Source organism: Commensalibacter sp. M0355 (assembly GCF_016101365.1).
GTDB lineage: Bacteria > Pseudomonadota > Alphaproteobacteria > Acetobacterales > Acetobacteraceae > Commensalibacter > Commensalibacter melissae.
Genome location: NZ_JACFQQ010000002.1, coordinates 294,577 through 352,247, shown reverse-complemented (window position 1 = coordinate 352,247; position 57,671 = coordinate 294,577). Strand labels below are relative to the sequence as shown.

Annotated in this window: 48 protein-coding genes and 1 other RNA gene (2 of these 49 only partly in view); 30 read left to right on the top strand and 19 right to left on the bottom strand. The window is 35.6% G+C overall.

Annotated features, from left to right (window positions below; all coding sequences use genetic code 11):
* Nucleotide 1, bottom strand: partial view of an ecotin gene (locus H3T44_RS05320; protein WP_198184784.1) — a 1-nt sliver only. Its footprint begins 485 nt before the window's first position; only 1 of the gene's 486 nt is visible here; the start codon is cut by the window's left edge — 1 of its three bases falls inside, at nucleotide 1; its stop codon lies beyond the left edge, outside the window.
* 183 nt (nucleotides 2-184) lie between these two features.
* Here H3T44_RS05320 and grxB point away from each other — a divergent pair, with 183 nt between their 5' ends.
* The gene (grxB, locus tag H3T44_RS05315; protein ID WP_198196459.1) at nucleotides 185-835 is read left to right on the top strand and encodes a glutaredoxin 2; all 651 of its coding nucleotides are present in this window, start codon (nucleotides 185-187) and stop codon (nucleotides 833-835) included.
* 7 nt (nucleotides 836-842) lie between these two features.
* On the opposite strand, the gene cysG is transcribed toward grxB, so the two are convergent.
* Nucleotides 843-2,234: a siroheme synthase CysG gene (gene cysG / locus H3T44_RS05310; RefSeq protein ID WP_232342129.1), complete on the bottom strand. Its 1,392-nt coding sequence runs from the start codon at nucleotides 2,232-2,234 to the stop codon at nucleotides 843-845.
* A 460-nt stretch (nucleotides 2,235-2,694) separates the two neighbouring features.
* Between cysG and H3T44_RS05305 the strand changes: the two genes are divergently transcribed.
* On the top strand, nucleotides 2,695-4,251 hold the full coding sequence (locus tag H3T44_RS05305; RefSeq protein ID WP_198196544.1) for an inorganic phosphate transporter: 1,557 nt from the start codon (nucleotides 2,695-2,697) through the stop codon (nucleotides 4,249-4,251).
* A gap of 336 nt (nucleotides 4,252-4,587) precedes the next feature.
* Here H3T44_RS05305 and H3T44_RS05300 read toward each other — a convergent pair whose 3' ends face one another.
* Nucleotides 4,588-5,169, bottom strand: a complete 582-nt coding sequence (locus H3T44_RS05300; RefSeq protein WP_122123309.1) for a YqgE/AlgH family protein — start codon at nucleotides 5,167-5,169, stop codon at nucleotides 4,588-4,590.
* A gap of 186 nt (nucleotides 5,170-5,355) precedes the next feature.
* Between H3T44_RS05300 and H3T44_RS05295 the strand changes: the two genes are divergently transcribed.
* Genes H3T44_RS05295 through H3T44_RS05285 form a run of 3 tightly spaced genes read left to right on the top strand, consistent with a single transcriptional unit; the run spans nucleotide 5,356 to nucleotide 7,613 of the window.
* Nucleotides 5,356-6,111 carry an SDR family NAD(P)-dependent oxidoreductase gene (locus H3T44_RS05295; protein WP_198196457.1) on the top strand — a complete coding sequence of 252 codons (756 nt, stop codon included), beginning with the start codon at nucleotides 5,356-5,358 and terminating at the stop codon, nucleotides 6,109-6,111.
* 41 nt (nucleotides 6,112-6,152) lie between these two features.
* Nucleotides 6,153-7,136 (top strand): PPK2 family polyphosphate kinase, encoded by a 984-nt coding sequence (locus H3T44_RS05290; protein ID WP_155567875.1) that lies wholly within the window; start codon nucleotides 6,153-6,155, stop codon nucleotides 7,134-7,136.
* A gap of 6 nt (nucleotides 7,137-7,142) precedes the next feature.
* Complete coding sequence (locus tag H3T44_RS05285; protein ID WP_198196456.1) at nucleotides 7,143-7,613, top strand: DUF3465 domain-containing protein; 471 nt, start codon at nucleotides 7,143-7,145, stop codon at nucleotides 7,611-7,613.
* Nucleotides 7,614-7,701: 88 nt separating this feature from the next.
* Here the strand turns inward: H3T44_RS05285 and clpA are convergent, their stop codons facing one another.
* On the bottom strand, nucleotides 7,702-10,029 hold the full coding sequence (clpA, locus tag H3T44_RS05280) for an ATP-dependent Clp protease ATP-binding subunit ClpA (RefSeq protein ID WP_198196543.1): 2,328 nt from the start codon (nucleotides 10,027-10,029) through the stop codon (nucleotides 7,702-7,704).
* A 121-nt stretch (nucleotides 10,030-10,150) separates the two neighbouring features.
* Nucleotides 10,151-10,471 carry an ATP-dependent Clp protease adapter ClpS gene (gene clpS, locus H3T44_RS05275; RefSeq protein ID WP_198196542.1) on the bottom strand — a complete coding sequence of 107 codons (321 nt, stop codon included), beginning with the start codon at nucleotides 10,469-10,471 and terminating at the stop codon, nucleotides 10,151-10,153.
* Between the two features lie 415 nt (nucleotides 10,472-10,886).
* On the opposite strand from clpS, the gene H3T44_RS05270 reads away from it, so the two are divergent.
* The 3 genes from H3T44_RS05270 to H3T44_RS05260 all read left to right on the top strand — a co-directional run bounded on the left by H3T44_RS05270 (nucleotide 10,887) and on the right by H3T44_RS05260 (nucleotide 15,038).
* On the top strand, nucleotides 10,887-11,960 hold the full coding sequence (locus tag H3T44_RS05270; RefSeq protein WP_198196455.1) for a D-alanyl-D-alanine carboxypeptidase family protein: 1,074 nt from the start codon (nucleotides 10,887-10,889) through the stop codon (nucleotides 11,958-11,960).
* A 107-nt stretch (nucleotides 11,961-12,067) separates the two neighbouring features.
* Nucleotides 12,068-12,856, top strand: a complete 789-nt coding sequence (gene map / locus H3T44_RS05265) for a type I methionyl aminopeptidase (RefSeq protein WP_162988552.1) — start codon at nucleotides 12,068-12,070, stop codon at nucleotides 12,854-12,856.
* Between the two features lie 520 nt (nucleotides 12,857-13,376).
* On the top strand, nucleotides 13,377-15,038 hold the full coding sequence (locus tag H3T44_RS05260) for a dihydroxyacetone kinase subunit DhaK (protein ID WP_198196454.1): 1,662 nt from the start codon (nucleotides 13,377-13,379) through the stop codon (nucleotides 15,036-15,038).
* A 79-nt stretch (nucleotides 15,039-15,117) separates the two neighbouring features.
* Here the strand turns inward: H3T44_RS05260 and H3T44_RS05255 are convergent, their stop codons facing one another.
* Nucleotides 15,118-16,467: a discoidin domain-containing protein gene (locus tag H3T44_RS05255; RefSeq protein WP_198196453.1), complete on the bottom strand. Its 1,350-nt coding sequence runs from the start codon at nucleotides 16,465-16,467 to the stop codon at nucleotides 15,118-15,120.
* 179 nt (nucleotides 16,468-16,646) lie between these two features.
* On the opposite strand from H3T44_RS05255, the gene ggt reads away from it, so the two are divergent.
* From ggt to folB, 7 genes are all read left to right on the top strand, one after another.
* On the top strand, nucleotides 16,647-18,482 hold the full coding sequence (ggt, locus tag H3T44_RS05250) for a gamma-glutamyltransferase (protein ID WP_198196452.1): 1,836 nt from the start codon (nucleotides 16,647-16,649) through the stop codon (nucleotides 18,480-18,482).
* A gap of 87 nt (nucleotides 18,483-18,569) precedes the next feature.
* Nucleotides 18,570-18,664, top strand: an RNA gene (ffs, locus tag H3T44_RS05245) — signal recognition particle sRNA small type.
* A 95-nt stretch (nucleotides 18,665-18,759) separates the two neighbouring features.
* A complete protein-coding gene (locus tag H3T44_RS05240; RefSeq protein ID WP_198196451.1) occupies nucleotides 18,760-20,751 on the top strand; it encodes a DNA polymerase III subunit gamma/tau in 1,992 nt (663 codons plus the stop codon).
* Between the two features lie 30 nt (nucleotides 20,752-20,781).
* Nucleotides 20,782-21,105, top strand: coding sequence for a YbaB/EbfC family nucleoid-associated protein (locus H3T44_RS05235; protein ID WP_110438740.1), 324 nt, complete (start codon nucleotides 20,782-20,784; stop codon nucleotides 21,103-21,105).
* Nucleotides 21,106-21,185: 80 nt separating this feature from the next.
* Entirely contained in the window at nucleotides 21,186-21,779 is a 594-nt protein-coding gene (gene recR / locus H3T44_RS05230; protein ID WP_198196450.1) for a recombination mediator RecR, read from the top strand.
* Nucleotides 21,780-21,863: 84 nt separating this feature from the next.
* On the top strand, nucleotides 21,864-22,670 hold the full coding sequence (locus tag H3T44_RS05225; RefSeq protein ID WP_198184796.1) for an SDR family oxidoreductase: 807 nt from the start codon (nucleotides 21,864-21,866) through the stop codon (nucleotides 22,668-22,670).
* Nucleotides 22,671-22,684: 14 nt separating this feature from the next.
* A complete protein-coding gene (gene folB / locus H3T44_RS05220) occupies nucleotides 22,685-23,080 on the top strand; it encodes a dihydroneopterin aldolase (RefSeq protein ID WP_155580185.1) in 396 nt (131 codons plus the stop codon).
* A gap of 174 nt (nucleotides 23,081-23,254) precedes the next feature.
* On the opposite strand, the gene H3T44_RS05215 is transcribed toward folB, so the two are convergent.
* Entirely contained in the window at nucleotides 23,255-23,578 is a 324-nt protein-coding gene (locus H3T44_RS05215) for a TIGR02300 family protein (protein ID WP_110438744.1), read from the bottom strand.
* 155 nt (nucleotides 23,579-23,733) lie between these two features.
* Here H3T44_RS05215 and aroA point away from each other — a divergent pair, with 155 nt between their 5' ends.
* The 10 genes from aroA to H3T44_RS05165 all read left to right on the top strand — a co-directional run bounded on the left by aroA (nucleotide 23,734) and on the right by H3T44_RS05165 (nucleotide 41,495).
* Entirely contained in the window at nucleotides 23,734-25,077 is a 1,344-nt protein-coding gene (aroA, locus tag H3T44_RS05210; protein ID WP_198196449.1) for a 3-phosphoshikimate 1-carboxyvinyltransferase, read from the top strand.
* Between the two features lie 42 nt (nucleotides 25,078-25,119).
* Complete coding sequence (gene cmk / locus H3T44_RS05205; RefSeq protein WP_155565178.1) at nucleotides 25,120-25,764, top strand: (d)CMP kinase; 645 nt, start codon at nucleotides 25,120-25,122, stop codon at nucleotides 25,762-25,764.
* Between the two features lie 244 nt (nucleotides 25,765-26,008).
* A complete protein-coding gene (gene rpsA, locus H3T44_RS05200; RefSeq protein ID WP_110438746.1) occupies nucleotides 26,009-27,736 on the top strand; it encodes a 30S ribosomal protein S1 in 1,728 nt (575 codons plus the stop codon).
* A 243-nt stretch (nucleotides 27,737-27,979) separates the two neighbouring features.
* Complete coding sequence (locus tag H3T44_RS05195; RefSeq protein WP_198196447.1) at nucleotides 27,980-31,333, top strand: glycosyltransferase; 3,354 nt, start codon at nucleotides 27,980-27,982, stop codon at nucleotides 31,331-31,333.
* A 95-nt stretch (nucleotides 31,334-31,428) separates the two neighbouring features.
* Complete coding sequence (locus H3T44_RS09195; protein ID WP_198196445.1) at nucleotides 31,429-36,501, top strand: glycosyltransferase; 5,073 nt, start codon at nucleotides 31,429-31,431, stop codon at nucleotides 36,499-36,501.
* 9 nt (nucleotides 36,502-36,510) lie between these two features.
* The gene (locus tag H3T44_RS05185) at nucleotides 36,511-37,515 is read left to right on the top strand and encodes a glycosyltransferase (RefSeq protein WP_198196443.1); all 1,005 of its coding nucleotides are present in this window, start codon (nucleotides 36,511-36,513) and stop codon (nucleotides 37,513-37,515) included.
* Nucleotides 37,516-37,575: 60 nt separating this feature from the next.
* A complete protein-coding gene (locus tag H3T44_RS05180; protein ID WP_198196441.1) occupies nucleotides 37,576-38,262 on the top strand; it encodes a DUF805 domain-containing protein in 687 nt (228 codons plus the stop codon).
* 323 nt (nucleotides 38,263-38,585) lie between these two features.
* Nucleotides 38,586-39,044: a DUF805 domain-containing protein gene (locus H3T44_RS05175; RefSeq protein WP_198196439.1), complete on the top strand. Its 459-nt coding sequence runs from the start codon at nucleotides 38,586-38,588 to the stop codon at nucleotides 39,042-39,044.
* A 95-nt stretch (nucleotides 39,045-39,139) separates the two neighbouring features.
* Nucleotides 39,140-39,880, top strand: a complete 741-nt coding sequence (locus H3T44_RS05170) for a P-loop NTPase fold protein (protein WP_198196437.1) — start codon at nucleotides 39,140-39,142, stop codon at nucleotides 39,878-39,880.
* Nucleotides 39,858-41,495 carry a hypothetical protein gene (locus H3T44_RS05165; protein ID WP_198196435.1) on the top strand — a complete coding sequence of 546 codons (1,638 nt, stop codon included), beginning with the start codon at nucleotides 39,858-39,860 and terminating at the stop codon, nucleotides 41,493-41,495. Before H3T44_RS05170 ends, H3T44_RS05165 begins: the two co-directional genes overlap by 23 nt.
* 60 nt (nucleotides 41,496-41,555) lie before the next feature.
* Here the strand turns inward: H3T44_RS05165 and H3T44_RS05160 are convergent, their stop codons facing one another.
* Entirely contained in the window at nucleotides 41,556-44,270 is a 2,715-nt protein-coding gene (locus H3T44_RS05160) for a pitrilysin family protein (RefSeq protein WP_198196433.1), read from the bottom strand.
* Nucleotides 44,271-44,499: 229 nt separating this feature from the next.
* The gene (gene bfr, locus H3T44_RS05155) at nucleotides 44,500-44,988 is read right to left on the bottom strand and encodes a bacterioferritin (RefSeq protein ID WP_110438757.1); all 489 of its coding nucleotides are present in this window, start codon (nucleotides 44,986-44,988) and stop codon (nucleotides 44,500-44,502) included.
* Nucleotides 44,989-45,207: 219 nt separating this feature from the next.
* Between bfr and H3T44_RS05150 the strand changes: the two genes are divergently transcribed.
* The 3 genes from H3T44_RS05150 (at nucleotide 45,208) to H3T44_RS05140 (ending at nucleotide 47,040) form a co-directional block, all read left to right on the top strand.
* Nucleotides 45,208-45,387, top strand: coding sequence for a bacterioferritin-associated ferredoxin (locus H3T44_RS05150; protein WP_198196431.1), 180 nt, complete (start codon nucleotides 45,208-45,210; stop codon nucleotides 45,385-45,387).
* A gap of 156 nt (nucleotides 45,388-45,543) precedes the next feature.
* Nucleotides 45,544-46,068, top strand: coding sequence for a hypothetical protein (locus H3T44_RS05145; RefSeq protein WP_198196429.1), 525 nt, complete (start codon nucleotides 45,544-45,546; stop codon nucleotides 46,066-46,068).
* 36 nt (nucleotides 46,069-46,104) lie between these two features.
* Nucleotides 46,105-47,040, top strand: coding sequence for an STM4504/CBY_0614 family protein (locus tag H3T44_RS05140; RefSeq protein ID WP_198196427.1), 936 nt, complete (start codon nucleotides 46,105-46,107; stop codon nucleotides 47,038-47,040).
* Here H3T44_RS05140 and ccmI read toward each other — a convergent pair.
* Genes ccmI through H3T44_RS05105 form a run of 7 tightly spaced genes read right to left on the bottom strand, consistent with a single transcriptional unit; the run spans nucleotide 47,037 to nucleotide 52,204 of the window.
* Nucleotides 47,037-47,765 (bottom strand): c-type cytochrome biogenesis protein CcmI, encoded by a 729-nt coding sequence (ccmI, locus tag H3T44_RS05135; protein ID WP_198196425.1) that lies wholly within the window; start codon nucleotides 47,763-47,765, stop codon nucleotides 47,037-47,039. The two genes, H3T44_RS05140 and ccmI, sit on opposite strands and share 4 nt — an antisense overlap.
* Nucleotides 47,766-47,780: 15 nt before the next feature.
* Nucleotides 47,781-48,239: a cytochrome c-type biogenesis protein gene (locus H3T44_RS05130; RefSeq protein WP_198196423.1), complete on the bottom strand. Its 459-nt coding sequence runs from the start codon at nucleotides 48,237-48,239 to the stop codon at nucleotides 47,781-47,783.
* 3 nt (nucleotides 48,240-48,242) lie between these two features.
* Complete coding sequence (locus H3T44_RS05125) at nucleotides 48,243-48,791, bottom strand: redoxin family protein (RefSeq protein ID WP_110438764.1); 549 nt, start codon at nucleotides 48,789-48,791, stop codon at nucleotides 48,243-48,245.
* Entirely contained in the window at nucleotides 48,788-50,782 is a 1,995-nt protein-coding gene (locus H3T44_RS05120; protein ID WP_198196421.1) for a heme lyase CcmF/NrfE family subunit, read from the bottom strand. The genes H3T44_RS05125 and H3T44_RS05120 overlap by 4 nt, the downstream gene beginning before the upstream one ends.
* A gap of 15 nt (nucleotides 50,783-50,797) precedes the next feature.
* Nucleotides 50,798-51,292 (bottom strand): cytochrome c maturation protein CcmE, encoded by a 495-nt coding sequence (gene ccmE, locus H3T44_RS05115; protein WP_122123333.1) that lies wholly within the window; start codon nucleotides 51,290-51,292, stop codon nucleotides 50,798-50,800.
* Nucleotides 51,282-51,422 carry a heme exporter protein CcmD gene (locus tag H3T44_RS05110; protein WP_158523870.1) on the bottom strand — a complete coding sequence of 47 codons (141 nt, stop codon included), beginning with the start codon at nucleotides 51,420-51,422 and terminating at the stop codon, nucleotides 51,282-51,284. Before H3T44_RS05110 ends, ccmE begins: the two co-directional genes overlap by 11 nt.
* A 2-nt stretch (nucleotides 51,423-51,424) precedes the next feature.
* On the bottom strand, nucleotides 51,425-52,204 hold the full coding sequence (locus tag H3T44_RS05105) for a heme ABC transporter permease (protein WP_110438768.1): 780 nt from the start codon (nucleotides 52,202-52,204) through the stop codon (nucleotides 51,425-51,427).
* Nucleotides 52,205-52,331: 127 nt separating this feature from the next.
* On the opposite strand from H3T44_RS05105, the gene H3T44_RS05100 reads away from it, so the two are divergent.
* Together H3T44_RS05100 and H3T44_RS05095 are read left to right on the top strand one after the other, a co-directional pair.
* Complete coding sequence (locus H3T44_RS05100) at nucleotides 52,332-52,640, top strand: YciI family protein (RefSeq protein ID WP_155569045.1); 309 nt, start codon at nucleotides 52,332-52,334, stop codon at nucleotides 52,638-52,640.
* A gap of 81 nt (nucleotides 52,641-52,721) precedes the next feature.
* The gene (locus H3T44_RS05095) at nucleotides 52,722-54,518 is read left to right on the top strand and encodes a glycosyltransferase family 2 protein (RefSeq protein ID WP_198184814.1); all 1,797 of its coding nucleotides are present in this window, start codon (nucleotides 52,722-52,724) and stop codon (nucleotides 54,516-54,518) included.
* Between the two features lie 24 nt (nucleotides 54,519-54,542).
* Here the strand turns inward: H3T44_RS05095 and H3T44_RS05090 are convergent, their stop codons facing one another.
* The 3 genes in view from H3T44_RS05090 to H3T44_RS05080 are tightly spaced (each overlapping or abutting the next) and all read right to left on the bottom strand, a layout consistent with a single transcriptional unit that may run on beyond the window.
* Nucleotides 54,543-55,304: an ABC transporter permease gene (locus tag H3T44_RS05090; protein ID WP_198196419.1), complete on the bottom strand. Its 762-nt coding sequence runs from the start codon at nucleotides 55,302-55,304 to the stop codon at nucleotides 54,543-54,545.
* Nucleotides 55,301-56,041 carry an ABC transporter ATP-binding protein gene (locus H3T44_RS05085; protein WP_155567910.1) on the bottom strand — a complete coding sequence of 247 codons (741 nt, stop codon included), beginning with the start codon at nucleotides 56,039-56,041 and terminating at the stop codon, nucleotides 55,301-55,303. Before H3T44_RS05085 ends, H3T44_RS05090 begins: the two co-directional genes overlap by 4 nt.
* Nucleotides 56,034-57,671: the 3' portion of a glycosyltransferase gene (locus H3T44_RS05080; protein ID WP_198196417.1), read on the bottom strand. The gene runs 372 nt beyond the window's last position; the window shows 1,638 of its 2,010 coding nt (coding positions 373-2,010); its start codon lies off the right edge, out of view; the stop codon is at nucleotides 56,034-56,036. The genes H3T44_RS05085 and H3T44_RS05080 overlap by 8 nt, the downstream gene beginning before the upstream one ends.

The following is a 57,671-nucleotide window of genomic DNA, read 5'->3' as shown; positions in this document are numbered from 1 at the left end:
TTTTTATTTCCTAAATGATAATTTTAGTTTTTAATTATAAGTTATGATAGTAAAATTATTCAACAAGACCTTGTAATTTTAATCTCAAATATAATTTTTAATTAAAGTAAAAGGGATTTAATATATTAATTTAAATTTTGATAATTTGCAGGGTTGATAATTTGAGGGGTGTTGTTTAATTGCTATGAAACTTTATATTTACGAACATTGTCCTTTTTGTGTCATGACAAAAATGATTTTTGTTTTGAAAAATTATCCCGTCGAAATATCATATTTACTATATGATGACATTCATGGTCCCATGCAAATGGTAGGGCGCAAACAGTTGCCTATATTGGAATATCAGCAAAATCGCTTTATGCCGGAAAGTCGTGATATTATTAACTATATTGATACAACCATAGATAAGCCAAAGATTACGTTGCATGATAATGAAGAAATTATGGAATGGATCAGTCATGTTCAACGTTTTATTTATCGCTTGACCTATCCTCGTTGGGTAAATGCACCGTTTCCTGAATTTTCCACAGAAGAAGCAAAGAAATATTACCGTAAAAAAAAGGACCCCTCTGGCGGGGGATTTGTTTCTGATCTGGCTGATCCGAGCTTGATCCAGAGAACTCAAAAGGCGATTGACTGTCTGGAACCCTTAATGAAAAATTATCCTTTGTTGGATTTGAAACGGCAGCTATCTTGGAACGACTTTTCACTTTACAGTATGCTTCACTCGCTATCGATTATCAAGGGGATTACCTATGGCGTCAATGTTGATCGATGGCGTAAGAAAGTTTCTGAAACATGTTCCATTCCCTTGAATGATGCTTTTGCAAACTGAATGTGTTTTATGTAACTCTGTGATGAATGACTTGACCGATTATTATTAAAACGGGACTACCTATTTTTTTTTGCATAACCAAATCAGGTAAGGTTTTTAAATTTCCGATAATTACCTGCTGATCGTGAAAGGTTCCTTTTTCAATCGCAGCAGCAGGCCATGTTTGTTCCAATCCTTTATCAATAAGTGTTTTACATAAAAGAGGTAAAGAAGAAAGTCCCATATAAATGACCAAGGTTTGGTCTTTAAATATCATGTTCTCCCACGGTAGGTTAAGTTGATCTGTTTTCTTGGTATGACCGGTTAAAAATAAGCAGGCCTGTGCACATTCACGATGTGTTAGGGGAATTCCGGCATATGCCGCACAACCATTAGAAGCGGAGATGCCGGGTATAATTTTAAATGGAATTCCAGCATGCATTAATGCCTCGGCCTCTTCCCCACCGCGGCCAAATATAAAAGGATCACCACCTTTCAATCGTAAAACTCGTTTGCCTTGTCGTGCATATTTGATTAGTGAATCATTTATTTCTTCTTGTTTTAAAGTATGGTGATTTTTTTGTTTTCCTACAAAAAATAATAATGCATCACGACGTATGTAATCTAGGATTTTGGGTGATAATAAATTATCATATAAAATGATATCAGCATTTTGCAGGTGATGAAGTGCTTTTATGGTTAGTAAATCCGGATCACCCGGTCCTGCCCCAACCAGCCATACCTCACCTTTCTTCAAAAAAGGTTCTTTTGCAATATTTTTGAGAAAATCAAATGCTTGTTTTTCTTTTTGTTGGCTAATAAGGGAAGTGCCATAGCCATCAATGAATCTTTCCCATAACCGTTGTCGTTCTTGATGGGTTGATAATATTTCCTTGGCCCAATTCCTGTGTTTTCCGATGAATGAAGCTAATGGACCGATGACTTGTCCGAGTAGAGGTTCAATTTTTTGACGTATTCGCCGTCCCAATACAGGAGCGGAACCTCCTGTGGAGATGGCGATCTGTACAGGATCACGATCAATAATCGAAGGGGTGATAAAGGTAGATAATTCCGCATTATCAACGGTGCAGACAGGAATATTTAATTTTTTTGCCCATAGGGAAATAAGAGTATTATATTCATGATCGTCAGTCGTGATAAAAATTAAGGTAGCGTCTTTCGCATTTTGAATAAAATCATTTTCGTTTAGTAAAGGGGAACAAAATTTAATCAGTTTTTCTTTTTCATAGGTTTGCAATTCTTTATTAAAGGTTTGCGCATAAACTTCAATTTGTACATTTTTTCTTAATAAAAGCCTGATTTTACGTGCCGCAATTTTACCCCCGCCAATTATCACTATTCGCGTTCCATCTATACGCAAAGTTATTGGAAAATAAGAGGGAACTTCCGAATTTATCAAATTGTCATTCATGGATAGTAGAGAGTAAATAGAGTTTCAACTGAAGAAATTTATCTGATAAAAAGCCTCATATTTATTTAAACAAATAATTTGTAAAAATAAAGAGAAAACAGAAAAAACACGTAAGAAAATAGTTCTTAATTGTTCGGGGTGTATCTTTGCGATGACGGATATGATTTTTTATTCATAAATGTGAAAGATATAAATCTCATATCTTGAGAAGCATATTTTTCTTTTGTAAAAAAAGGTTGATGATGATAAATATGAAAACATTATAAATTAAGGTTTGGATGACTATATGAAGACCTATGATAAAGGGGTCAGGCCATTGTAAACAATTAATCTATCCGTAAACAATTCTATCCAACTAAATTGTAGCGTTTCTGAAATAAAGTTAATTTTATGATCAATTTGATGATGCAAGAAACGGATTTTGTCTATAGTGAAAAAAGCCTTGAATATGATCCTACCTAATAATTCACGTTTCAACAAGATCGCTTTTATCTTAGTTTTATTGGGTAGCATAATCTATATTATCCTTCATTTGCGTGAAGACATAATAGGCGTTACTAATCCATCTTTTCTGGCATTTGTATTATTGGCTCTGGCTCTTGTTATTGCTTTGGGTTTTGAATTCATAAATGGTTTTCATGACACGGCCAATGCTGTTGCAACTGTAATTTACAGCAATTCCTTGCCGCCAATTGTAGCTGTTGTCTGGTCAGGTTTATGGAATTTCCTGGGTGTTTTGTGTTCAAGCGGCGCTGTTGCTTTTACAATAGTTTCTCTTTTACCTGTTGAATTAGTTCTCAAGGTTGGAAGTGAAGCTGGATTTTCAATGGTTTTTGCATTACTTCTGGCTGCAGTGATCTGGAATCTGGTAACCTGGTTTTTCGGGATTCCGAATTCTTCATCTCATACTTTAATTGGTTCGATTTTGGGCGTTGGTCTAATGAATCAGTTGCTTATGGGAAATAACAGGGCAAGTGGTGTTGACTGGGGACAGGCTTTACAGGTTTTCAAAGCCCTTGTATTCAGTCCTTTGGCAGGATTTACGATTGCATTACTGGGAATGTTTCTGTTGAAGAATTTTTTGCCCATCACCTCTTTTTACAAAGTACCTGAAGCAGGAAAGACACCTCCTTGGCCGATCCGTTTATTATTGATTCTTACATGTACCGGTGTAAGCTTTAGTCATGGTTCAAATGATGGGCAAAAAGGTATGGGATTAATCATGCTTATTTTGATAGGAACCGTACCAACCGCATATGCGTTGAATAATGCGGTTTCATCAAAACAAGTCGAGAATTTCATGAATAAAGCGGTAGTTATTGATCAAGTTCTCATGAAATATAATAATAATCCTAATTTACCTACAATTGATCAAAGTCGTCAAATTCTGACAAAAACAATTCAGTCCAGTAAAATTTTTCCCGAAACTATTCCTGCTATTCGTATGATGTTGCAATCTATCCAGCATGATGTAAATAACAAGGAAACTTTTAAGCAAGTCCCTGTTGAATATCAGGCCAATTTAAGAAACGATTTGTATTTGGTTGAACAGAATCTGGTGCATTTTACCAAGGTATCTCCCTTGACATCTTCTCAAAAGGATTTATTTGAAAAATTCGAGAAAGAGATTGTCACGGCAATACAATTCATTCCTCCGTGGGTCAAGGCTGTAATTGCAATTGCCCTAGGTTTGGGAACAATGGTTGGATGGAAAAGAGTGGTTGTTACAGTAGGCAGGAAAATTGGTAAAAATGAAATGAGCTATGGTCAAGGTGCGGTTGCTGAAACTGTCGCGATGACAATGATACAAATGGGAAATCAGTTTCATATGCCTATTAGCACCACTCATGTCGTGACTTCTGCGGTGGCAGGAACTGCATTGGCCAATGGTGATGGTATTCAATGGAGAACAATACGTAATATGGCAATGGCGTGGATTTTAACCTTGCCTGTTTCAATTATGTTATCTGCAGTTCTATTTTGGATATTTTTAAAATTATTTTAGTTTGGAATTTATGTTCAATAAACGAATAAAATTTTTGTGTAAAATGTCTATCTACTACTTGAAATAAATAAAAAATCTGTAAATAATTTGGTAAAATTACATATCGTTTTTCTATATTTGTATATAGAAAAACGTAAAGATAAAAATCTGTTTATTGTATGTTTTTATTTCATTCAATAACAAACTGTAAGAGCTAACAAATGTATCATTAAATAATCAAATTTGTTTTGTCATATTAGAAAAAAAATCATAACATGCTTTGTTAATGTTGAGCTGGCTATTCAGGAAACGGAAACGATTAAATATTTGAGTTATTTTTTTATGTATCAAACTAAATCACGCTTCTCCGGAATATAAAGATATTTTTCTTGGATTTGTTAGAATGGATTTATAGCAGTCTGACCATTTATTCTTGAAATTTTTATTGTATAAAATGCTTTCCTGACAGGGGGCAACATACCAAAGATTATTATTAAGTTCCTCTTCCAGCTGTCCTGGTGACCAATTGGCATGACCAAGGGCTAGTAACGCTTTTGAAGGACCATGCCCTTCTGATAAATCACGTAAGATATCCAGGCTTGTACTCAATTTGATTTGTTTTGTTACATAGACTGATTCCTTACCTTTCCAGTCATTTGTGTGCAGAACCAGACCATGGGCATTTTCAATTGGACCACCCGCTGTAATGGAAAAATTATTTGATGTTGGCATCGTTTTAATTCCAAGCTGATTTAGCAATTCTTTTGGAGTTGGTTTGGCAATATGACGGTTAATGACAATGCCCATTGTACCTTCCTTCGGAGAATATGCACAAATAAAAACAACCGTCTGTGCAAATGCGGGTGAGGTTGTAAAAGGACTTGACATTAGAAAACAGCCTGCCAATCCTTTGGTAAGATCAAGGAAAGAATGTGTCATTTTTCAAAGAAACCAAATATAATAATTTATTTAAAATGAGATGATTCAAATTAAACTATACTATCAGATTTAATGAAATGTAAATGAACAGCTTTTAATGGTCCGTTTCAAAAAAATAATTTATAATTGCGGTGATGTAATTATTATAATTTACTTAGTTTTTTAATAGTTAGGGGAATGAAAATCATGAGAGGAACGGTACTGGTCACAGGTGCATCGGCTGGATTTGGAATGGCAATAGCCGAAGTATTGGTGCAGGAGGATTATCAGGTTGTTGCAGCGGCACGTAGGATGAATAAACTGGAATCCCTATCAAGCAAACATCCTGGAAAAATTTTTCCACTTGAAATGGATATGACCAAAACAGAATTGTTTTTGCGTCAATTGGGTAGTTTACCAGCCAAATTTCAGAATATTGATGTTTTGGTCAATAATGCAGGATTGGCACTTGGCGTGGAGCCAATTCCCAATATTGATTTAAAGGATTGGGATCGGATGGTTCAAACAAATATTATTGGATTAATTCATTTGACTCAGTTGGTTATTAGTGGAATGCTTGAAAGAAAGAGAGGACATATTATTTCCTTGGGCAGTATTGCAGGTACGTATCCATATCGTGGTGGGAATGTTTATGGTGCGACAAAGGCATTTGTTAAACAGTTTATGTTAAATCTTAAAACTGATCTGGTTGGCACTGCATTGAAGGTAACAAATATTGAACCGGGTCTTTGTGGGGGAACCGAATTTAGCGAGGTAAGACTAAAAGATTCTGTTAAAGGTAAAGAAGTTTACAAAGGTACAATTCCCTTAACAGCTATGGATATTGCTGAAACGGTACGTTGGATTTTAAGTCTTCCCTCTCATGTCAATGTTAATCGAATTGAACTTATGCCTGTTTGCCAAGCGCCGGGTGGGGTTGCAGTAGTAAAAACAGGAAATTGATATATCGTAATAATTTATCGTTAACATTAAAGGAGCTTTAAATGTCGGATCAATCAATACGTGAGTTGTTAAGAACAAAATATCGTGTAGAGGATGGAAAAAAATTTCTTATAACGGATTATAATGCGGATGATACTGCCGGATTATCCCTATCTCCCAAAGAAGCAAAAAAAGTGCTGAAGAAACGTATTAAACGGTTAAGTTATTTACAAGAGCTGTTATTTGCGAATGGGCATTCAGCTTTATTGGTCGCTTTGCAAGGTATGGATACTTCTGGTAAGGACGGTACGATTAAACATGTCACTTCTGGAATAAATCCGCAGGGCATTACGATAACTTCATTTAAGCAGCCTGGTCCTGTAGAATTGATGCATGATTATTTATGGCGTATTCATATGGCCGTTCCTTCCAGAGGCAAGATTACGATTTTTAATCGAAGTCATTATGAGGAAGTGCTTGTTACCAAGGTTCATCCCTCTATTTTGGCCAATCAAAAACTACCGTTGCGGGTACTTAACAATAAAAATTTCTGGTCTGACCGTTATGAAGATATTCGTAATTTCGAAAAATATATTTATCGACAAGGTATTGGAATAGTTAAATGTTTTTTAAATATATCCAAAGAGGAACAGCGCAAGCGTTTATTGGCACGTTTGGAAAATAAAGAAAAACAATGGAAATTTTCCCCCAATGATCCAAAAGAGCGTCAATTTTGGGAAGAATATCAAGGTGCATATCAAGAGGTTATTGTGCAGACAGCGGCACCAAACGCCCCCTGGTTTGTGATTCCTGCCAACAACAAATGGTTTGCACGTTTGGTTGTCGCGGAAATCATGATTGATGAATTGGAAAAACTTCATATTCCAGAACCCAAGCCAAGTCAAGAAGTTCTGGAATCTTTAAATTCACTGAAAGCTGAATTAGGAGGTAAATTTTCTGACAATAAAGTAGGAAAAAAAATCAAAAAGAATAATAAAATCGGTAAAGATAAAAAAATAAAAAATCTAAATAAGTCTAAGGAATAATCTTCAATGATTATTGAAACTCGTTTTTTTTCTTGGCTGTTCATATTGTCCAGCCTCTTTTTTTACTCTTTTCAAAGTCTGGCACAACCTGCTTCTGATAAATGTGATAATGAAAATTTTTTACATATTCAACAAGAGTATGAAAATAATATTGAACATTTAACTTTTAAGGATGTTCCTGTTCATCTTTGTGGTAAGGTGATCACAGTAAGTGATGCACGTTATACCAGAAGTGGCTTACATGGCTATTTTTATCTTTATGTCGGGAAAGGTGTATCCATTCGAATTGTGAATAATCTCGATGAAATGAAAGCTCCAACCTGGCCTTGGGTAAAAAGAGAGGACTATGCTGAAGTTGTCGGGCGATATTATTATGATAGTCCAAAACATCAGGGAGTTGATTGGACGCATAAGGGAGCAAGCAGAAAATGGCCTTATCCAGGTTATGTGATTATAAATGGTATAAAATATTATTAATTCAATTAGAATTTTAAATATAATAATAGAATTATGCGTTTTGAAACATCATTTTTTTGAATTTTTTTGATGATAAAGTAAAATTTATTTAAACCAGCTCATTTTTTCTTGATGAAATTGAACTTATTTTTTTTAAGCAATTAAGGGATATTTTATTATTTTTTACTACTACATGAACTTTGCCACCTTTTGTTAATGTACCAAACAATATTTCATTAGAGAGGGGTTTGTTAATAAAGTCCTGAATAATACGATGCATAGGACGTGCTCCATACAATGGATCATATCCATTTTCAACCAGCCAATCCTTTGCCGATTTGGAAATTTCTATAATAATGTTTTTATTTGATAATCTAGTGTTTAGTTCATTAATGAATTTATCAACAATTTGAGCAACGATTGGTTTTGATAAAGGTCTAAAATTAATAATCGCATCGAGACGATTTCTGAATTCTGGTGAGAATTTTTCGTTTATGGCCTCGTTTGCATATCCAGCTTGATGATATTTTACAAAACCAATTGCTGAACGAGTAAATTCTGTTGCCCCTGTATTGGTGGTCATAATAAGGATAATATTTCGAAAATTAATTTCCTTACCATTATGATCTGTTAAAATACCATGATCCATTACCTGTAAAAGAATATTATGTAAATCAGGATGAGCTTTTTCAATTTCATCAAGAAGAAGAATGGCATAGGGATTCTGGTCAATTATATCTGTCAACAATCCGCCCTGATCAAAACCGATATAACCGGGTGGTGCACCAATCATTCTTGAAACAGAGTGTTTTTCCATATATTCAGACATGTCGTATCGGATGAGCTTGATGCCAAGATGAATTGAAAGTTGTCGAGCGATTTCTGTTTTTCCAACGCCTGTTGGTCCTGCAAAGAGGTAGTTACCTATTGGTTTTCTTTCGGAACGCAATCCGGCACGGGAAATTCTTATGGCTGAAGCTAATGTCTCAATTGCTTGATCCTGTCCAAAAATAACTTTTTTCAATTTATTATCAATTTGAGAGAGAAGCTTTTTATCACTGGTTGAAACAGTATTTTCAGGAATGCGGGCTATATTAGCAACTGTTTTTTCAATGTCATTGACTGTAATCGTTTTTTTGCGTTTTTTGGCAGGGGAAATGGCCTGTATTGCACCAACCTCATCAATTATGTCTAATGCTTTATCCGGAAATTTACGGTCATGGATATATCTGGCAGATAGGGTAACTGCTGTTTCAAGAGCATCATGAGTGTATTTAACATTGTGATATTTTTCATAATTTTTTTTAAGACCTTTTAAGATGTTGATTGTTTCATCTATCGAAGGTTCGGGAATATCGATTTTTTGAAATCTTCTGACTAAGGCATGATCTTTTTCAATATATTGCCGATATTCTTTATAGGTAGTTGATCCGATACATTTTAAACTGCCTTCGGCGAGTGCAGGTTTTAAAAGGTTTGATGCATCCATGGATCCGTTTGTAGTGGAACCAGCTCCGACTATTGTATGAATTTCATCAATAAAAAGAATGGCATTTTTTTCTTGTTTAATGGATTGAATGAGGGATTTTAAACGTTCTTCAAAATCACCTCTATATCGTGTACCAGCCAATAAAACTCCCATGTCTAATGCATAAATTATGGAATTATGCAATAACTCAGGTGCTGTCTTGTTTACAATCTGTAAGGCCAGACCTTCTATGATAGCGGTTTTTCCTACACCAGGATTTCCAACCAATAACGGATTGTTTTTTGTTCGACGTGCCAATATTTGGATTGCACGCCGAATTTCATATTGCCTTCCAATCAAGGGATCAATACGGTTTTGACGGGCTTTATCGTTTAGATTAACGCAATAAAGTTGTAAGGGATTGGTATTCTTAGAGTTTGAATTTTCTTTTTCAGTATAGGTAAACAGATCATTCAACTGGTTATCGATATCATTCTGAGGTAAAAAATTTGATCCAAAAAAATGGGTGGATTCTGTATTTTTTGTTATACCATGTGCGATAAAATTCAGAATGTCCAATTTTGACAAATTATGCATTTGTAAAAAGTAAACCGCATGACTTTCCTGCTCAGAAAAAAGAGCAATTAAAACATGCACGGCACTAATTTTTTCACTTGGGTCTGAAGAAAGATGGACAGACGCGTTTTGAATGACCCTTTGAAATGCATGCGTGGGTTTGGGGGATGGTTTTTTTTCAGTTACTAGAATATTCAGGTCATTTTTAATAAATGTGAAGATATCTTGACGTAATTTTTCAAGATTTATCTGACAGGCTTCAAAAATTACAATAGCATCGGGATCGCCTGTTAATGCATAGAGCAAATGTTCAAGCGTCATGTATTCATGTTGAAAATTTAAAGCAAACTCAAAAGCTTGTCGTAAGGAATGTTCTAAGTTATCAGATAACATCATTTAAACTTTCAAACTGTGAAATATCGAAAGAGAAATCCTACATATTCCTTTTATTTAATATAGTTATTGAAAAGGGTTTATACAGTTAATATTTTGATCAAATCATATTTAATTAAATTTATTCTTTTTCTAATAGGCATTGCAGTGGATATTGATGTTGTTTGGCAAGATTCATAACCTGCATAACTTTTGTTTCAGCAACCTCGTATGTGAATATACCACATATTCCTATTCCATTGTGATGGATTTTTAACATGATTGAAACAGCATTTTCAGTTGTTTTTCTGAATATTGTTTCCAATGTGTAAATGACAAAATTCATGGGAGTGAAATCATCATTGAGCATAAGAACTTTATACAGGGTGGGTTTCTTCAAATTTGTTTTTGACAGCGTTTTTGTGTTCTTTCTAGAATCATGCTGGTTCTGGTTGGAAGTCATACAATAAAGAGAAAATGATTTACTAAAGGGATTCATTATGATGTATTTGGAGTGCATTTTATAAATTTCATAAAATATTTTGTTAAGGTTCAAATTAAGGAAGAATTTAATTGAATGATTTTGATTTGGACTTGTATGGTTGCAAAATATGGCGTAAATTCAGACGTATATTTTTTATATGAATATAAAGTCCCAAATATATATTCGTAAAGATAGTGGTGTAATTTCTTGTAACGTTTTGTTTAACATGGGGATTTGATTCCAAAAATAAACAAAACAATTTAAGAAGTTAATCATTTTTAAAGGTCAAGTAAACGTTTAATGAAAAAGAAGCTGGAAAATTAAAGTGTCCACTTATTGCAATCATATAAAAAAATTGAAACAGTTAAACTTTACTGTAAGTCTTAAGAAAATTATGAGAAAAACGTCCAGGAATTTTTTCTTAGTTTTTTTTACGGCTGTATATTCCTATACACTATTTTATGCGCATTATGCCCATGCCCAGTATGTAGGAAGAATCAGTTCAATTGTAATAGACGTTAATGGCCGAGTCTTGTCAGAACAGGATGCTGATTTGAAACGGTTTCCAGCCAGTTTGACAAAAATGATGACCTTATATATGGCATTTCGTGCCTTAAATGCCAATGCCATACGATTTGATCAGAGAATTCCTATAACCATTCATGCAGCTTCAATGGAACCTTCCAAATTAGGAGTCCGTCCAGGTTCATATATTACTGTCAGGGAAGCTGTTTTAGGCTTGATTACTAAATCCGCGAATGATGCGGCTAGCGCTCTTGGCGAATTTATTGGAGGTGGAGACGAAGAACGCTTTGCCAAAATGATGACTCAACAGGCCAAAGTTTTGGGAATGAATCGGACACGTTTTTATAATGCTTCTGGCCTTCCAAATCCTGGGCAACTAACAACTGCACGTGATTTGGCAATTTTGGCACAACATTTGATTTCGGATTTTCCTCAATATTATCCTTTGTTCAGAACACCTTACTTTTATTTTCGTGGACGGACAATTCCCAATCACGATCCCCTGTTAAAAGGTTATGCTGGCGCGGATGGGTTAAAAACAGGTTATACAGCTGCGGCAGGGCATAATCTTGTAGGATCAGCCGTTCATGATAATGTCCGTTTGATTGGTGTTGTTATGGGTGCACCAAGTAATGGTTCACGAAATCAATACATGATGAGTGCACTAGATGACGGATTTGCAAAAAGTGGTGTGGCTCCTGTTGCTAGACCGGTTTATCTGGCAAGAACAAATTCCTTGAAAAAACACTCACGTTATAATAAACATCCAAAAGTAATTCTTGTTCGTGCAGCCCGTACTACAAGAGGTAAAAAGTCGGTTGAAGTGGCACAGGCCTCGTCACGTACTTCAATTGCAAAAAAACGGGATTCGATTTTTAAGCGTAATATCAAAAAGGCGGCTGTGAGACATCATACCATATCCAGACATAATCGGAAAAAGTAAGACTGGACAGGGATCATAATCCTAGCTAGGTATATAAGAAAAGTTCGTAAATTATACCAAGTTATTTATTATTGGTAATTTGATAAAGTCTTATTGGAGAGTTAGGAATGACAGATCGTCGCATGATGTTTTACACTCAAGAGGATTTTGTTGGGTTAAGAGCTGTGGGACGTTTGGCAGCAGAAACACTTGACATGATTACTCCTCATGTTCAGGAAGGTGTTACAACAGACGAACTTAACCAGATTATTCATGATTATACAATTGATAAAGGTGCCATTCCAGCACCACTTAACTATCGTGGTTTTCCAAAATCTTGTTGTATATCTATCAATCATGTAGTTTGTCACGGTATTCCTGGGGATCGTAAATTAAAAAATGGAGATATTGTTAATATCGATGTTACATCTATTCTTGATGGATGGTTTGGTGACAGTAGCCGTATGTATGTCGTTGGCAAGGCCTCACGTTTGGCACAACGATTGATAGATGTAACCTATGAAAGTCTGAAAAGGGCAATAGATATTGTTAAACCCGGGAACACTTTGGGAGATATAGGTTACGTCATTCAGCAATATGCAGAATCACAGCGTTTTTCTGTTGTACGCGATTTTTGTGGTCATGGAATTGGACGCGTTTTTCATCAAGAACCTAATGTATTGCATTATGGAAAAAAGGGGCAGGGACTTGTGCTAAAACCAGGAATGGTTTTCACTATTGAACCTATGTTAAACGCTGGTAAGGCAGACGTTAAAATTCTTGATGATGATTGGACAGCCGTAACGCGTGATCGATCTCTTAGTGCGCAATTTGAACATATGATGGGAGTAACTGAAGATGGATGTGAAGTATTCACCTATTCACCTAAAGGTTGGAATTGTCCTCCTTATATTTGATGATTTTTATCAAAATGGAAATTAATAAATCAAAATTTGATAAAGAGTTGTATAAAATGAATATTTGTTTGAAATTCTAATTTAAGACTAATAAATTCATCAAAACAATATAGATTAGAATTTCAAAAAGTTTTAATATTGAGTTATTTAGAATTTCTAAATAGAGTTAAAACTTAATTTAAATCAAGTTTTTTATTTTTGAGAACACCAAATAATTATTTATTTCATAAAATTGTTATAAATTAAAATATTTACCATAGGATAAGAATGCTTTGGTCTTGTATTTAAACAATATATCAAGACCAAAAGTTTTAATTAATGTTTTAAAAACGTTCATTAAACTGGCATTATTATAAAATTGACTATCGAGCATAATAAATGATGTTAATTTGTTTAGTTCAATTAAAATTATAAATAATAAAACAAATGGTTGTCTTATTAAGTCTTTATTTAATTATTATATATAGATATTATAAGTCAATTTATAGTGATTTGAACTTTCAAAAATGAAAGATATAAAATGTCCAATTTCTTTTTTAATGATCGTGCTTCATTAGTGAATGATGCTATTGAAGGTACATTAGTCACAGCTCCCTATAATAATCTTGTGAAACTTGATACTGACCCTTCTATGAGAATTGTGGTTCGTAAAGACTGGGATAAGAAAAAAGTTGCCGTTATTTCGGGGGGGGGATCTGGACATGAGCCTACTCATTTAGGATTTGTTGGTAAAGGAATGTTGACAGCCGCTGTATGTGGCGATTTGTTTGCCTCTCCTTCAGTTGATGCCGTATTGACCGCCATTACAACAGTAACAGGTGAAGCTGGCTGTTTATTGGTAATCAAAAATTATACAGGAGATCGTCTAAATTTTGGACTTGCGGCTGAAAAGGCAAAACAGTTAGGCTACAAGGTAGAAGTTGTTATGGTGAAGGATGATATTTCTTTACCTGACAATAAACAGCCACGTGGTATTGCTGGTACTATTTTTGTCCATAAAATGGCCGGTTATGCTGCCGAGACCGGGTATTCTCTTGAGGAAGTTAAAAAATTTGTTGATTATGCAAATAGGCAGATTTTTAGCCTGGGAGTTGCCATGACTGGGTGTGATTTACCCCAGTCCCAAAGTGATGATAAACGAATTCCGGAAGGATCTATTGAACTGGGTCTTGGTATTCATGGTGAACCAGGCGCCACGACAATTAATACTCAAAATAGTCGTGAAATCATGGATATCATGACAGCAAAAATCAAGGCTTGTATAAATGATTCGGATCGTCTTGCCGTCATGTTGAATAATCTGGGTGGTGTTTCGGTTACAGAAATGGCCATTTTGGCTAAAGAACTTTCATATTCTGCACTTGCTTCAAATATTGACTGGATTGTAGGACCAGACTGGTTTACGACAGCGCTTGACATGAAGGGTTTTTCATTATCAGCCATGGTTTTGGATGACAAGATCGTCAGCGCTTTGACAGCACCTGTTGAAATTACAGGATCTTTTAAGGCTGTTCAACCTACTAAAATTGTACATATGCCTGTTAATCCTGTTGAAACTAAAGTGCAATTCACACCTTCTGATAATCCAGTTGTGGCACATATTATCGCCGTTGTTACAAAGACATTGAGTGATCTTGAAGGAAAATTGAATGATCTGGATGCCAAGGTTGGGGATGGAGATACAGGTTCAACATTTGCTGCAGGGGCAAGAGGTATTGCCGAATTGTTAAATACCAATCAATTACCCTTAACCGATCTGACAAAACTCTGTCTAGTCATTGGTGAAAGACTGGCTGTTGTTATGGGGGGCTCCAGTGGTGTTTTAATGTCGATTTTCTTTACTGCAACAGGTCAAAAAATTGCTGAAGGTTCATCATTTGTTGAGGGTCTTGTATTTGGCTTAAAACAGATGAAACATTATGGTGGGGCTGATCTTGGGGATTGTACGATGATTGATGCGTTACAACCTGCTTTGGAAATATTGCTTAAAGATCAGAACGATTTAAAAGGTGCCGTTCAAGCGGCTGAAAAAGGCGTTGAAAATACGGCAAAAGCAACGAAAGCAAATGCAGGACGTTCATCCTATTTGAACAGTGGTAGTTTGGCGGGAAATCCTGATCCGGGTGCTGTAGCTGTCGCAGATGTTTTTGCAGCCTTGTCAAAACAGTGTCCAAATAGATAAGTTATAAATTATTCTTGAAAAGCTGGCTATGTTATAATAACAAGCTAGCTTTAATTTTTTGATAATGAGAAATTAAATTTTATTGGTCATATACTTCTACTTGATTTAAATGTAATACATTTTCATCATAAAGACTTATTTTGACATACTGGGCGTTAATATTATTCACTCTTATAATTAATGGGTTGCCATCGGCTCCACCAAAAATAATTCCGTCAGGATAATCAGCGACAATTATCCAGTTTTCGTTATCATCAGATACTTCAACTTTTATTTTTGAGGCACGATCTTCAAAGTTTAGACGATTATAAATGATTATGTGTTTAATGTTGATTGTGCGGGGTAATTCCAGTTTCCACCAAGGGTTATATTCTGTTGCAGTATGAAAATTGTAATCTGGACCAATACGTCCATTAACTGCGCCCGCAGCATCTTTGTATATGTCATTGAATTTTGAAAATGCACAAACGGATGATTGTGAAGCTTTACCGCCAAGCGCCCAGTTCACGGCCTCAGGTTTTTTTATCCACCTTTCCTGAAGTGCAATTTCATTGAATTGTTGATAAAAACCTACATTTCCTGTTTTTTTTATTGTATCATGAATATATTGGTAAAAGTCACTGGGCTTAAGATTCTTTAGACCTCTTCTTAATGAAGAACGTGGATTGAAAATTGGATTGATACCATCATGTGTAATGCAACGTTCCACAAAATCTTTGCCTTTGACAGGATGGCATATCGTGCCATGAATGTTAACATATGGATCAAGATAGTAATAACCACTACAAAAATCATATGGTTGTAATTTGCAGAAGTTGCGCAATTCTTCCACAATAGGGTTTTCCATTTCAAAAACAGCTGATGGAATAAATCCCTCACAATATGGCCATATGATGGAATTATCATTATTGTATAGGTGTGAAATCTCCTGTTTTTTCATAAGAAGATGGTCAATTGCCCGGGCGGATAGTGCCAATACCGGTAAAAAACAATATTTAGAATTTTTAAAATAGGGTGTTATCGTATCTTTGAAAACCCAATGATCCGGTATGCTTAAAATGTTGTGGGCAATTAAATCTGTCTGTTTTTTTTCAAGGGATGTTATTAAGGGGTCTAGATTAATATTTATTAAGACATCATTTTCAATCATTATATAATGATTATAGTTAGGTAAGGCTTTGCGTAAGGCATATAAAGGATAATCAGCGTTATACCATAAAGTTTTTTGACCGGGAATATTCGGGATATTGAATTCAGAAAAATCAGAGGTATGACCTATTTTAGGAAAATCACCTACATCCAAGATCTCCCTGCTTTCATCAGCAAGAATAACAAAATCAGCTTTGCTAAAAGAACCTTTAAGGCGTCTTGCCATATATTCGATATCATCATTCCAAATATGAGTTCTAAATGCAATAATAACACTCATTGAAAAAACCTTAAAATAAAATATTGAAAGTTAATATATATTTTGTAAGTGTTATTTTGTCTATTTTTATATTAAAAATAAAATTGTGTTATGTTTGTTTATGCAAGATATAAAAAATATTTCTTTAATAGATTTTTTCAGAAATATTTTAATTAAATAATACACGTTCAGGAAGTGATATGAAAAGCGTAATCAAAGAAATAAGACAAAAAAAATATAAATATTCATTAGGTATATTACTCATTTCAAGTGGTTGTTTTTCTGGGGCAGTTTATGCGCAGGTTGGTAATGGGGTTGATGCCTTAGCGTTTGGTGAGGTTGCTCAAGAAACCATGTCTTCAGAACCTGTTGTGGCGTCAAAAGGAATGGTTGTTTCGGCAAGTAATCTTGCTGCAAAAATTGGATCTGAGGTTTTAAAGAATGGTGGAAATGCAGCTGATGCAGCTGTGGCAGTTGCCTATGCAATGGCGGTTACCTATCCTGCCGCTGGAAATTTAGGGGGCGGGGGGTTCCTCACGCTTCGTTTACCAAATGGACAGGCTTATTTTATAGATTTTCGAGAGAAGGCGCCAAAAGCAGCAACTTCCAAAATGTTTGTTGACAGTAATGGAAAGAAAATTCCCAATGCTTCTATATTGGGATGGAAAGCTGTTGCTATTCCCGGAACGGTGGCAGGTATGGAAATGTTGCGTAAACGATGGGGAAGCAAGTCTCGTGCGGAATTAATGGCCCCAGCTATTAAACTTGCGCAAAATGGATATATCTTGACGCAGGAAGATATCGATCTGATGGCGACTTCTCTGTCTGATTTTGCCAAAGATCGCAATGCAGCTAAAATTTTTCTTAAATCAGATGGAAATCCATGGAAAAAAGGGGATATCTTTCGTCAAAAAGATTTGGCAGATACCTTGCAAACTATTTCAAAGCATGGGGAAGATGTTTTCTATCATGGTTCAATTGCAAAAAAAATAGTTGATGCCAGTAAAAAGCATGGTGGAATATTGTCCTTGAAAGATTTTGAAAATTATCATCCACGAATGATGCTGCCATTAACTTGTTCTTATCGAGGTTATCATATTGATACAGCCCCGCCTCCAAGTGGAGGGGGAATAGCTTTGTGCGAAATGTTAAATATTTTATCCGGTTATGATTTACATAAAATGGGTCTTCAGACAGTTCCTGCGGTGGAAAGACAGGTTGAAGCAATGCGTCGGGCCTATTCAGATCGGAGAGATTTGGGGGATCCAGAATTTGTTGATAATCCTGTAAAACACCTGAATGATCCCGATTATGCAGAAAAAATACGTCAAAGCTTGACCTTTAAAAAAGCGGTTGTTTCTTCCGACTTGATTCCCGGAAAGGTTACCGAGGCAACATCGTCGAATAAGAAGGAAAGAAAAGCAGTAATATCACATGAAAGAAATGAAACGACGCATTTTTCTGTTATTGACAAGGATGGCATGGCGGTTTCATTAACCTATACGCTTAATGGCTGGTATGGAGCGAGGGTTGTTGCTGGCAATACCGGTATAATTATGAATGACGAAATGGATGATTTCTCCACGGTGCCAGGTGAAGCAAATATGTATGGAATAATCGGGGGTAAGGCTAATGAAATTGCCCCGGGAAAAACGCCCTTATCTTCAATGACACCAACAATAGTTTCCAAAGACAATAAGGTCTTTATGGTAATAGGCAGTCCCGGGGGGTCAAGAATTCCCACTATTATTCTTTCTGTGATAACAGGTGTCATTGATTACAAAATGAATATTCAGCAGGCGATTAATCTCCCCCGTATACATGAACAATGGCAGCCTCAGGGAATTCAGCTTGAACATAATGCGTTAAGTGGTCAAGTTCGGAAAATTTTAAAAAGAAAAAACTATCCCTTGGATCTTTACTCTACTTGGGGAATTGCCGAAGGGATTCTTGTTGGACATGATAAAAACGGAAAGACTGTTTATTATGGCGGGATGGATTATCGTCATGCTGGCGGGGGAGCGATAGGATATTAATTTTTGATTATACATATAAAAAATAATTTTTTTTAAAATCAAAAAAAATACTTGCCAATTTTTTTTAATTTGTAATAGAAAGAAACTGGAAAGCTTGGGTGGACGAACACCTTGTGAACTCGGTCAGGTCCGGAAGGAAGCAGCCATCACGAGTATCGTTTGGGTCATTCAAGCTTTCCTTGGATTTAAGACAAATAAATTAGAATCTCAGGTAATTTAGTGGTATAATCAAAATTCGCAAAACCTGATTTTATCATATTTTCTGGAATGGTTGTTAATGAAAGATATTCCGGACGAGCAATTACCCACCCCAGATATAGAGTCTGCTGGATTATTTGAATCCTTATCGAGCGATGATTCTGAGATCAAACCCTCATCTGATGAAAAGTCCTATCGTGTCTTGGCACGAAAATATAGACCTCAGGATTTCAAGGATTTGATCGGTCAAGAAACGATGGTACAGACTCTGCGCAATGCTTTTGCAATGGGTAGAGTTGCTCATGCTTTTATGCTTACGGGAGTTAGAGGAGTTGGCAAAACAACAACCGCCCGTATTATCGCGCGTGCATTAAATTGTATAGGGGTTGATGGTCAGGGTGGACCTACGGCAGATCCCTGTGGTGTTTGTCCAAATTGCAAGGCAATTTTGGCAGATCGGCATCCTGATGTATTGGAGATTGATGCAGCTTCTCATACAGGTGTTGATGATGTAAGGGAAATTATAGACGGTTCACGTTTCCGTCCCATTCAGGCCAGGATGAAGGTTTATATCATTGATGAAGTTCATATGTTATCGCGTAATGCGTTTAATGCATTGTTGAAAACACTCGAGGAGCCACCTGACCAGGTTACATTCATTTTTGCGACAACTGAAATTCGCAAGGTTCCCGTAACGGTATTATCACGTTGTCAACGGTTTGATCTGCGACGTGTCCCGCAGGATCAGCTAAGTCAATTTTTTCAAAAAATTTCAAATCGGGAAAAAGTAAACATATCTGATGAGGCTATTCATTTGATTGCGCGTGCAGCTGATGGATCGGTCCGGGATGGTTTATCCTTGTTAGATCAGGCTATTGCACTTGGCCGTGCCACTATCCCTGATCAGCCAGAAAATGATAAACTGGATCATGAAATTACGGCTGAAGCTGTTTCAGGCATGTTGGGATTTGCGGATAAAACCCTAATATTCGATTTACTTGAAGCAATTATGTCAGGAAAAGCTGATCAGGTTCTAAGCTTGACTGAACAGGCTTATGCAGGCGGCATTGACCTGGGCGTGTTATTATCCGATCTTCTGGAACTAATTCATCTTATTTCAAGAATGAAATCATTGCCAAATCTGCAAAATAGTTCTGAGCTATCAGAACTTGAACGAAATCGTGGTGGTCATCTGGCTTCCACACTTTCCATACCCCTATTGGGTCGCGCATGGCAAATGCTGCTTAAAGGGATTAAGGAGGTTGATATGGCTCCCAATCGTAAGGCAGCAGCTGAAATGATTTTGATTCGTTTATGTTTTATAGCCGATTTACCCACTCCTGGTGAAATAATCAATCATTTATCCAATTCCCCTGAACAGAAGTTAGACCAATATTCTCATCATTCCTCATTATCATCTTCATATATGCAATCATCAAAGCCAACGTCATTGGTATCTGTAACAAAAGGGGGTAGCAATTTTCATGGATATGATAAAGCTTATGCCATAAATCCATTGATACAACCAAAAACTGAAGTCCTGTCATTGCCTAAACAAAATCCCGAGATCGAAAATCCTCGAATTTTATGGAACAGTTGGCGGGAAATTATATCTTTTGTAAAGCAGCAACAGGCTGCAATTTTGCATGCCCATTTACGTAATGCGGTTCATCTGGTTAAATTCGCACCACCAATGATTGAAATAAGAATTGAAGATAGGGCTCCCGCAAATCTGCCCCAACAATTATCAAGATTGTTGAATGAACATTCAGGGTTGCGATGGACAATTGTTCTTTCCCAGCAAAAGGGTGAACCAACCTTGATGGAACAGGAATCTTTACAGGCTCAAGCCGATTTTGACGAAGTTGCATCTGAACCAATCGTAAAAGAAATTATGCGTATATTTCCTGGGGCTGTTGTTAATAAGGTTATCAATCCACATCTTGATGAATATGGTCTATTTCCAGAACACAATTCATTTACAGACAGGGATGAGCAAAGTATGTCAGATCTTGAAACTGAAAAAAAATCAGCAATGATAGATGATATTGACGAATTGACATATAATTAGTCCCAAAATTAAATTTTGAAAGAGAATTGAATGAAAAATTTTGCCAATCTTATGAAACAAGCTTCTCAAATGCAAAGCAAGATGACCGAGATGCAAGAAAAGCTTGCCGCCATTACAATTGAGGGTGTTTCAGGGGCCGGTATGGTAACTGTAACATTGGGTGGAAAAGGTGACATGAAATCTATAAAAATCGACCCCAAATTGGCTGATCCAGCTGAAATGGAAATGTTGCAGGATCTTATTGTTGCAGCTTACAGTGACGCACGTAGGCGACTTGATGAAACAACACAGGAGGAAATGCAGAAAGTTACCGGGGGAATAAATCTTCCTGAAGGTTTAAAATTTCCTTTCTAATTGACCAGAAGTTATCTTGTGAATATGGGTAATAAAGGTAATTTTTTGTTAGTTAATTATCTTGGTAAGAAGAGGGTATCGTGGGTGGTCCGGAAATTGAACGGCTAATTTCTTTATTTGGTAAATTACCTGGTTTTGGACCACGTTCGGCGCGTCGTGCTGTTTTGTCATTACTAAAACAGCCACATTCCCGTATGATTCCCTTGGCAAACGCGTTAGAACAGGCAGCCAAGATGGTGAGAATCTGTTCTTCCTGTGGTAATTTGGATAGCAGTGACCCATGCCAGATCTGTAATGATTTAAATCGTAATCGTGAATTGATTTGTATCGTTGAGACAGTTGGGGATTTATGGGCACTGGAAAAAACCGGAGCGTTCAGGGGATATTATCAGGTGTTGGGCGGCACCTTATCCCCCTTGGCTGGGATAGGGCCAGAGGATTTAAATCTAGCGCCTCTTTTAAAACGGTTGAAGCGCAATGAAGTCAAGGAAATTATTCTTGCACTTGGTGCTACGGTTGAGGGTGTAACAACTATGCATTGGCTATATGATCAATTGTTACCCTGGCATGTAAAAATTACCCGTGTTGGTCAAGGCATTCCAATGGGTGGCTCACTGGAAATTCTTGATGAAGGAACCCTGACAGCGGCTTTGACCGCCAGACGTCCAGCTTAGTTATGCAAATTCGTAATTTTTTACTGCAAAAATCATGTTGTTTATGATAATAAGTTGCATCTTTACAAAATAAAGGAAAGTTCTGTGTCCAATCAAGGGAGATCAACTAATTTTTTCCCAGTTTCTGATTCACTCCCTAAAGTTGCTTTTATTACGGGGGCGACCGTAAGGTTAGGGCGTGAAATTGCTTTAACCTTGGCAAGATTTGGATTTGATATTGTTTTACATGCCCGTAAGCGCACTCAAGAAGCTGAAACATTGATAGAGGAAATTCGGCAGCTTGGGAGAAATGTAATTTTACTGACAGCCGATCTTTCCGATGCTGATCAGGTTAAACGCATGATTGAACTGGCAGTAGATCAATTGGGATCAATAGGTATTCTGATTAATAATGCAAGTGTATTTGAGCGCGATGAATGGGATAGTGTAACCCTGCAATCCTGGCAAGAACATTTAATGCCCAATTTATGGGCCCCTTTTCAGTTAATTCAGGATTTTGCAAAATTATTACCGAAGCAATCTAGTGGATGTGTTATTAATTTGCTTGATCAACGTGTATGGTCTCTAACACCACATTTTGTCAGTTATACAGTTTCCAAATCCGCATTATGGACATTAACACAAACAATGGCCCTAGCATTGGCACATAAATCAATTCGAGTCAATGCTGTTGGACCCGGTCCAGCAATGGCCCATAAACGTCAAACCGCCGAACAATTTGCCAATCAATGCAAATCTGTTCCGTTGCAGCGTGGCACGTCTGCACAGGAAGTGGCGCGAGCGGTACTAAGCTTGATATGTTTACCCTCTGTAACGGGACAGATGATCGCTTTGGATGGAGGGCAACATTTACAGTGGTCACCGACATTAATGCCAGATAAAAACGAGTAAAACAGGATTTATTTATGAATTTTTCCCTAGTATGGTCAGGGCACTATGACATACCCTTACGTCGTATTTTTATTCGTGACTTAATTTTGATGGCACGTATAGGTGTTTATGATTTTGAACAGGAAAATACTCAGCGTATTCAATTGAATATTTCCATTGGAATTCAGGAAGAAAAAGGCGTTGGTCCAGATATTTTATCCCGGACGGTATCCTATGCGGATATTGTTGATGATGTAAAAGACACTGTTCTTCAGACCCATTTTCATTTGGTCGAAACGTTGGCTGAGACCTTGGCTGACCGTATCTTGAAAGATAAGAGGATTCAGGTTGTTCGCGTCATGATTGAAAAACTGGATATTATTCCGGAGACAGCTGGGGTCGGCGTTGAAATTGAACGTTGGAATAGATAAAGTCTGCTATTAATACCAGAAAATTTGCAAAATACTTTTTTATCTTTAATTGATTAAATACAAATTTATTAAAATTCAAGTTTGTTATGATATCAAATGTGATTTAAATGGTAAGACTGGTTAATGTATTTATAATCAGAAAAGAGGAATTCATAATGAATTCCTGTATCATTTTTAAGAATCGTTATCGTCGTCGTTATTTTTAATTGCTTCTATTTCAGAGCCGATAGCATCAACATCGTCCTCAAGATCTGAAGCATCCTCAATTACATCATCGACATCAGCATCTGAATTTTCCAGATCATCAGTATCAATAATGGTATCGATTTCTTTTTCTTCGTCCAGATTGCCGCTTCCTTCAATTTGACGATGACGAGGTAGTTCAATGGGTTGTTCAGTGCCACATTTTGGGCATACAGGTAACATTTTGTTTAAATCATAAAAACGAGTCCCACAAGCACAACATGTTCTTTTAATACCCAATTCTAGCTTGACCATTTATGTATCCTGTTCTCTGATCGAAAAAATAAAACATAAATATGGCGAAATGCCAGTTTATTGTCTTATTGTCAAATGATAAAATACGATTTGTTGATTTAAATCAAAGTTTTTTTTGTTTTTATACTCTATTTGTTAAATTGGAAAATAAAATTATGACAGTTACTCACTCAAAACAACCACTTGTTGTTTCTTTTCTACAACAGCCTTTGAAAGGAAAAGTGAATGTTCCAGGTGACAAATCAATCAGCCATCGTGCTCTAATGTTATCGGCTCTGGCAAATGGAGAAACAAAAATCACGGGGTTGCTTGAGGGTGAGGATGTTATGCAAACCGCTCAGGTCATGCGTGCTTTGGGAGCAATTATTCATCAAAAGGCACCCGGTGAATGGCACGTTATAGGCAAGGGGGTTGGATATCTGAATGAACCCGATGATGTTTTGAATATGGGAAATTCCGGAACGTCAGCGCGGTTGTTGAGTGGGATTTTATCAACACATAATATTTTCAGCGTTATGACAGGTGATTGCAGTTTGAGAAAACGCCCCATGAGAAGAGTTATAGAACCCTTGAGCCAGACTGGTGCCCAGTTTATTACGCGCAATGAAGGACGTTTGCCTATGGCGATCAAGGGAGTGGAAAAGGCTAATCCCGTTACATACCGGTTACCTGTTGCGTCTGCCCAGGTAAAATCCGCCATTTTGTTGGCGGGTCTAAATGCCAATGGCATGACAATTGTAGAAGAACCGATTGCAACAAGAGATCATACAGAAAATATGTTGAATCATTTTGGGGTAAAGGTTGATATTAGAACTTTAGCTGAAAAAGGTCGCAAAATCTGTTTGCAAGGCCCAACAAAACTAGTAGCTAAAGATGTTAATGTTCCAGGTGATCCATCCTCTGCTGCATTTTTGATGGTAGCTGGCTTGATTATTTCCGGATCAGAAATACTGATAGAGAATGTCGGACTTAATCCTTTGAGAACCGGGATAATTGAAGCGTTGAAAATGATGGGAGCAAATTTGCAGATATCTAATAAGCGTCAGGAAGGTGGTGAAATAACGGGTGATATCATTGTTAAAAACACGACATTAAAGGGTGTTGATCTTCCGGCTTCAATTGTCCCATCCATGATAGATGAATTTCCAATTCTATCGGTTGCTGCTGCGTATGCCAAAGGCGAGAGCCGTTTTAGAGGATTGGCAGAATTACGGGTTAAGGAAAGTGATCGGTTTAATAGCATCATAAACATGTTGCGGAAAAATGGTGTTTCTGTTGAATCTCACGGAGATGATATGATTATTGAGGGTACCTTTGGTAATATTCCAGGGGGAGGCGAAGTTGAAACCCATATGGATCATCGATTGGCAATGAGTGCTTCAATCTTGGGATTAGTTGCAAAAAAAACGATAACTATCGATGATATTCGTTTTATACGCACCAGTTTTCCTGGATATTTTGAATTGATGAATTCACTGGGATGTGGATTTCAAATATAAAATATAATTATAACTTAATATAAAGGCTAATAAATATTCATTATGGATAAAAATATAATTATAGCAATCGATGGACCTTCAGGAGTGGGAAAGGGAACATTGGCCAAGTCAGTAGCTGATTATTTTCATTTACCTTATCTTGATACGGGATTGCTTTATCGGGCAGTTGGTAGAAAAATGCTGGATGCAGGTGAAAAACCAGATTCCAAATCTGTCCTGGCTTTTGCTGAAAATCTTCAAGAAAAAGATTGGTTAAGAAATGATCTGCGTATACCTGAAGTGGATAAAGCGGCCAGCCAGGTTGCTGCCAATCCAAAAATCAGAGCCGCTTTATTAAATGTTCAACGCAATTTCGCCATGTTAAGAGGCGGGGTTATGGATGGTCGGGATATTGGAACGGTCATTTTTCCTTCCGCTGATTTTAAATTTTATCTTACGGCCTCACCAAGGATACGGGCAGAAAGACGCTGGTTGCAATTTGCGAATTCTTCAAAAGCGGAAAATAAAGAACAGCAGATTAACAAAATAGAGATGGATTTGAAAACCAGGGATGAAATGGATTCGTCTCGAGAAGTAGCTCCGTTAAAACCTGCAGAGGATGCTATTGTAATTGATACAGATCATTTGACAGCTCTGGAGGTTCTAGAAAAAGTGGTTAATAAAGTAAAAAGACATAATAATTGTTAAAAAGATAAGAAATTTAAATTTATCTTTAATAAATTATTGAAAAAAAAGTAACTTCCTTATATGCTCCCCTCTATTCTTAAAGAATAGAATAAAATATTTTTTCGTTGAAATTGTTTCATGAATTCAATCGTGAAAAAGTCGTATTTTTATAAATAGATTCATTCTATTTTGGAAACGCGCAAATTAAAGTCTGTATATAAAAGGCAATATTTGTCTTTAAATGTGACTGGGATTACAGAAACTCATGGCTGCAGCCACCACACAAACCCCTAATGATCATTTTGGTGGGGAAGATTTCGCTACGCTTTTAGATGAAACCCTTGGACAAGATATTGGGTTCGAAGGCTCCGTTGTTGTAGGTAAAATTGTTCGTTTAACGGATGATTATGCGATCGTTGATGTCGGTTTAAAAAGTGAAGGACGTGTTCCTTTAAAAGAATTCGCACCTGCGGGTGTAAAGGCAGAAGTTAAACCAGGCGATATGGTTGAACTTTATGTGGAACGTTACGAAGATCGTGACGGTTCAATTCTGCTTTCACGTGAAAAGGCACGTCGTGAAGAGGCATGGTCTGCTCTTGAAAAAGCATTTGAAAATAACCAACGCATAAACGGAACCATTTTCGGTCGTGTCAAAGGTGGATTTACTGTTGATTTAGGTGGGGCAATGGCTTTCTTACCTGGATCACAAGTTGATATTCGCCCTATCCGTGATATCAACCCCATGATTGGTGTAGCACAGCCTTTCCAAATTTTGAAAATGGATCGTGCCCGTGGGAATATTGTTGTTTCTCGTCGTGCGGTATTGGAGGAAACACGTGCTGAACAACGCAGCGAGTTGATACAAGGATTAAAAGAGGGCATGATTCTGGATGGTGTCGTAAAGAACATCACGGATTATGGCGCCTTTGTTGACTTGGGTGGTGTTGACGGATTATTGCATGTCACGGATATAGCCTGGAAACGTGTCAATCATCCAGCTGAAGCTTTACAGATTGGTCAGCCGGTACGTGTTCAGGTTATTCGTTTCAATCCTGAAACTCATCGTATTTCTTTGGGTATGAAACAGCTTGAAGCTGATCCATGGGAAAATGTCACAACAAAATATCCTGTTGGCTCACGATTTACTGGTCGCGTTACAAACATCACGGATTATGGCGCTTTTGTTGAATTGGAACCTGGAGTCGAGGGGCTTGTTCATATTTCCGAAATGTCTTGGACAAAGAAAAATGTTCATCCCGGCAAAATTGTATCAACATCTCAGGAAGTTGATATTGTTGTATTGGATGTTGACAGTTCAAAACGTCGTATTTCATTAGGTTTGAAACAGGTTCAACCAAATCCTTGGCAACAGTTTGCTGATACACATCAGGTTGGTTCTGAAATTGAAGGTGAAATCCGCAATATCACCGAATTCGGCCTGTTTATCGGTCTATCAGCCGATATTGATGGTATGGTTCATATGTCTGATCTTTCATGGGATGAACCTGGTGAAGTTGCTATTACTCACTTTAAAAAAGGTGACGTTGTTAAAGCAAAAGTACTTGATGTGGATGTTGAAAAAGAACGTATTTCATTGGGTATCAAACAGTTAAGTGAAGATTCTGTTGCAGATGCACTTGCAAAAGTCAACAAGGGCAGTATTGTTACATGTACCATCACCGGTATTCAACAAAATGGTATTGATGTAAGTGTTAATGATATTTTAAGTGGATTCATACGACGTACCGAACTTTCTCGTGACAAGGCGGAACAACGTCCGGAACGTTTTAATGTCGGTGACCGTGTAGATGCTAAGGTTGTTTCAATTGATAAAAATGCACGTCGTTTAACCTTAACGATTAAAGGACGTGAAGTTGAAGAGGATAAACAGGCTATTTCTGATTATGGGTCTTCAGATAGTGGCGCTTCCTTGGGAGACATTCTTGGAGCAGCTTTCCGACGACGGAATGAAAACGAGCCGGATGTAGAATAGGATTTTTATATTTTTAACTTTTAAAAAACAGGCTTTGTAAAAAGTCTGTTTTTTTTATTGATACAATTTATTCTTTTAATGAAAACTGTTAAAAGATAATTTTTATAATTTTAAAAAATTATAATTCAAATTGGTTGTGATTACGCAATCTTTTGTAGTATATCGTATATAAATTATATTTTTTACTAAAATCATAGATTTTGTTACTTTTTCTAATTAATTAAGAATTATTAAGTATTTATCATGGCAGTCATTTACAATACAAATTATACGCATAACTCTAATTCTTACTTAACTCTTGCTGTTTTTTGGGCAGCAAAAAAACTATGGGGAGAAGATAATGTTGTTGTAGTTGATAATATGGATATCTTGTCAGTTGCAGCAAGTGGAGAACATGAAGTTATTATTTGTATTGATGGACAGCGAACTGATTATGAATTGATGAAAAGGCTTAGACCGTGTTTTAAAACCATGATTTTCTGGGCTTTTGAAGATCCCTTCATGTTGGATTTCAATGTTCAGGTAACGACTATTTTTGATTATGTGTTTACAAACGACCCTATTTGCGTGAAGGCCTATCAAACAGAAGCATTTTATTTACCTTTGGCTGCAAGTGATCAAATTCATTATCGTAAAGTGAAAGAAACTGATGCGCTGGATTATGATATATGTTTTGCGGGGACAATGTGGCCAAACCGTGTTGATATTTTACGTCGTGTTATAATTGCCTTTCCCCAGGCACGGTATAAATTGATTTGCCCTGGGAATGAATATTTGCCACCTTTGCCAGCTGATTTGAGTGAAAGGGTTATACATAGACCTGTAAGTATTGAAGCGTTTACTGATTTTGCCAATGCAAGTAAAGTTACCTTAACAATGTTTCGCAATTATGCCAGTCATGGAGATATAGGGCAGGCAACTGCACCTGGTCCACGTCTATATGAATTGGGTTTGGCTGGTACAGCACAGATTGTGGAATTGCCAGCAGGTATGAATGAGAAATATTTAAAAGAGATTAATGGCGTTGCTATTGCCCATAATACTGAAGAAATCATTAAACAGATCGCAGAGGTGATTGAAAAAAAGAATATCAGAAAGAAAATGGCGATTTCCTCCCAGCAATCTGTAATGAAATCACATTTGTATCAAAATCGTCTGAAAGTTATTGAAGATGTGACTCAGGCGGATTTTTCTCTAAAGAAAAAAAAGAAAAAAATTATTGTTGAATCTCAGTTTAAAAAAAAATTGAAGGTCTTATTTGTCACGCATTCCACTATTCGTGAACAAGTATGGGGTGGCATTGAAGTATATCAGCAGATTATTTCTTTTGGACTAGTAAAAGATGTGGAATTTTATTATTGGCTTCGTCGAAGAGGTGCATGTACGCTAACAGATTCCAATGGTCAAGAATTGGAACGGTTTGACATGCCAGATGTGGGCTGGTTGGATTCCATGAATGATGCCGGGGAAGAAACTGCCTTTTCGAATATAATTAATCAATATGGATTTGATGTGGTCCACATTCAGCATTTAGGCCATCACACTCTTTCTTTACCGATTATAGCCAAGGCTTGCGGTATTGGAACGGTTTTTTCTTTTCATGATTTTCTGGCGGTTTGTTCTCATTATAATCTTTTGAATTACGAACAACGTTACTGTCGTATTGAAGAAAATAAAGATGTTGGAACTTGTGATGTTTGCCTTAAAATTTCTGAAAAGCTGGATTTTGGTGTGCAACAGACACGACGTGCATTTGTTGGAAAAGTCATGAAATCCATTGATGCATTTTTATATGGAACACAACATTCGTTTGATGTGGCAAAATATATTTATCCTGTTGTGGAAAGTAAAAAAAATTATATTCTTGGTATCCCTTCGCCAGACACAACAATACCTTTGATAAAAAAAGAGTTCAAACCCTTGGAAGGCAGAAAACTGAAAGTTGCGACTGTTGGTAATTTTATCCGTTCAAAGGGTGCAGATACAATTTTATCCATATTACAGACTGCCAATCCAAATTTGTATGAATTTCATATTTTTGGATATATGCAGCCTAACTATGAATCTGTCCTAAAAGATTTGAAACTTGATAATATTATATTGCATGGTTCATATGGATTGGGTGAAGTTTCGGCATTGCAGGTAGCAGATGTAGCCCTGATATTGTCAATATGGCCCGAAACATATTGTATATCGCTTTCTGAAGTTTGGCAGAATGGGTTAATTCCCATTGTGACAGATGTTGGTGCGTTAAAAGATCGTGTGCAGGATGGAATTAATGGATTTACGGTTCCCATCGGGGATGTGAATCTGGTTATTGATCGATTGGAACTGATACGTTCCGATGAAATATTGCGTCAGAAGCTTATCAATAACATTTCACCTGATTTATGGGTTAATTCAAAAGAATATGCTGAAAAATTATTGCAAATTTACGATGAAGTCGTTCCTATAAATATGTTGGGTAACAGCGGGTTGCGATGGGATATAGGGCGGCTTCATTATATTCCACATGCATCTTGGAAAGAGCAGGCACCACCTCGTCATATTTTTGATGCGCCCACAAGTAGCAGTCTTTATATCGAGCTTCCACAGGAAATTGAAGATTGGGCAGTTGTACAGGGAGCACATTTTTATATTGATGATATCTGTTATCATATTCTTAATGTCGATGATGACAGCAAATTTAAAGAGGCAGATGAATTCCATATTCGTGGATGGTTTATTTATCCTGATATGTCCAATGCAGGAAATTTGTATACGGTTTTGATTCATCAGGATAGTGATTTGACAATTTTCTTAAAATGCGATCGAGAAAGTCGGGAGGATGTGGCATCTAATTTTGTTAATGCTCCTGTACGAAATGGATTTTCGTGTAAATCAGCATTGAGAGGAAAATGGTGTGAGGGCCGTTTCAGAATTGGCTTGATTAATGTTGTCAATGGAATAGCGGCATTTCAACTGGCTGGTTACGAAATAAAGGTTAATGCCGGAAAAGTTGTTAAAATCTATAATGAATTTCATGATAATCAGGTTATATTAGATGATTTTCTGCGTATTACTGAAAAAGATGGTATTATGCGTGGAATAAAATTAAGTGATATTTCTGAAAATAGATTGTTTCATAAAAATTTAGGTAAACTAGAATATTATATTCAAAATTTATCTACGGATGTTAATCCGGAAAATGAAAAAGCAGGGAATTTGCTTAAAATTTCTGGATGGGCTTTTGATCGAACAACAAGTAAGGCAGGGCAGATATATCTTGCCTTTGTTAATGAATCTTTTAAAAACTGTTTTTTTGTTGCCACATCAAGATTTATTCGTCATGAAACAATTTCAGTTTTTCAAAATGTTCCATTAAACAATGGCTTTTACATACAATTGGATTTACAGAAAGGATATTCTCTAAAATTAGAAGGAAAATTTCAAATTTTTCTGATTAATCTCATTCATAATGAATTTTTGGTTGTTCCAGTGAATATTTCTGTGAATTTTAAAAATAACCAGGTCAGTAATATTATGGATGATATAATAAATGAAGATACAATTGATCAATATACGGATTTTTTGAAAAGAAAATTATTTAGGGAGTGATTTTAATTAATAAAAATAATTTCAAATAAATTTTAACTAGCGATAAGTATAATTATTTAAGTAGCTATTTTAATTAAAATATAAGGTGGTAAATCGTGTATGATAGTGAAGAAAAACAACCCAAATGGATGGTTTTCGACTTAGAATGGTATCGTAATCGGTATAAAAGTTTTTCGTTACTGATACAGGATATATATCAAGGCGATGTTTTTGCTTATCATTCAACTAATGGGTATAAAGTTGGAAATTCGCCCAATCCGTATTTTGATGAAAAATGGTATTTGACAAAATATTATGATGTAAAGGAGCTTATAAAAAAAGGGAAATACACTTCTGGATTTGATCATTACTGTAAAATTGGCTTTAAAGATCATTCACCACATTGGTTATTTTCAGAAACATTTTATAAAAAGCATAATCCAGAAATAAATGACCTGATTGGCGAGGGAAAACCTTATATTAATGGTTATGATCATTATTTACGGGTTGGAGATAAATCCTGCCTTACAGGAAGTTTTTTTTTCAATCCCTGTTTGTATTTATCCCAAAAAGAGAATTTAGACGAAATTACAGAATATGGTCCATATCAATATGTTTTAACAAATGATACGGATGATTTCGATAAATTCAGACTTTCATGGTTTTTTGATCCAAAATGGTATGGAAATACATATTCAAAGGAAACATTAAAAACCACCAATTATCAATACTTGAATCTTCTCCATCATTATCTATCCAATCCAACACCAACATTATTCTCGCCTTTGGAACAATTTTCCGAACAATTTTATCTTGAAAACTATCAGGATTTATCTCCTTCGATTTTGATGGATGGTCATGGACTTTTTCGAAATGGTTATGAACATTTTATTGTATGTGGATGCAAGGAAAAACGAAAACCATTGAAGGATTTTGATTATAATCAATTTTCTGATGAGATATTTGAAAAAATTGCAAAAGACAATCTATATCTGAATATATTTGAATATTGGGTGGCTCAACACGATTTGCATCTTTTAGATAAATTCATGGAAATCCAAAAAAAATATTCAAACGATAAAGACAAAATCGAAAATAGTTTTGATATACAAAAATCAGTAAAGAATCAAGAGACCGTTGAATCTGGGGATGTTTCAGACGCCATATCTACGCGAAAAAATGAAAAAGGGTTTCCAGTTATCGAGGATAATATTTCTAATATTGAAAAGGAAATAGCCTCTTCAGATTATATGCCAATATGGCAGGCTTTTGATGAAAAATGGTATGTTCACAAATATGATCATGTAACTTCAAAAATGAAGGCACTGGAAGTTGATAGTGTTGAAGAGTATTATAAAACATTTGGTTGTTTTGAAGGTCATTCCCCCAATCCTTATTTTGATGAGGAATGGTATTTACAGAAATATCCTGATGTAAAACTAATGGTTGATTGCCATCAATTTACTAGTGGTTTTCAACATTATTGCAAGGAGGGATATCATACCCATGATCCGCATTGGTTATTTTCTGAAAAATATTACAAAAAAGTAAATCCACATTTGACAAATGAGAATTTGGAAAGGAATGGATTTGTTAATGGATATGATCATTTTCTGAAAGTGGGAGATATTGAGGGAAATAGTGGCAGTCTTTTTTTTAACAGTAATTTTTTCATTGGAAAATATCAACAGGCCATTAAGGAAGGGTTATCGCCTTATCAACATTATCTAAAATATTTGGATGAAATTGATAGTAAAATACAGGTATCCTGGTATTTTGATCCAGAATGGTATGCGCAGAATTATCCAGAAATAACAAAGGCAATTTCAGAAGGAACATTCAACAATTATATTCATCATTATCTAGTAAACAATCAAGCTTTCAATTTCAATCCAAATGCCTGGTTTGATGAATCCTTTTATGATCAAAAATATAAAAGCCAGCTTGAGAATGTTCAAGCGTTCAAAAAATATAGAAATGGATATGCTCATTTTATTTACGAGGGAATACAGCTTTTGTGGGATCCCTGTGAAGAAATAAATTTACAGCAATATGCTGCGGATAAAGCTGTTAAACAGGATATTCAAAAGGGACTTTATCCAAATGCCTATATTCGATTGCTAGCTAGCGGAACAAATTATGGGGGGAAGAATAAGGATTTACCTGTTTCGTCACAATCTGATAGTTTGCCAATTCAAAAAAATATAGAAAATGACAAGGATGCAGTTGATCAAGCATTATGGGCTAAATTTGATGGGGAATGGTATATAAAAACCTATCCTGACCTAAGTGAAAGAATGAAAAATTGTGGTTTGGATGATGTGGAAATTTATTATAATCAGGTAGGTTCAATTTTAGGTCATTCTCCCAATCCCTACTTTGATGAGGAATGGTATTTACAACGATATCCTGAATTAAGAAAAAATATTGATCGTGGAGCGTTTAAATCAGGTTTTGAGCATTATTGTAATCAGGGTTATTTGACACATGATCCTCACTGGCTTTTTTCAACACATTATTATTTAAAAAATAACGCTGATTTTATTCATGAAGTTATTAATGATTCCCAATATATTAATGCATATGATCATTATCTGAAAAAAGGGGATGGATTACGTCGTACAGGATCCTTGTTATTCGATCCTTCAATCTATCAACAGGCATGTTATGAACGTGAAGATGTAAAGCGCAGTCAAAATCCTTATAGAAATTTTCTTTATTATCTTAGTGATGTTGAAAAAAATACAAATGTCTCTCTTTATTTTGACACATCATGGTATTTAGAAAAATATCCTGATGTAAAACAAAAAATTGCTGATGGTGAATATCTTTGTGCTTTACATCATTATTGTTTGAATGAAACTCCAAAACTATTTAATCCATCTCCATGGTTTGAAGAAGAATTTTACCTAGATCATTATAAGGATATAAATCAAGCCATTGAATCAACAGCAAGTTTTAGAAACGGCTATGATCATTTCATACATTATGGTGCGTTAGAACTTCGTTCTCCAAGGACCGATATTAGTCTGCACGAATATTATCTATCAGGGGATATTCGTGATAAGGTTGAAACGGGTATATTCAGGGATGCTTTTGCTGCTTATGTATTTGAACAAAAACTTGATCAGTGGATAAATAAGCAACCTGATGATTCTCATTATCGTTTAACTAATGAAACAAAGGAAAGCAGAACATATTTTAAAAAAAAATCAAGACTTGTTTTACCATCGGTTGTTCATGAAAAGCTTGATTTCTCCTATAAGGGTCAGGCGGATATCTGTGTAATTATGTTGATGCACAATAATCTGACGGTAACATTGACCGCGTTGGCATCCCTTCGTTCTAATTTTAATGGAAATATACAATTACTCTTGGGTGATAATCACTCAATAGATGACAGTAAATTTATCCAAGGTTGTTTAATCGGTGCTTCCGTAAACCGTTTTCCCTATAATTTTGGCTTTGGTAAAGCATGTAACATATTGATGGAAGACGTTGATGCCCCGATTGTTATCTTTTTGAATAATGACATTAATTTATTGCCGGGAACAATTGATGTACTTTGTAAACGGTTGACTTCAGCAGATAATATTGGTGCAGTCGGAGGTAAAATAATTCATCCAGATGGATTGCTTCAAGAGGCAGGTCAGATTATTTGGCGGGATGGAACAACGACAGGGTATTTGAGAGGAAAAGACCCATTGATTCCCGAGGCGAATTTTGTTCGGGATGTTGATTACTGTTCAGCGGCGATGTTGGCAGTAAAATCAAAAGTACTGAAGGAATTGAATGGATTTTCCCCTATTTATTATCCAGCCTACTTTGAGGATACGGATTTCTGTGTTCGGATGATAAAGGCGGGATATCGTATTGTATATGATCCTAATGCAGTTGTTGAACATATGGAGTATTGTTCAAGCAATCCGATTATTTCAAGTGGTTTGATAAAGCGAAACCATCGATTATTTGCCAGAGAACATGCGGATTTTTTAAGGTTTCAATCTCCCCGGCATAGTGATAATGTTTTAATTGCGCGACAGAGACGAAATATAAATAAAAGAATTTTATTCATTGAGGATAGGGTTCCTTTAAAACATCTGGGGTCTGGGTATATTCGTTCAAATGACATTATCTTTCAAATGTCTGAATTAGGGTATGAAGTGACGGTTTATCCTATAAATTACTTTTATCCCCATGTTTATCAGATTTATTCAAGCATGCCTGATACGGTTGAGGTGTTGTTCAATCATACAGTTGAACATCTTCGTGATTTCTTTAAGGAAAGGGCGGGATATTATGATTTGGTCTGGATAGGAAGAACCCATAATTTAGATAGAATATTGCCCATGATGGGTGAAGCTAGCCGTTATTTACCCCAGGAAATAATCCTTGATACAGAGGTTGTTGCGACACCCCGGACACGATTGCAGGCAAAGCTATTGGAAAAGGAAATAGACGAAAATTTTCAACAGGCTCTGGAGGAGGAGTTATCCTGTGCAAAACATTGTCAAGAAATTGTAGCCGTTAATGAAATTGATGCAAATTATATTCGACAGGCAGGATTTAACAATGTCGATATTCTCGGACATAGTATCAACATACGCAAATCACAAAAGGAATGGAAAGAGCGCAAAAATATTCTTTTTGTTGGTGCTTTGCATGATGATCAGGCACCTAATTATGACAGTTTGAAATGGTTTATAACTTCTGTGATGCCGATTTTGATTGATAAAATGGGATCGGATTTTACTTTTTCAATTGCAGGCTATGTAAATCCCTCTGTTGATATATCCGTCTTGATTAATTATCCTGATATAGATTTTTTGGGAATGGTGCCAGATTTGTCCAGTTTATATGATGATCATCGTGTCTATATCGCACCAACGAGATTTGCGGGTGGCATTCCCTATAAGTTACATGAAGCTGCATCCTATGGAATTCCTATCGTGGCGTCAAATTTATTGGTGGAACAACTGGGATGGCAAGATGAGAGGGATATTCTTGCAGCCTCCACGGATAATCCGGAATTTTTTGCCTCGCAAATTATTAGGTTGTACCAGACGGAGGAATTATGGAATCAGCTGCGTCAAAATGCCCTTGATCGTATTGCTCGCGAATGCAATCGTGAACGGTTTAAGGAGCAGTTGCAGTCAATTTTATCAAAAGTTATTTTACACAGGTGTTAAAAGGTTCATATGGCTATAAAATCAAAAAATAAATTTCAAAAAACTAAAAATGAAAAAGTAATGGTATGCAGTGGTGGACGTTATGAATCGCAGGCCAATGCGCAGATCCGTGAAGCCATTATATCAGGTTGGGAAAGTGTTTTTGGTGAAGGTAATGTAATTTCCACGAATATTGCAGGAGCCGCGGCTGCAATTGAGTATATAAAACCTAAGATTGTTTTTTCAATTGGATCATATTTGCCGGAAAGCACCTATTTTGGAGAAGTATGTCACAGGGCAAAAAAATTCGGTGCGATCACCATTTTTTGGGCGACAGAAGATCCATATGAACAAGATGCCAATTACAGAATTATTGACGATTTCGATGTAATATTTTCCTGTGATCGTTGGGGGACGAATTTTTATAATCATCCACATACCCATTTTTTACCTTTGGCAGCTTGTGAAAAGTTGCATTACCGTCCCATTGACGAAACCATTGAAAAAACGGTTGATGTCATGTTTTGTGGTGTTGCATTTGGTAGCCGCAAGGATGTCATGCGCAGCATAAAACCAGCCCTGACAAATCTAAAAGTAAAAATTATCGGCCCGGGTTGGGGTGAATTCGGGATTGGCTTTTCAGATGCCAGGATAGAGAAAGATCAGTTAATTGAGTTATATCAGCGCTCGAAAATTGTTCTTAATTTGGGTCGTAGCCTTCATTTTGAAAATAAACGGTATATGATTATGCCTTCAAACCCTGGACCAAGAACGTTCGAGGCATCTGCTGCAGGTGCTATGCAGCTTTTTCATGAAGATAATTATGCAATTCATGATTTTTATGAACGGGATGAGGTCCCGGTTTTTTCAACACGTTATGATTTTCAACAACAACTTGATAAATATTTGAATGATCCAGATTTATTATTGGAAACGGCTAAAAAAGCACAGGCACGCACTCTGCGGGATCATCTTTATAATAACCGTATTCATACCGTTATGGAAATTTTGAAAAATGATGGATTTCTAGACTAGATTATATTTTAGAAAAATTATTTGATATCATTGATTTAATACAGGAAAAAAATTTTAAATATGCGGGGATTTATACTCAATTTTATCATACAGACTAATACAGGGTATATCTCAGGCGATGATGGGCAGCGTTACGAATTTAGTGGCGATGAATGGAAGGAAAATATCGCCCCTCAAAAAGGGAACTGTGTTGATTTTCAAGTCAATCAATTCGGTAGGGCTGTTGCAGTTTTTATATTAATTGATGACAAAAATGTTCATTTTATGAATAAAATTCAATCACGGACCCAATATGAACAACAACTTGAAAAAGAAAAAAACTATACGATCATAGGATGGTTTAATAAATGCATCAGAAATTATGTTAATTTTGAAGGAAGGGCCAGAAGAACAGAATTTTGGTCGTTTCAAATTTGTTACTGGGCCGTTTTTTTTATTGGACTACTCATAATTGGCCTGTTATTTTCTGCTACCATTGTTCAAACGGATACTTCATTCGATGGAATACTAATGTTTGAGGTCTGTCTATATCTATCAATATTCTTGTGGAGTGTATTTAGCATTGTAATGTTTATTCCCATGATTTCCGTTGCGGTCAGACGTCTTCATGATATTAATTTGTCAGGTTTTTGGTTGCTTCTTCATTTCATACCCGTTGGTTCAATTGCTGTTTGGATCATGTTTTGCATTGATACTAAATATGAGGATAATCAATGGGGGCCTCCAGCAAAATTAAAATATAGATAACTGATTTTCATCCCTTTTCTTTAACAGTTTTACAGAAAAGGGATTTTTGTTATCAGTCTGGATAATATAAAATAAAAAAATATAAAATAATCTATGTTAATAATTTTAACAGTATTGTTTGTAATTCTATAAAAATATTAATTCTATTATTATGGAATTATTTTGGTTGTTTGTATAATTATTTATTATTACAATATAAATACAAAGATTGGGATATTCCGGAATATTGACCAGAATATTCAATAATCAGGTGTTTCTGATAATTCGGTGAATGCAAAAAGTCCACCATTTATCTTTATTGAAAAGGGTGCAAACAGATGAACATGTCAGAGAATAACATTGATGTATCTAACCAATATGATAATGAAGAAAATAATACAATCATTGATTGGTTTAATAGATGTATAAAAAATTATTTGACAATAGAGGGAAGGGCTGGAAGAAAGGAATTCTGGTATTTTCTGCTTATCTTTCTTACCGTTCTAGTTATAAGCACGGTCGTTCTTTTTTATGTTGTATATAATATAGGATCATCATCCCATCCAGTCTTGTCAATTCTTGTATGGGTTATTTATCTTTTTATTTTCTGTTGGCTTTTATTTACGTTCATTCCCCTGATTTCGGTTTCAATCAGGCGTTTGCATGATATTAATCTATCGGGGTGGTGGTTATTGCTATATTTTACCGTCATAGGGTCATTAGCCCTTATTATCATGTTTTGTATTGATAGCAAACCAACGGAAAACACATGGGGAAAGCCTGCCCATAATATAAATCAATAGTGATTACTTGATTATGAAATAATATCTCATTCATTCAAATTTCAGGTTAAAATATTACAAAATCAAAATAAGTAATATTATGAATGAGATATATTGTGGATAAATCTTCTGACATTTTAGGTGGTGATAATCAACATATCACGGAGTATTTGGATTATTATGTTTTTGATAAAAAAGAGCCAGAATTTGCTGTATTGTTAACTGGTAAATGGGGCATCGGTAAAACATATTATATCGATGCATATTCAGGGGCTGATAAATTACAAAATAGCAAAATCATTTTAAATGAAAGTGAATTACCGAAAAAAAAACGAAATTGGTTTATAATATATTTGGTATTTATCTTTCGAAAGTTGGTATCCGTTGGTATAAAATTTGATCATTATCTTGCATTCGAACCTGATCGATTAAATAAAGTATTATCAAGAAATGAAAAATTAAAAAAATATAATATACGATTTATCAAGATCAGCGTATTCGGTATCAAAACTGTAGAAGAGCTTGAAAGTAGATTGACTAAATCAATTTTTGGTAATTTTAATATTCTATCAGATATTGCTTCCTTATTGATTAAAAATGCAAATATTTCTAATTTTGCCAACCCTTATTTTTCCTTACTCAAGGCATTTATTTCATTAACAACTTTTCCAGATTTAAAAAAAAAATTGAAATCTATTATTTCATCAGTGAAAAAACATAATCTGGTTTATATTCTTGATGATTTGGAAAGATCAGATATTCCCTTAAAAGAGTTGCTGGGCTGGATCAATCAAGTTGTAGAGGTTGAAAAAATGAAAGTTATCCTTATAGCGAATGAGGAAAAGCTTTTTTATTGAACAATCTGAAATTTCTGAGATTGAGGATAACGAAAAAAGTAACAAAGACAGTAACAGGCAACCTGATAATGTAAATCAGGGTAAAATAGTTGATCGCAATAAACAGGCTGTAGATCCTGAAATTCTGAAAAAATCCGATTTATATAAAGAATTTAAAGAAAAAGTCATTGGGAAAACTTTCAAAATTCATTCCAATTTTGAAGCTGTAGTGGATTATTTTTTATTTACTGGCGAGGATGGCACGGAACCCAACAAATACAAAAAGCTTATCGCACAACATCATAAATTTATTAAACGGATTTATAAAGATGGTCAGATTGCCACACCAAATTTAAGGGGGCTTAAACAGGCCATAGATGATTGTGGATATTTGTTACATAATATCAAAGACGATTATTATCCTCTGGAAAAGGATAATGAATTAAAGGGTGAAGAAAGAGTAAAGAATGAAATAAAAAGAAATTTTATTAATATGTTAATTGAAAATTTTTTCATTTTAAAATTAATAATTATTGAGTGGAAAATAACGGGCAATGATTTATCTGAAAAAATCATGAAAGATATAAATAAAATATCAGTTAATTTGAGCTATTCTTTTAATAATGATCCACCAGAATTAGAAGAAATTTATGCTAAAAATTATAAACTTCTGGAAATTATAAATAAAAGAAGATTTTTTTATAATAATTATATAAAAAGATTTTTTCTTTCAATTAATTCAATACAAGTTACTATATTTGAAATGCATGTATGGGTTAATATTCTATTTAGATCAGATTTTACTAATATAGATAAAAACATTAAAAGTTTTTTTGATAAGAATCGTAAGGATTTATTGGATAAATTAATTTTTTATAGATCATTAGATAAAAAAGATTTTCAAAATTTACTTAATGAATTTAGGGTTAATTATTTTTCGTTAAAATATTTGGATTTTCCTATATTTTTTCACTATTTAGGATTAATTATTTATTTTAATGAAAAGAAATTGATTAAGGAAGATATAAATTCAATTAAGTGGCTCGCAGTTAATTATATCAGGAAATATTGCAAGGCATGGATAATAAAATATGGAAATGATGTAGATTGTGATTCACTTTATAATCCAAAAAATTATGATTTTTTATCGCGTCATAATCCTGTTTTTTCTGAAATACTGGACAATTTTAGAAAGTTCAAAAAAATATGTATTACTGAATTGTCCAAAGATGAAGCAAATGAAAAATTACAAAAAATCATTCAGATGTTAAGGGGGGAGGAAAATAAGGGTTTTGATGATATAATTTTCTATAATGATGAAAATCTGCAAAAAGAAATTTTTATCAACAATGATTATGTTGAAGAATTTGTCAAGGCTATGAAAAATTGTAAAAATTCCACGATATATGCTTTTTATAAAGCGGTACATTTACGGTATAATAGTTTTCTTTCTTATAATATTGAGATTCTTTTTAAAGAAGAACCTTTTTGGCAAGAAGTTGTGGAAAAACTTACAGAATATATAAAAGATTATGATAGTGATAATTCTCTTAGAACCGTTAAAATTGTAAATTTTGAATTGCTGATAAAAGAAATTCAAAAATTTATAAATAAACCTCAAAAATCTCAGGAATAATAAATTAAAAAGGCAAAAATTTTAAATCTGCCTTATAATAAATAACAATAATATATAATTTTATTTCTGGTTAATTGGCCCTTTGGTAATCTGGGCGAGGTCATCAATTCTGATCCATGTTTTAAAGGCTTTCCGAATATCGCCGGCACTCATCCGATAATAGATTTGGGCTGATCTTTGCGGTGTGTCCAGGGGCAATCCCAATTCGCTGAAGGTCAAATATTGTGACGCGAGTTTGTCAATGCTGGAACGTTGCAATGGGATGCTCCTCAGCAATGACGCCTTGGCCAGTTGCAGTTCATGTTCGCTGACGGGTTGCGTCTGCATGGCCTGCAAGTCTTTCAGGGCTGCCTTGCGGGCGAGATCAACCTTGTCAGGATCCGCACCAAAACTGATGTTATATCCCGCACGTGTGCGGGACCAGTCAAAAGAGCTGTTTACGTTATAGACATATCCTGTCCTAACCCGCAAGTCCTTGTAAAACCGTCCTGCAAATCCGCCACTTAATATTTCATTGCCAAGGTTCAGGGCATAATGATCCGGATGGTAAACGTTCAGCGGGATGGATTCAACCAATGCGACGCTGCTTTGCACTGCGCTTTTATCGGGAACATGAATGTAGGAGGTCTTGCTATTTGGACGTTGAGGCAAATCAAGATTGGGCCTGACACCTTTCGCCTTCCATGACCCGAAATATTTTTCAACGGTTGCCTTCGCTTTTTCAGGCGTTATGTTGCCTGCCACAACAATTGTTGCAAGGTCTGGACGAAAGGATTGCTGATAGAAATTTTCCAAATCATTTAAGGTTAATTTCATAACTTTTTCAGGGACTGGCTGACGTAAACTTGGGTCATTAATGGGATTAACCGCTTTTGCAACGGATCTGTCAAAATGATAACCTGGGGACTGGTATAATCCTTTTAGGGACTGCGCTGTTTGTGATTTGACGATATCTAGGTTTTCTTGTTTGAAAGAAGGATTTAACTCGCTATCAGCCAATAACTGCATACCACGGTCAAAATAGGGCGTAAGAACAGATAATGAAAATTCGCTTCCTGTATTGATATCGGCAGCGATGTCATCAATCTGTTTGCGAAAAGCCAGACGATCATAAGTCTTGGTCCCATACTTGAACATCTCATCTGTAATGTCTGAAATACCTTCCTTATCTTTTTCCTCTTGCAGACTTGAGTTCTGTCGAATGGCACCGAATACACTTATGGTATCACTGACATTGATTGGCTGAACAATCAAACGAATACCATTTTTCAGGGTTATATCTGTAGGTAAAGGGGATGCCTTGGGTATATTAAGTTTTTTCAGTGCCTTATCAGCCCATTCAGGTAAGGGGACAGGTCTATCAGGAATTGAGGCAAAGGATTCAGCACCTCCATAACCTTTTTTCGATAGAGGATTTCCGGAATCCTCAGGTGTGAGAATCGCCGTGATCGCTTCTTCCGGTTTTAAAATCCTTTTTGCTAATTGGTTAACTTTTTCTGGAGTGACTGCATTAAGAGCGGCAATCATATCATCAGGACTATTTAATTCCTGAAAAGCCAAGGCATTTGACCAGCTGCTGGCCAATCCCGTGATACTGTTGGCAGAGAATTTGAGGGATGCAATCTCCTTGCGTTTTGCCGCTTCAACAAGTTCGGCCGGAACACCATTTTCATGAAAATATCTAAGGATTGTCTGAACCTCGTTCAAAAGGGATTGATAATTCCTGTTTTTTGGAAATGCTGCAATAGCCACGCCAAAGCCCGTATTGCCTTTGGGAATATATTCAAAATCAGCTGACAGGGCCTTTCCCTGTGGCACTAAACCATATAACTTTTCCCGCTGGCTTGAAATAACGTCACTCAGAATGGTCGCGGCGGCATAATCACTGGATTTTTCCCCAGGCATACGCCATGCCATTGTTATAAGTCCAGCTGGGAGATCCGTTGGAAAATGTAATGTTTTGGCTTTTATTGGCTTTAATTTGAAAGAGGTTTGTTTGGGTAGATTTTTGCGAGGTAGGGAAGAAAAATTTTGTTTGACAGTTGCCAGGGTTTTTTGGGGATCAATATCGCCTGAGATAACAAGGATTGCATTATTGGGTGTGTAGTAAGTTTCATAAAATTCACGTAAATCCTGAACGGTTGTTTTATCAAAAGATGGACGGGTTCCCAAAGCATCATGTTCATATGGGGTGTCCTTGAATAAAATCTTTTGTAATTCAGAAACATATTTATAAATTGGATTGGACAAATCCCTTGAAACTTCTTGTTCAATCGCTCCACGTTCCTTGTCCCAATCCGCGGCATTTAAGCTTAATCCATTCATTCGTAAAGCTTCAATTTTCAGGATAACATCTAAATCTTCGGCAGGAGCTGTGTAATAATACTGTGTGACGTGTTCTGTTGTAAAGGCATTATAGCTTCCGCCCAATTGTGCCCCGATAATTGCCAGCTGATCCTTGTCTAGACCTTTGCTTCCACGAAACATCATATGTTCCAATGCGTGTGCAGTTCCCGGGAATCCCTTTGGCGTTTGGTTGGAGCCGGCAAGATAGTTGACTTGCGCCGTAACAACAGGGGCCAAATTATTTTTAATGATAATCACCCGTAATCCATTTTTCAAAGTGGCGCGAATTACCTGCTGTTTTGAAGAAGATATATTTTTTGATAAAATATGATTGGTGGGAACAGAATAGGCAGGATGAAGAAACCCGCTAAAAGGGGTGGTTGCAAGCAAAGTCAAGCTTAGTGTCAAAGGGGGTAGGATTGATCTCATGTCTTTGATTTCCTGTTCGGGTCTTGTCTATATAAAATATTTAAAACAGGGTTGTTTAATTTGTAAAAGCTAATCTTGCTTAATTACAGAGGATCTGTCAAAGACAATCTATTGTAAGATTGGATATATTAACTTGATTTGTATGAAAAAGGATAATTCGTAATTTTCTTAAAAAGTAAGATAGTAACATCTTACTTTAATAAGATATCCATATTGAATAAAATTTGAATTACGATTCTTGTTCCGTTGCGTGATCGGAATTTAAAGTGATGTATCGACCTATAGAAATTTGTTTGATCAGATCAAATTGTTTGTCAATGAAGTCAATATGTTTTTCTTCAGAATCCAAAATTGAAACAAAAATATGACGAGTCACGTAATCCTGTATCTGTTCACAATAGGAAACTGCCTCGCGTAAATCTTTGCAAGCCTTCATCTCCATCTGGCGATCAGCATGGAGGATCTCTTCAACTGACTGACCAATCTGTACGGTGTTTAGTCTTTGCATATTGGGCAATCCGTCAAGCATGAGAATACGTTCAATCAGCGAATCTGCATGTTTCATTTCCTCAATGGATTCCTGGTATTCTTTTTTGCCAAGAATGGTGACCCCCCAATGACACAGGGTTTTGTAGTGAAGATAATATTGATTGATGGCTGTTAATTCATTTGTAAGTTGAATATTCAAATATTCAATTACTTTTTTATCTTTGATCATTAATGAAATCCTAGTTGCTGTATGTTTAAATTACTTGCATTTTATTTAAATAATCTTTGTGATTATTTCATTAATTATATGTTTTTTTTGTAAATAAAAAAAGAAATAAATCCATAATCAAAAAAAGTTTATATACGTAATAAAAAAATTGTAGACATAGTTATTAAGAATGGTTATTATAATCATTATTAACAACCTAGTTGTGATGGGGCCTTGGCGATGTATATTTGTTCATGTCGTGCATTAACCGACAAGGATATAGGAAATGCCATTAAGGATGGTGCAGACTGTCCAAGCAAAGTCTATAAATCTTGTGGTTCAAAACCCGACTGTGGTCGATGTATTCAACGGATTTTGATTATGTTGAAAGAACATAGGCAAAACGCGATCCAACCCTAATTTTGTATGTTTGTTTCTTGATATCCTTTAACCCGCTTTTTAATTAAAGCGGGTTCTTTTTGTGAAGGTTAAAATATAATTTTTGGAAATGTATATTGTTTGATTAAGCTTGATATAATGCTATAACTTTTTTAAAAGTTGCTGGATAAAAGTTTCATGTTTTCAAATAATAAACCCCCCATTTCTGATCGAATTCTCGCTCTTGATCTATGGTTACTGGATCGTTTTTTCCAACCAATTGCTGACCGTCTGCCAGAAAAATGGTCAGCATTGAAAATTGGAATGAGTTTACAGCTCGGATCGCTGGTTTTTTCAGCCGGTTCCCTGATCCTACTTGTTCTTTATTTTGAAATGAGTGTTTTTTCTGTGCTTTTTAATGTAATGGCATGGTGTCTTGGCGTGTTATTTTATCTATCCATTTATCGTATGCAATCCATTATTCGGGTAGGATTTCTCAATCCGTTTCGTATGATGCTGGCAGGCATAAGAATTATCTCGATTCCATTTGCAATCTATTCAATCTATCTAGGAATCATCGCGGATCAGCGTTTTCAGGAAACATTATTATTGAACAGCATCAGTAATACAATTTTTGTGTTTGGCATCTACCTTATCTCCTGTCAGCCCAACCCTCCGCCAGAAAAGAAACGTCAAACCGCTTTTTCATTGAATACAATGTAAAAAATATTTTAATTCCATAAAAAGAAGTTTTTAAAAATGGTAATCATAAATCTATATTCAAATCGTATAAAAGCTGAAAAAGCTATCAAAAATGATGTCTATGTTTATGACTGTTTTTCTAAAGAATTAAAAACACAGATTTTTTTCATTTTAAAGAATTTATTAGAAATCAAACATGAATATTATTCAAAAGATAATAAATCGCTATGGATTTTTGTTTATGAAATTGTATCAAGGGAATGGGGAAAAAAATTTTTAGACCCTTATTCACCAAGTTTTATTGATCGATTCGAATCTTATATTGTCAATAATGATAATTATGAGCATGTTTTAGACCTAATTGAATGTGTAATTCGAATAAGGATATCAATTCTTTCAAAACTTAATGGTTATTACAAGTTCATTAACGATGAAATCTTAATTAAGTTGATTGAGGAATTAAATAAACGTTTTCTTTATGCAAGCGTAGGGTATCAGTATGAAAATGATGAAATAATCCGTATTGATCATCAATATGTTCATAAGGAAATCGTTAAACCTGCATTAGAGATTATCCATAATCAGGCTTTTGAAAAGGTTAATGAAGATTATAGTAATGCACATAAACATTACCGGAATCAATATATCAAGGATTGTATTGTCGCATGTAATCGTGCTTTTGAATCTTTGTTGAAATCAATTTGCAATGAATGTGAATGGGAATATGATCCAAACAACCGGGCCAGTGACCTTATAAAAATTATACACAAAAATGGATTGTTTCCTGTTGGGATGGAAAAAACAATCGACAGTTATATCATGACTCTCAAAACAGGGGTGCCAGAATTGCGAAATCATTTTGGTGGTCACGGCAGTTCGTCTCAATCTCCATCGCCATCAATTTATATGGCGGAATATGTTTTACATCTTACCGCGACAAATATTGTTTTTTTATATAATGCTTTCAGGGATTATCAATCCAAACAGAATTAAGGATTGTTTTTCTGATATTCCATGACTCTCTGTTCAGCCATATTTCGCCACGGTGTATCTGAAGGTGCGCGTTGTAGGGCCTGTTGAAAAAGAGTGAATGATTCTTCGGTCATATGACCATTTTTTTGAATTATCAGTTCGGCAATTTGCGCGGCCAGGTAAGGGTCAAAACGTTGGTCAAGAGCTGTTTTCCAGGCTTGAATAGCATTGTCTAACTGACCTTGTTCAGCTTCAATCCGACCCAGTAAGAGGTAACCTTCTATCCGTTTCGGATCATTATAAGCAAGCGTGACAATTTTTTCTTTCAATTGTTTTACATAAGGTGCGAGATCTTTATTCTGTTTTTGCTGTTCAGCTATTCTTGTCCATAAGGGTTGAGATGGCAAGGCAGGTACACCATTAAGCAAATAGAGACCTATGGCGGTCAGGGGAATGCAAATCAAGCCGCACAGAATAAAAAAATGACCATTGGTTGCCGGATCACAAGATATGGAATTATTTTTTTCACTTTGATCGTCAGAATTTAAAAGCCGACGTTGAATTTCAAGTTTTGCCTGATGATATTCTTCTGGTAAAATCAATTCCTGCCGCAATTCACTTTCCAGTTCTTTAAGTTGTAACTGGTAAAAAGCTATTGAAGGATTGTTCGCTATTGAAGGATATTTTTTTCGGTACAGACTTATAAAACAGGGTATCAAACTGATAAGACTGATTAAAATCATCATTATCCATAACATGGATCAAGGTTCTTTCATCAATTTTTCAAGACGTTTTTCTTCATCTTTATTTAAGGGAGATGGCTTCAATCCTTTTTTCCTGAAATTTATGAGAGCTATTAGACACCCTGTCAAAAGGGCAAGTAAAGGCATAAACCACAATAACGCGGTTGCAAGATTAAAGGGAGGACTTAACCGCACGAAATTGCCGTAACGGTCAACCATCCATTGGATGATTTGATCATCGGTTTCACCAGCCTGAACATGTTGGCGAACGACTTTTCTTAGATCCCTTGCCAGTTCGGCATTACTGTCTTCTATGGATTCATTCTGGCAAACAAGACAGCGTAATTGCGAACCAATTTCTTCGGCTTTTTTTTCCTGCCGTTGGTTTGGCAATATTTCATCAGGGCTGTCGAGACCATAGGTGGGAATAGAAAAAAAGTTAATGATTATCAGGACAAGAATGATAACTAATCGCATTGATCAAGTCCCTACAAGCGAAAGCAGGGATGAAACAGCAGTTTTATCCAAAGGTTTGGCATAATGCCAACGTATAATTCCCCCCGGGATAATAAGAAAACTTTCAGGAACACCTGAAATTCCCCAATTGATCCCAATCATCCCCTCATCATCCTGTCCTAGATATTGATATGGATTTTCATGACGGTTTAGAAACTGGTCTATCGTATTATTTTTGTCTTTATAAGCTATGCCCCATATGGAAAGCCTGGTGGAAAGCTGATTCAAAATTGGCATCTCACTGATACAGGGTAGACACCATGAAGCAAAAAAATTGATTAATACGGGTTTGTGCTGTTGCTTTAACAATAGACTGTCAAAATTTTTGTAGGATAATATTGGCTTGAGTTTGAAATCCGGAATAGGTTTGTTCAAATTGGGAAGTTCTATTTTATGTGGATCGAATTTTCCTTTTTTTAAACTGGATAGCATCGTGGCAAACCCTCCACCTGCAAGAACGGTTGCACCCAGTGGTAATCCCCATATCAATCGTCGTCGGGTAATGGATTTCATGATGATTGTTCCATATTTTGCATGGAAAATTTTTTATTGTTCTTATTGGCGCAAAGATCAATAAGGGTGATGATACCTCCTAATATCATAATGAAACCACCGATCCAGATCCAGGGTGCCAAGGGGTTGAAGTGTAATCTCAGGACATAGACGCTAGCTTTGTCATGATTGTTCCTGTTATCTCCAAGAACAGCGTACAAATCAGCGATAAAATTGGTATGAATGGCTACATCTGTTATGACCTGTTGCTGGCGAGGAAAAAAATGTCGGGCAGGAAACATCCAGCATATTGTTTTATTATGTCTACTGATTTTAAGAACCGCTTCCTCGGATTGATAGTTGGGTCCATTTCTTTTCTGTACAGATTCCAGGGTCCATTCATAACCCGCCAGATGCAGGGTTGTCCCAATAGGTACCTCAACAATTTTTTGTTGACTATAGGCCATTCCCACAATCCCCAATAAGGTAACAGCAACGCCAATATGAGCTATATAGGCAGCATAAAAGGATCTGGGTAAATTTTTCATCCGGCTGATATTATTTTTGAAAGAGGTATGAAATAAAGATAATTTACCGCTGAAATCTGTGAGGGCACCCATGATTACCCAGAATGAAACCCCTGTCGCAATCGCTGGCAAGAAACGATGTAAATAAATAAAACTTACGATGACAATAATGATCGTAATAATTCCCATAATGGATAAAGGACGAAGCAAATTTTTTATTTTTGCTTTTTTAAATGCCAACCAAGGTGCAAATGCCATAAAAAAAATAGCAATGAGTGCCGGAGGGATAAAGGTTTTGTCAAAAAATGGTTTTCCAACGGAAATAGTCTCTCCATCAATCATTTGTAAAACAGGAGGGTAGAGGGTGCCAACCAAAATAATGGCAGCCAGGGAGCAGAATAATATATTATTGAGAATGATTGAGCCTTCTCGAGATAAAGGCGCAAATAATGCCGTGAATAAAAGAAGTGGAGCCTGCCACGCAAACAGAACCAAAGCACCTCCACAAATAATTGTTAGTAATACAAGAATGAAAATTCCACGGGTTGGATCTGATGCAAATGCGTGTACGGAATTTAATATGCCAGAACGGACCAGAAAAGTTCCACATAATGCAAGAGAAAAAGTTATAATGGAAAGAAAAATCGTCCATGCTTTCAGGGCTTCACGTTTTTCAACGATCAAGGCTGAGTGTAATAAGGCGGTTCCCGTCAACCATGGAATTAATGCGGCATTTTCGACAGGATCCCAAAACCAGTAGCCTCCCCATCCAAGAACATAGTAGGACCACCATGATCCAATTGCTATACCAGCGGTAAGAAAAACCCATGCAGTAATAACCCAGGGTCTAATCCATCGTCCCCAGGCTGCATCAACTCGTTTTTCCATCAATGCGGCAACAGCAAAGGCGAATGGAATTGAAAAACCTACATAGCCAGTATAAAGAATTGGGGGATGAAACGCCAATCCCGGGTCCTGAAGTAGCGGGTTCATTCCTTGACCTTCCATCGGGGCAGGCCAGATTCGCAGGAAAGGATTTGATGTAATCAGGCAAAAAAGTTCAAAACCAGCTGCGCATCCGCCAAGAATGGCAATGATTTTTATTCTCAATGAAAATGGAAGATGATGACTGAAACTTGAAAAAAGAACCCCGAAAAAGGAAAGTATAAATGCCCACAAGAGAATTGAGCCTTCGTGATTTCCCCATATGCCTGTTACTTTATAAAGAATGGGTTTGTCACTTGCACTATTCTGTAAGATATTTTGCACAGAAAAGTCATTATTCAATGCTGCTGTAACCAAACAAATAAATGTTATCAACAGAGTGAAAAACTGTCCCCATGCCAGGGGGGACGCTAGATTCATTAAATGAAAATTATATTTTTTGTTTCCTAGTAATGGCAGAACAAATTGAGCCCCCGCCAAACAGCAGGCAAGTGCCAATGCAAAATGACCAAGTTCGGGACTTAGAAGAATTGAAAACATTTGTCATTCCATTGCTTATTGGGGTTTTATCATGTGGTTCCAGCTGTCTGGATCGGGTGGTGGACCAAAACGCGGATCCCACTTGCCATTTTTGCGCAAAGCGTCGGCGATTTCTTTAGGCATGTAAGTTTCATCATGTTTGGCCAATACTTCAGTGGCGATGAATATTCCTTGAGGATTTAAGTAACCAATGGCAATAACGCTTTGTCCCTCTCGAAATAGATCAGGTAAAATGCCTCTATATTTTACATGAATAGCGGCTTTTCCATCTGTAATATCAAATATAGCCATTGGTGTGTGATGGTCATTCTGATGATGAAGGGAGTTGGCAACAACCATTCCTCCCAATCGTATTGTGGTAGAATTAGATATGGATTGGTTTATGAGTTGGGAAGGAACTTTGAAATAGACCAAGTTACTTGAAAAAGCTGATAAAATCAATGTGATTGCAATCGCGAAGCCCATCATGCAAGTTAGGATTATCCATAGACGTTGAGTTTTACGTTTCATGATTAAGTTTTTTCATAATGTCCAGTTTATTTTTTGCCTGGTGAAACCGTCTATAAGTGGTAAGCCATAGAGCCAAAACAGTTAACAGGGTAATTCCATAAGCGGAAATCAAGTAGGGGAGATGCGACATGATCATTGCATTGACAAAGATTGTGAATTGATAAGTAGGCGATGGATCTGGTTTTCAAGAATGGCGGTTCGAATTCGTGTAAATAGTATACCTATAAATCCAAGGGAAAAACCCAGCGAACAGAAAATCAATGGGGTAGCAATGGAAAGAGTGATTGAAGAGGCATGGGTTAAACTGAATGTATTTGGCTGATGTAATGTGTTCCACCATTGAACACTGAATTTGATTATAGGGAGATCAAAAACGCCTGCAAGGGCAAGAATGGAAGCTGCCTTATAACCCTTTTGAGGTTCATCAAAGGCATGACATAAAGTGATATGTCCTAAATAGAGAAAAAACAATATCAGAACTGATGTTAATCGTGCATCCCAAACCCACCAAGTGCCCCACATGGGTTTTCCCCAAATGGACCCCGTTATTAAACATAGGGCAGTTACAATAGCTCCAACAGGTCCAATTTCTTTGGCCGCTAGATCGGCTAAGGGATGTTTCCAGACTAGGGATGAAAAACCGCAAAAAGCAAGTAAAATATAACCGGCACTGGCAAGCATGGCCATGGGAACATGAATATACATAATTCTTACGCTATCCCCTTGCTGCCAATCTGCTGGGGAGATAAAAAGGCCCCATATTATTCCAATGACGATGAAAAGCAAAGCAAACCCGTTGATCCAGGGCTGCAGTTTTGTCGTAAACTGAAAAAAAATTTTCGGATTTGCCAATCGATTGATTGAAAAAAATCGATTACTTCTTGGTTTTGATAGAGTTCTTGAATCAGTCATTGAAAAATAATCAGGGTTTATGGAAAATAAGAGGATATTTTATATTTAAAAAACTGGCAAGCTTATCCATTCTTGGTCATAATATGTTTTTTTATTTATGATTTGTAAAGTAGTGATGGGAGAACAAATGTTATTTGTAATAATGTGTAATGACAAACCTTCGTCTCTAGAAATGAGAATGGCTGTTCGCTCTCAACATCTGGCGTATCTTAAAACTTATGAAAAACAAATAAAAATTGCTGGTCCCTTATTGGATAATGAGGGAAAAAGTTGTGGCTCACTCATTATTTTGAATGTAGAAGATCGTGCAGCTGCCGAGGGATTTGCCATCAGTGATCCTTATGCAAAAGCAGGTTTATTTGAAAGTGTCATAATTCGTTCCTTTAAGGAAGTTTGTTCCGAAGGTCAGATGATTCGAAAATATATTATGGAATAATTGAATTTTCACAATAATAAATGATAGAACATTATTAATGTATTTTATATCTATCAACGTTATATATCATTGGGATTTTTTATGAAAGATTTATCATTGTTACAAAAAGTTGTTATACCATCAGGAATAGCACCTTTAGGATTATATATAAGGACTCGTTATCCAGAGTTATGGTTTTTACAACCTAATGAATTAATTTTTCAAAAAAGGAATGTTGAATTCAAGATTGATGAACATATAGCATTTAACACATTTTTTGGTGCGTTTTCACTTACAACATGGATGAATAAACCGGATATAAAAGAAATTGTAATTTCAATTCAATTTTCAGGTGAAGGAATTGTTACCATATGGCATGATAATGGTTATGAGCCTCCATTTTATGTTATGCAAACAGCAATTAAAGGTCAAAACCAAAAAATTGATTTGACAATAGATTTAAAAAAACTATCGGGGAAAACAGGAATTATTTTTCCAGAGATAACAATTTTAAGCGAATCTTTTTCAATATCTAAAGTTTTTTATTTTACTACACAAAAACCAACAAATAATGTACGTATGGCTTTAATAATGCCTACTTTTAATAGAGAAATTTATGTAAAAAGAAATTTAGAGATAATTAAAAATTCTACATATGATGAACTCGATAATAAAGTTTCAATTTTTATTATTGATAATGCTAATTCTAATAGTTTTGATGATATAGAGTATGAAAATGTAAATATAATAAAAAATCGTAATTTCGGGGGAGCAGGAGGATTTGCTAGAGGTATATTAGAAGTTTTAGATAGTCAATCTAATTTTACTCATGTATTATTTTGCGATGATGATGTATTAATTGAGCCTGAAGTAATTTGCAGAGCTTTTCATCTTGCAAGTTTTTTAGATGATAAAAGCATTATTCCTGGTGGAATGATGAACTATGGTGATCGAGGACGTTTACATGAAATTGGAGCACAAGTCAAAGGTTTTGATTTTAGTAGTGTAAAACCTAATTTGGATTTGACAACATCTTCTGGTGTAATATTTTATGATAAATTAGAATATAGTACTTTTTATGGTTGGTGGTTTGTAGTTTATCCAAAAAAAATTATTGAAAATTTTTTACCTGCTCCATTTTTTGTAGGTTGGGATGATGTTCAGCAAGGACTTGTTTTACAAGGAAAAGTCGATATCGTAACATTAACAGGAATTGCAGTTTGGCATGAGGAGTTTACAAAAAAAGAAGTTAATTGGAGATGGTATTATCATATTCGTAATGGATTAATTGTTAATTTTGTATATGGAAAACCACCTATATTTAAAGAAGCATTAAATATATTTAAATGTCTTTTAACCTATAGATATGAACGTGCAGAATATTTATTGGCTGGCATAAAGGACGCAATGAAAGGGCCAGAGTTTATAAAAAATTTAGATCCTGAAATTTTTCATCAGGATCTTGTAAAAAAACAAAAAAGTAAATTATTAAATATCCGTCAAGATCAGATGGATATGAAAGATTATAATCGTTTTATAAAGTATTCATTTATAAGAAAATTATTTATAATTTTAACATTAAATGGACATTTGTTACCTTTAAAATTAATGTATAAAGCTGAAACTCCTCTTGATCATGGATGGGTCTTAGAACCGTTACATAGCTTTAGAATAAGTGCTATTTTTAGGTGCCCTAAAGTAATTTATTATGAAAAAATTTCTAATATGGGTATAACTTGTGAAATTGATTCAAAACGTTTTTTTAATCTGTGTAATGAATTGTTTCTTACAATAATTGAATTATATAAAAAGCAATATATATTAAAATTTAAATGGAAAAAATCATTTAACGGTTTAATTACTAAACACTTTTGGAAAAATTATTTAGGATTAAAATAAAATATTGTTTTAATCTTTATAAATTTAATTATACCAATAAAAGAGTTTTTGGGTGAATATTGTAACGATTCCCCACAAACTCATTGTCATGAATGATAATATCAAAAGAGCGGCAAACATCAAATCTGTTTGAAAACGGTTGTTGGCGTTTTGCATTAAATATCCCAAACCGGAAGACGCGCCGACCCATTCTCCAATGACCGCACCAATGGGAGCGATAGCTGCTGCGATTTTCAAACCTGACGAAAAAGCGGGTAAAGCAGCAGGAATACGTACAAATAAAAGTTGTCGTAAGGCAGATGTATTCATGGTTTTGCTTAAATCAAGATATCCTTGAGGTGTTCTGTTTAGGCCGTCAAAAAAGGATGAAGTTATGGGAAAAAAAATCATTATAACGGTCATTACAACTTTTGAACTTATTCCGAAACCAAACCATAATACGAGTAAAGGGGCTAGAGCAAAGGTGGGAATTGATTGACTGATAATGATGATGGGCATTAACCAGTGACGGAGAAAAGGAACAAGTATCAAAAAAAGAGCAAAAAACATTCCAAAAAAACATCCAATTACCAACCCTATTATGGTTTCTTGTGTTGTTGTAAGCGTGGCTTGCCATAAAAGCTGATGATTAATGTTTAGAGCCTGAATGACCGCTGAAGGTGAGGGTAAAAGATAAGCGGGGATGTAATTGAAAAAACTGATCAACCACCAAATAAAAATCAAGCTTCCGATTAATGAAACAATGCGGATACTTATTAAAAAAGATTCATGTAAATGAGTTTTCATGATTGTGTTTTTTCTATCAAAAGAGATAATAAATGGGCTTGGGCCTTTTGTAAGTCGAGATTTTCTAGCGGATGAGGTATAGATCCAGGAACTACCAAAGAATCGTATAGTTTTGCAGGAGTTCCTGCCATAATCTGAATTTGTTCTCCCAATCGACAAGCTTCGAAAGGATCATGTGTGATAAGAATAACTGTTTTACCTTTCAACAATTTTGCCGTATAGGTTTGCATGTTGGTTCGTGTTACACTATCCAATGCTGAAAAAGGTTCATCCATTAAAACGATGGGGCGATTTTCATACAGTGTTCTTGCAAGAGCGATACGTTGACGCATTCCGCCAGACAGTTCGGATGGATATGCATTTGCAACATGGGATAAGCCTACTTGTTCAAGGATATCCAAAGCTTTATGCCGATTTGGTTTTTCACCACGGAGTTTACTGCCTAGGGTGACATTATATAGTATTTTTGCCCAAGGCATTAACAGATCCTGTTGTCCCATATAACTGATCCGTTTTGATAAAGATTTGTTATCATCCGCTTTTACGCTTCCCAGCTTACAATGTTGCAATCCTGCAATAATTTTTAAAAGACTACTTTTACCCACGCCACTTGCACCAAGAATAATACTGAATTTTCCGGCTGGAAAAACAGTGTTTAGATTTTTGAACAATTGACAATTATTGAAGGTTAATGAAACATTTTCTATCAAAATGCTTGGGGGATTGGAATCAGACATTATTTTCAGTTAATCCAAATGGAATTGAAATGCGAGGGGGAAAGGCAAGCTGGTAATCTCTTCCACGTTGCAGGGAATAATTGGGATTATAAAATGGATCATAATTTATGATTTTAAAATGTTTTTTTTTCAGGGAAAGAATTTCCTGTCGTTCTTTTCCGGAACGTTCACCCTTGTAATGATTTCCGAGTGAAAGAGATTCGTAATGGATCAGTTGTGCATTCTGACATTGGATGATATGATATTTTTTCTTTCTTAAACGTAAACAGAAATCAATATCATTATATGCTATTTCAAATGTCTCATCAAATCCATTAACCTCGTTAAAAGCCAGACGACGAATAACCATACAGGCACCTGTCACGGCACTGACCTCATGATCATGCGTCAGGTAAAAATTATCTGACTTATGAAAACGACCGGCATGTTCACATAAATTAGCGGCACCCATTATAACGCCCGCATGCTGAATATTTTTATCAGGATAAAATAGTTTTGCACCAACAGCGCCTACTTTTTCATTTTGCATATGACCCATCATTAAGGATAACCAGTTTTGATCCAGAGGTTCAATATCATCGTTTATTAGGGCTATAAAAGGGTATTTAGAATTCCTGATGGCAACGTTGCAACTTTTCGAAAAATTGAATTGATCTGTTTTGACAAATAGAACTTTTAAATATTTATAATACTGGAATGAACTGAGAAATTTTTCTTGTTGTTTTGTCAACGGTTTATTTTGCGAGATGACAAGAATAATTTCTAATTTTGGGTAAGAGGTTTTTTTTATTAGTTTTGTAATACATTGATGTATGGTTTCGGAACTGAGGGTTGTCGGGATGATGAGACTTACGGGATCTTGATAATTTATATAATTTATATCAAAGGGAAATATATGCGTATTAACACTAAATTGCCAATTCAGCTCAGTTTTGAAAATTTTGATGATTTCAATTATTTCATTTTTATCATGTAATGATACTTTTGCAGTCCTATGACTTAAGATCAGAGGGACATGATAAATAAAATGATTTTTTTTCCATAAATAAAGGGCCAATGCCATTCTAATGGCATAAATGGAACGAATTGGAGAATCAAATTCTTTTATGAAATCATCAAATATATCTTTTCTGATAATCCATATATCTTGGGTAAGATAACCTGTCAGTAGAATCGACAAGTTAAAATTTTGCTTGAATACAGGGTTGCTGTGTTCATTCAGATTATTGATTTCATCTGAATCAGCGTAAAGTGCGGCCGGATAATGTTGACGAGTAGCCTGATCGGCAAAAACAGCCAAACTGTGTTCTTCTAAAACTTCGTTTGAATTTTTAAGAATGATATAATGTGCTTGAAAAGCTTGGGGAGTGGTTCTTCCTCTAGTATTCGGATGCTGGTAAAAATTGTTCCAGTCAATTTCCATGGTTTTACCATAATATGTAAATAATGAAAAAACAGGCCATAGATGAATATAATTACTTTCATATAGTTTCTTTATCTCGTTACCATTCCAGTTTTCATATAAATTGTACCAATATTTATATGGTAAATTAGGAAAAAATATTTGTTGATTTTGTAATAATCCCATTCGAATACGTTTGTTTAGATGAATGAAGGGATAACAAAAAAT

Bases quoted from the DNA above. Each gene is read 5' to 3' on its own strand.
- H3T44_RS05140 (WP_198196427.1), top strand. From the start codon at position 46,105: ATGGTAATCATAAATCTATATTCAAATCGTATAAAAGCTGAAAAAGCT.
- H3T44_RS05285 (WP_198196456.1), top strand. From the start codon at position 7,143: ATGATTATTGAAACTCGTTTTTTTTCTTGGCTGTTCATATTGTCCAGC.
- H3T44_RS05100 (WP_155569045.1), top strand. From the start codon at position 52,332: ATGTTATTTGTAATAATGTGTAATGACAAACCTTCGTCTCTAGAAATG.
- H3T44_RS05120 (WP_198196421.1), bottom strand. From the start codon at position 50,782: ATGTTTTCAATTCTTCTAAGTCCCGAACTTGGTCATTTTGCATTGGCA.
- H3T44_RS05165 (WP_198196435.1), top strand. From the start codon at position 39,858: ATGAGGAAAAGCTTTTTTATTGAACAATCTGAAATTTCTGAGATTGAG.
- ccmE (WP_122123333.1), bottom strand. From the start codon at position 51,292: ATGAAACGTAAAACTCAACGTCTATGGATAATCCTAACTTGCATGATG.
- H3T44_RS05125 (WP_110438764.1), bottom strand. From the start codon at position 48,791: ATGAAATCCATTACCCGACGACGATTGATATGGGGATTACCACTGGGT.
- H3T44_RS05085 (WP_155567910.1), bottom strand. From the start codon at position 56,041: ATGTCTGATTCCAATCCCCCAAGCATTTTGATAGAAAATGTTTCATTA.
- H3T44_RS05185 (WP_198196443.1), top strand. From the start codon at position 36,511: ATGGCTATAAAATCAAAAAATAAATTTCAAAAAACTAAAAATGAAAAA.
- bfr (WP_110438757.1), bottom strand. From the start codon at position 44,988: ATGATCAAAGATAAAAAAGTAATTGAATATTTGAATATTCAACTTACA.
- H3T44_RS05145 (WP_198196429.1), top strand. From the start codon at position 45,544: ATGTTTTCAAATAATAAACCCCCCATTTCTGATCGAATTCTCGCTCTT.
- H3T44_RS05305 (WP_198196544.1), top strand. From the start codon at position 2,695: ATGATCCTACCTAATAATTCACGTTTCAACAAGATCGCTTTTATCTTA.
- rpsA (WP_110438746.1), top strand. From the start codon at position 26,009: ATGGCTGCAGCCACCACACAAACCCCTAATGATCATTTTGGTGGGGAA.
- H3T44_RS05090 (WP_198196419.1), bottom strand. From the start codon at position 55,304: ATGAAAACTCATTTACATGAATCTTTTTTAATAAGTATCCGCATTGTT.
- H3T44_RS05270 (WP_198196455.1), top strand. From the start codon at position 10,887: ATGAGAAAAACGTCCAGGAATTTTTTCTTAGTTTTTTTTACGGCTGTA.
- H3T44_RS05175 (WP_198196439.1), top strand. From the start codon at position 38,586: ATGTCAGAGAATAACATTGATGTATCTAACCAATATGATAATGAAGAA.
- H3T44_RS05290 (WP_155567875.1), top strand. From the start codon at position 6,153: ATGTCGGATCAATCAATACGTGAGTTGTTAAGAACAAAATATCGTGTA.
- H3T44_RS05295 (WP_198196457.1), top strand. From the start codon at position 5,356: ATGAGAGGAACGGTACTGGTCACAGGTGCATCGGCTGGATTTGGAATG.
- H3T44_RS05130 (WP_198196423.1), bottom strand. From the start codon at position 48,239: ATGCGATTAGTTATCATTCTTGTCCTGATAATCATTAACTTTTTTTCT.
- H3T44_RS05180 (WP_198196441.1), top strand. From the start codon at position 37,576: ATGCGGGGATTTATACTCAATTTTATCATACAGACTAATACAGGGTAT.
- H3T44_RS05260 (WP_198196454.1), top strand. From the start codon at position 13,377: ATGTCCAATTTCTTTTTTAATGATCGTGCTTCATTAGTGAATGATGCT.
- H3T44_RS05235 (WP_110438740.1), top strand. From the start codon at position 20,782: ATGAAAAATTTTGCCAATCTTATGAAACAAGCTTCTCAAATGCAAAGC.
- H3T44_RS05255 (WP_198196453.1), bottom strand. From the start codon at position 16,467: ATGAGTGTTATTATTGCATTTAGAACTCATATTTGGAATGATGATATC.
- clpA (WP_198196543.1), bottom strand. From the start codon at position 10,029: ATGTTATCTGATAACTTAGAACATTCCTTACGACAAGCTTTTGAGTTT.
- H3T44_RS05215 (WP_110438744.1), bottom strand. From the start codon at position 23,578: ATGGTCAAGCTAGAATTGGGTATTAAAAGAACATGTTGTGCTTGTGGG.
- H3T44_RS05300 (WP_122123309.1), bottom strand. From the start codon at position 5,169: ATGACACATTCTTTCCTTGATCTTACCAAAGGATTGGCAGGCTGTTTT.
- H3T44_RS05240 (WP_198196451.1), top strand. From the start codon at position 18,760: ATGAAAGATATTCCGGACGAGCAATTACCCACCCCAGATATAGAGTCT.
- H3T44_RS05095 (WP_198184814.1), top strand. From the start codon at position 52,722: ATGAAAGATTTATCATTGTTACAAAAAGTTGTTATACCATCAGGAATA.
- aroA (WP_198196449.1), top strand. From the start codon at position 23,734: ATGACAGTTACTCACTCAAAACAACCACTTGTTGTTTCTTTTCTACAA.
- H3T44_RS05150 (WP_198196431.1), top strand. From the start codon at position 45,208: ATGTATATTTGTTCATGTCGTGCATTAACCGACAAGGATATAGGAAAT.
- clpS (WP_198196542.1), bottom strand. From the start codon at position 10,471: ATGACTTCCAACCAGAACCAGCATGATTCTAGAAAGAACACAAAAACG.
- map (WP_162988552.1), top strand. From the start codon at position 12,068: ATGACAGATCGTCGCATGATGTTTTACACTCAAGAGGATTTTGTTGGG.
- H3T44_RS05110 (WP_158523870.1), bottom strand. From the start codon at position 51,422: ATGTCGCATCTCCCCTACTTGATTTCCGCTTATGGAATTACCCTGTTA.
- H3T44_RS05195 (WP_198196447.1), top strand. From the start codon at position 27,980: ATGGCAGTCATTTACAATACAAATTATACGCATAACTCTAATTCTTAC.
- cmk (WP_155565178.1), top strand. From the start codon at position 25,120: ATGGATAAAAATATAATTATAGCAATCGATGGACCTTCAGGAGTGGGA.
- grxB (WP_198196459.1), top strand. From the start codon at position 185: ATGAAACTTTATATTTACGAACATTGTCCTTTTTGTGTCATGACAAAA.
- ccmI (WP_198196425.1), bottom strand. From the start codon at position 47,765: ATGATGATTTTAATCAGTCTTATCAGTTTGATACCCTGTTTTATAAGT.
- folB (WP_155580185.1), top strand. From the start codon at position 22,685: ATGAATTTTTCCCTAGTATGGTCAGGGCACTATGACATACCCTTACGT.
- H3T44_RS05105 (WP_110438768.1), bottom strand. From the start codon at position 52,204: ATGACTGATTCAAGAACTCTATCAAAACCAAGAAGTAATCGATTTTTT.
- H3T44_RS05160 (WP_198196433.1), bottom strand. From the start codon at position 44,270: ATGAGATCAATCCTACCCCCTTTGACACTAAGCTTGACTTTGCTTGCA.
- ggt (WP_198196452.1), top strand. From the start codon at position 16,647: ATGAAAAGCGTAATCAAAGAAATAAGACAAAAAAAATATAAATATTCA.